The organism is Acinetobacter sp. BIGb0102, from assembly GCF_003815055.1.
Classification (GTDB): Bacteria; Pseudomonadota; Gammaproteobacteria; order Pseudomonadales; family Moraxellaceae; genus Acinetobacter; species Acinetobacter vivianii.
In genome coordinates this window covers 1-57,671 of the sequence record NZ_RKQE01000003.1, presented here as the reverse complement: position 1 = coordinate 57,671, position 57,671 = coordinate 1, and the positions used below count along the sequence as shown (strand labels likewise).

49 protein-coding genes are annotated in these 57,671 nt (G+C 42.5%); 21 read left to right on the top strand and 28 right to left on the bottom strand.

Going from position 1 to position 57,671, the window contains the following annotated elements; genetic code table 11:
• Positions 1-26 precede the first annotated feature (26 nt).
• Positions 27-1,328: a homoserine dehydrogenase gene (locus tag EC846_RS01720; protein WP_004773963.1), complete on the top strand. Its 1,302-nt coding sequence runs from the start codon at positions 27-29 to the stop codon at positions 1,326-1,328.
• A 107-nt stretch (positions 1,329-1,435) separates the two neighbouring features.
• Positions 1,436-2,575, top strand: a complete 1,140-nt coding sequence (gene thrC / locus EC846_RS01715; protein WP_004656353.1) for a threonine synthase — start codon at positions 1,436-1,438, stop codon at positions 2,573-2,575.
• Between the two features lie 126 nt (positions 2,576-2,701).
• Here thrC and pbpG read toward each other — a convergent pair whose 3' ends face one another.
• Positions 2,702-3,763 carry a D-alanyl-D-alanine endopeptidase PBP7/8 gene (gene pbpG, locus EC846_RS01710; RefSeq protein ID WP_123773889.1) on the bottom strand — a complete coding sequence of 354 codons (1,062 nt, stop codon included), beginning with the start codon at positions 3,761-3,763 and terminating at the stop codon, positions 2,702-2,704.
• A 210-nt stretch (positions 3,764-3,973) separates the two neighbouring features.
• On the opposite strand from pbpG, the gene EC846_RS01705 reads away from it, so the two are divergent.
• The 3 genes from EC846_RS01705 to EC846_RS01695 are packed head-to-tail and all read left to right on the top strand — an operon-like array spanning position 3,974 to position 7,659.
• A complete protein-coding gene (locus tag EC846_RS01705; RefSeq protein ID WP_004773961.1) occupies positions 3,974-4,609 on the top strand; it encodes a response regulator in 636 nt (211 codons plus the stop codon).
• 26 nt (positions 4,610-4,635) lie between these two features.
• The gene (locus EC846_RS01700; RefSeq protein ID WP_123773888.1) at positions 4,636-6,204 is read left to right on the top strand and encodes a sensor histidine kinase; all 1,569 of its coding nucleotides are present in this window, start codon (positions 4,636-4,638) and stop codon (positions 6,202-6,204) included.
• 18 nt (positions 6,205-6,222) lie between these two features.
• Entirely contained in the window at positions 6,223-7,659 is a 1,437-nt protein-coding gene (locus tag EC846_RS01695; RefSeq protein WP_123773887.1) for a sigma-54-dependent transcriptional regulator, read from the top strand.
• A 40-nt stretch (positions 7,660-7,699) separates the two neighbouring features.
• On the opposite strand, the gene EC846_RS01690 is transcribed toward EC846_RS01695, so the two are convergent.
• The 4 genes from EC846_RS01690 to lptF all read right to left on the bottom strand — a co-directional run bounded on the left by EC846_RS01690 (position 7,700) and on the right by lptF (position 12,720).
• Positions 7,700-8,872, bottom strand: coding sequence for a S41 family peptidase (locus EC846_RS01690; RefSeq protein ID WP_047431852.1), 1,173 nt, complete (start codon positions 8,870-8,872; stop codon positions 7,700-7,702).
• A 9-nt stretch (positions 8,873-8,881) separates the two neighbouring features.
• Positions 8,882-10,426 (bottom strand): 2,3-bisphosphoglycerate-independent phosphoglycerate mutase, encoded by a 1,545-nt coding sequence (gpmI, locus tag EC846_RS01685; RefSeq protein WP_123773886.1) that lies wholly within the window; start codon positions 10,424-10,426, stop codon positions 8,882-8,884.
• Between the two features lie 123 nt (positions 10,427-10,549).
• Positions 10,550-11,620, bottom strand: coding sequence for an LPS export ABC transporter permease LptG (lptG, locus tag EC846_RS01680; protein WP_123773885.1), 1,071 nt, complete (start codon positions 11,618-11,620; stop codon positions 10,550-10,552).
• A complete protein-coding gene (gene lptF, locus EC846_RS01675; protein WP_123773884.1) occupies positions 11,620-12,720 on the bottom strand; it encodes an LPS export ABC transporter permease LptF in 1,101 nt (366 codons plus the stop codon). Before lptF ends, lptG begins: the two co-directional genes overlap by 1 nt.
• Positions 12,721-12,873: 153 nt before the next feature.
• Here lptF and EC846_RS01670 point away from each other — a divergent pair, with 153 nt between their 5' ends.
• Genes EC846_RS01670 through EC846_RS01660 form a run of 3 tightly spaced genes read left to right on the top strand, consistent with a single transcriptional unit; the run spans position 12,874 to position 15,384 of the window.
• Complete coding sequence (locus EC846_RS01670) at positions 12,874-14,322, top strand: leucyl aminopeptidase (RefSeq protein WP_123773883.1); 1,449 nt, start codon at positions 12,874-12,876, stop codon at positions 14,320-14,322.
• Positions 14,315-14,722 (top strand): DNA polymerase III subunit chi, encoded by a 408-nt coding sequence (locus EC846_RS01665; RefSeq protein WP_123773882.1) that lies wholly within the window; start codon positions 14,315-14,317, stop codon positions 14,720-14,722. Before EC846_RS01670 ends, EC846_RS01665 begins: the two co-directional genes overlap by 8 nt.
• A gap of 35 nt (positions 14,723-14,757) precedes the next feature.
• Positions 14,758-15,384, top strand: a complete 627-nt coding sequence (locus EC846_RS01660; RefSeq protein WP_123773881.1) for a hypothetical protein — start codon at positions 14,758-14,760, stop codon at positions 15,382-15,384.
• A 42-nt stretch (positions 15,385-15,426) separates the two neighbouring features.
• On the opposite strand, the gene EC846_RS01655 is transcribed toward EC846_RS01660, so the two are convergent.
• The 7 genes from EC846_RS01655 to glnK form a co-directional block, all read right to left on the bottom strand.
• Positions 15,427-16,086 (bottom strand): riboflavin synthase, encoded by a 660-nt coding sequence (locus tag EC846_RS01655; protein ID WP_004773951.1) that lies wholly within the window; start codon positions 16,084-16,086, stop codon positions 15,427-15,429.
• 149 nt (positions 16,087-16,235) lie between these two features.
• On the bottom strand, positions 16,236-17,075 hold the full coding sequence (locus EC846_RS01650; RefSeq protein WP_123773880.1) for an MIP/aquaporin family protein: 840 nt from the start codon (positions 17,073-17,075) through the stop codon (positions 16,236-16,238).
• A 390-nt stretch (positions 17,076-17,465) separates the two neighbouring features.
• Positions 17,466-18,758, bottom strand: a complete 1,293-nt coding sequence (locus tag EC846_RS01645) for a DNA adenine methylase (protein ID WP_004773949.1) — start codon at positions 18,756-18,758, stop codon at positions 17,466-17,468.
• Positions 18,755-19,855 (bottom strand): bifunctional diaminohydroxyphosphoribosylaminopyrimidine deaminase/5-amino-6-(5-phosphoribosylamino)uracil reductase RibD, encoded by a 1,101-nt coding sequence (ribD, locus tag EC846_RS01640; protein ID WP_123773879.1) that lies wholly within the window; start codon positions 19,853-19,855, stop codon positions 18,755-18,757. The genes EC846_RS01645 and ribD overlap by 4 nt, the downstream gene beginning before the upstream one ends.
• Before the next feature lie 12 nt (positions 19,856-19,867).
• The gene (gene nrdR / locus EC846_RS01635; protein ID WP_004773947.1) at positions 19,868-20,332 is read right to left on the bottom strand and encodes a transcriptional regulator NrdR; all 465 of its coding nucleotides are present in this window, start codon (positions 20,330-20,332) and stop codon (positions 19,868-19,870) included.
• Positions 20,333-20,456: 124 nt separating this feature from the next.
• Positions 20,457-21,866 carry an ammonium transporter gene (locus tag EC846_RS01630; RefSeq protein ID WP_123773878.1) on the bottom strand — a complete coding sequence of 470 codons (1,410 nt, stop codon included), beginning with the start codon at positions 21,864-21,866 and terminating at the stop codon, positions 20,457-20,459.
• A 67-nt stretch (positions 21,867-21,933) separates the two neighbouring features.
• Positions 21,934-22,272 (bottom strand): P-II family nitrogen regulator, encoded by a 339-nt coding sequence (gene glnK, locus EC846_RS01625; RefSeq protein WP_004656379.1) that lies wholly within the window; start codon positions 22,270-22,272, stop codon positions 21,934-21,936.
• 275 nt (positions 22,273-22,547) lie between these two features.
• Here glnK and EC846_RS01620 point away from each other — a divergent pair, with 275 nt between their 5' ends.
• From EC846_RS01620 to EC846_RS01610, 3 genes are all read left to right on the top strand, one after another.
• Entirely contained in the window at positions 22,548-22,775 is a 228-nt protein-coding gene (locus tag EC846_RS01620) for an accessory factor UbiK family protein (RefSeq protein WP_004773944.1), read from the top strand.
• Between the two features lie 69 nt (positions 22,776-22,844).
• Entirely contained in the window at positions 22,845-24,332 is a 1,488-nt protein-coding gene (locus EC846_RS01615) for a YifB family Mg chelatase-like AAA ATPase (RefSeq protein WP_123773909.1), read from the top strand.
• A 351-nt stretch (positions 24,333-24,683) separates the two neighbouring features.
• Positions 24,684-25,448, top strand: coding sequence for a sulfite exporter TauE/SafE family protein (locus tag EC846_RS01610; RefSeq protein ID WP_123773877.1), 765 nt, complete (start codon positions 24,684-24,686; stop codon positions 25,446-25,448).
• A gap of 105 nt (positions 25,449-25,553) precedes the next feature.
• On the opposite strand, the gene EC846_RS01605 is transcribed toward EC846_RS01610, so the two are convergent.
• Entirely contained in the window at positions 25,554-26,330 is a 777-nt protein-coding gene (locus tag EC846_RS01605) for a TorF family putative porin (protein WP_123773876.1), read from the bottom strand.
• Between the two features lie 739 nt (positions 26,331-27,069).
• Here EC846_RS01605 and EC846_RS01600 point away from each other — a divergent pair.
• Entirely contained in the window at positions 27,070-28,362 is a 1,293-nt protein-coding gene (locus EC846_RS01600; protein ID WP_123773875.1) for an OprD family outer membrane porin, read from the top strand.
• Between the two features lie 100 nt (positions 28,363-28,462).
• Here the strand turns inward: EC846_RS01600 and ppa are convergent, their stop codons facing one another.
• Together ppa and EC846_RS01590 are read right to left on the bottom strand one after the other, a co-directional pair.
• Positions 28,463-28,990, bottom strand: a complete 528-nt coding sequence (gene ppa, locus EC846_RS01595) for an inorganic diphosphatase (RefSeq protein WP_004656389.1) — start codon at positions 28,988-28,990, stop codon at positions 28,463-28,465.
• Between the two features lie 114 nt (positions 28,991-29,104).
• A complete protein-coding gene (locus EC846_RS01590; RefSeq protein WP_004773934.1) occupies positions 29,105-29,503 on the bottom strand; it encodes an MAPEG family protein in 399 nt (132 codons plus the stop codon).
• A gap of 150 nt (positions 29,504-29,653) precedes the next feature.
• Between EC846_RS01590 and EC846_RS01585 the strand changes: the two genes are divergently transcribed.
• A complete protein-coding gene (locus tag EC846_RS01585) occupies positions 29,654-30,046 on the top strand; it encodes a hypothetical protein (RefSeq protein WP_123773874.1) in 393 nt (130 codons plus the stop codon).
• 66 nt (positions 30,047-30,112) lie between these two features.
• On the opposite strand, the gene EC846_RS01580 is transcribed toward EC846_RS01585, so the two are convergent.
• From EC846_RS01580 to EC846_RS01560, 5 genes are all read right to left on the bottom strand, one after another.
• Complete coding sequence (locus EC846_RS01580; protein ID WP_123773873.1) at positions 30,113-31,792, bottom strand: AMP-binding protein; 1,680 nt, start codon at positions 31,790-31,792, stop codon at positions 30,113-30,115.
• 157 nt (positions 31,793-31,949) lie between these two features.
• Positions 31,950-34,169 carry a DNA topoisomerase IV subunit A gene (parC, locus tag EC846_RS01575; RefSeq protein ID WP_123773872.1) on the bottom strand — a complete coding sequence of 740 codons (2,220 nt, stop codon included), beginning with the start codon at positions 34,167-34,169 and terminating at the stop codon, positions 31,950-31,952.
• Positions 34,170-34,420: 251 nt separating this feature from the next.
• Positions 34,421-35,065 (bottom strand): trimeric intracellular cation channel family protein, encoded by a 645-nt coding sequence (locus EC846_RS01570; RefSeq protein WP_004773926.1) that lies wholly within the window; start codon positions 35,063-35,065, stop codon positions 34,421-34,423.
• Between the two features lie 52 nt (positions 35,066-35,117).
• Positions 35,118-35,588, bottom strand: coding sequence for a YchJ family protein (locus tag EC846_RS01565; RefSeq protein WP_123773871.1), 471 nt, complete (start codon positions 35,586-35,588; stop codon positions 35,118-35,120).
• A gap of 86 nt (positions 35,589-35,674) precedes the next feature.
• Positions 35,675-37,258, bottom strand: coding sequence for a TerC family protein (locus EC846_RS01560; RefSeq protein ID WP_005255616.1), 1,584 nt, complete (start codon positions 37,256-37,258; stop codon positions 35,675-35,677).
• Between the two features lie 325 nt (positions 37,259-37,583).
• Between EC846_RS01560 and EC846_RS01550 the strand changes: the two genes are divergently transcribed.
• On the top strand, positions 37,584-38,210 hold the full coding sequence (locus EC846_RS01550) for a TIGR00730 family Rossman fold protein (RefSeq protein ID WP_032863777.1): 627 nt from the start codon (positions 37,584-37,586) through the stop codon (positions 38,208-38,210).
• Positions 38,211-38,263: 53 nt separating this feature from the next.
• Here the strand turns inward: EC846_RS01550 and EC846_RS01545 are convergent, their stop codons facing one another.
• Positions 38,264-40,045 carry a choice-of-anchor I family protein gene (locus tag EC846_RS01545; protein WP_123773870.1) on the bottom strand — a complete coding sequence of 594 codons (1,782 nt, stop codon included), beginning with the start codon at positions 40,043-40,045 and terminating at the stop codon, positions 38,264-38,266.
• Between the two features lie 164 nt (positions 40,046-40,209).
• Here EC846_RS01545 and mdtD point away from each other — a divergent pair, with 164 nt between their 5' ends.
• From mdtD to EC846_RS01520, 5 genes are all read left to right on the top strand, one after another.
• Entirely contained in the window at positions 40,210-41,598 is a 1,389-nt protein-coding gene (mdtD, locus tag EC846_RS01540; protein WP_123773869.1) for a multidrug transporter subunit MdtD, read from the top strand.
• 46 nt (positions 41,599-41,644) lie between these two features.
• Complete coding sequence (locus EC846_RS01535; protein ID WP_123773868.1) at positions 41,645-42,613, top strand: hypothetical protein; 969 nt, start codon at positions 41,645-41,647, stop codon at positions 42,611-42,613.
• An 11-nt stretch (positions 42,614-42,624) separates the two neighbouring features.
• Positions 42,625-43,386 (top strand): GH25 family lysozyme, encoded by a 762-nt coding sequence (locus EC846_RS01530; RefSeq protein ID WP_005255621.1) that lies wholly within the window; start codon positions 42,625-42,627, stop codon positions 43,384-43,386.
• Positions 43,376-44,443 (top strand): DNA polymerase IV, encoded by a 1,068-nt coding sequence (gene dinB, locus EC846_RS01525; RefSeq protein ID WP_123773867.1) that lies wholly within the window; start codon positions 43,376-43,378, stop codon positions 44,441-44,443. The genes EC846_RS01530 and dinB overlap by 11 nt, the downstream gene beginning before the upstream one ends.
• Positions 44,444-44,813: 370 nt before the next feature.
• Positions 44,814-45,170, top strand: a complete 357-nt coding sequence (locus EC846_RS01520) for a RidA family protein (protein WP_004773913.1) — start codon at positions 44,814-44,816, stop codon at positions 45,168-45,170.
• Here the strand turns inward: EC846_RS01520 and EC846_RS01515 are convergent.
• The 5 genes from EC846_RS01515 to EC846_RS01495 form a co-directional block, all read right to left on the bottom strand.
• A complete protein-coding gene (locus EC846_RS01515) occupies positions 45,167-45,703 on the bottom strand; it encodes a DUF2726 domain-containing protein (RefSeq protein WP_004773912.1) in 537 nt (178 codons plus the stop codon). The two genes, EC846_RS01520 and EC846_RS01515, sit on opposite strands and share 4 nt — an antisense overlap.
• 303 nt (positions 45,704-46,006) lie before the next feature.
• The gene (locus tag EC846_RS01510; protein ID WP_005255630.1) at positions 46,007-48,388 is read right to left on the bottom strand and encodes a YgiQ family radical SAM protein; all 2,382 of its coding nucleotides are present in this window, start codon (positions 48,386-48,388) and stop codon (positions 46,007-46,009) included.
• A 232-nt stretch (positions 48,389-48,620) separates the two neighbouring features.
• A complete protein-coding gene (locus EC846_RS01505) occupies positions 48,621-50,891 on the bottom strand; it encodes a TonB-dependent siderophore receptor (protein ID WP_123773866.1) in 2,271 nt (756 codons plus the stop codon).
• 192 nt (positions 50,892-51,083) lie between these two features.
• A complete protein-coding gene (locus EC846_RS01500; RefSeq protein WP_123773865.1) occupies positions 51,084-52,292 on the bottom strand; it encodes an MFS transporter in 1,209 nt (402 codons plus the stop codon).
• Between the two features lie 78 nt (positions 52,293-52,370).
• A complete protein-coding gene (locus EC846_RS01495; protein ID WP_171409965.1) occupies positions 52,371-53,624 on the bottom strand; it encodes an esterase-like activity of phytase family protein in 1,254 nt (417 codons plus the stop codon).
• A gap of 447 nt (positions 53,625-54,071) precedes the next feature.
• Here EC846_RS01495 and EC846_RS01490 point away from each other — a divergent pair, with 447 nt between their 5' ends.
• Complete coding sequence (locus tag EC846_RS01490) at positions 54,072-54,635, top strand: lytic transglycosylase domain-containing protein (RefSeq protein ID WP_062847132.1); 564 nt, start codon at positions 54,072-54,074, stop codon at positions 54,633-54,635.
• 355 nt (positions 54,636-54,990) lie between these two features.
• On the top strand, positions 54,991-55,509 hold the full coding sequence (locus EC846_RS01485; protein WP_188393556.1) for a lytic transglycosylase domain-containing protein: 519 nt from the start codon (positions 54,991-54,993) through the stop codon (positions 55,507-55,509).
• 63 nt (positions 55,510-55,572) lie between these two features.
• Here EC846_RS01485 and cysK read toward each other — a convergent pair whose 3' ends face one another.
• Both cysK and EC846_RS01475 read right to left on the bottom strand, forming a co-directional pair.
• The gene (gene cysK, locus EC846_RS01480; RefSeq protein ID WP_123773863.1) at positions 55,573-56,574 is read right to left on the bottom strand and encodes a cysteine synthase A; all 1,002 of its coding nucleotides are present in this window, start codon (positions 56,572-56,574) and stop codon (positions 55,573-55,575) included.
• Between the two features lie 127 nt (positions 56,575-56,701).
• Positions 56,702-57,424, bottom strand: a complete 723-nt coding sequence (locus EC846_RS01475; protein ID WP_123773862.1) for an AAA family ATPase — start codon at positions 57,422-57,424, stop codon at positions 56,702-56,704.
• Between the last annotated feature and the right edge of the window lie 247 nt (positions 57,425-57,671).

Genomic DNA, 57,671 nt, shown 5'->3' with positions numbered 1-57,671 from the left:
AATGATTGAATATAATGGAGTGTGACGTGAAACCAGTTCGTCTGGCGATACTCGGTCTTGGTACTGTAGGTGGTGGAGCCCTTAAATTACTACAAGAAAATGCTGCGGAAATTAAACGCCGTACCGGTCGAGAAATTCAAATTACACACGTAGGCACACGCCGTCCACGTCCAGATTTACAACTCGAAGGGATCAAACAAAGTGATGACTTGATGGAGATCGTACGTCAACCTGATGTTGATGTAGTGGTCGAAGTCATGGGTGGTATTCATCCTGCTTATGAAGTCATCATGGAAGCCATTAAACATGGCAAACAGGTTGTGACTGCTAACAAAGCGTTACTTGCTGAACATGGTAATGAGCTATTTAAGGCAGCAGAAGACAACGCTGTGCAGATTGCTTATGAAGCAGCAGTTGCTGGTGGTATCCCGATCATTAAAGTCATCCGTGAAGGTCTTGCAGCCAACCATATCGAATGGCTTGCTGGCATCATTAACGGTACAGGCAACTTCATTCTGACTGAAATGCGTGAAAAAGGTCGTGCCTTTGAAGATGTGTTAAAAGAAGCGCAAGAACTTGGTTATGCTGAAGCTGATCCTACCTTTGATGTTGAAGGCATTGATGCTGCACACAAACTCACCATTTTGGCTTCATGTGCATTTGGTATTCCTTTACAGTTCAATAAGGTCTATACCGAAGGCATCAGCAAAATCACAGCTCAAGATGTAAAATATGCAGAAGAACTTGGTTTCCGTATCAAGCACTTAGGTATTGCACGTCGCGCTGACAAAGGCATTGAGCTACGTGTACACCCAACCCTGATTCCTGCGGAAGAATTGATTGCCAATGTCAATGGCGTGAAAAATGCTGTCTTGGTTCAAGCCAATGCCGTTGGTCCAACACTTTATTATGGTGCTGGCGCAGGTGCTGGCCCGACCGCCTCTGCTGTCGTTGCTGACGTGATTGATATCGTACGTGATATTTCGTATACCGAAGATGGCGCAGGAACTATTCCTCAACTTGCCTTTGAAGCACTCACCAATGTGCCAATCCTCAGCCGCGAAGAAATGACCACGGGTTATTACATTCGCCTGAATGCTGAAGACCAAACGGGTGTATTGGCAGATGTGACCACTATTCTTAGCCGTGCAGGCATCAGTATTGATGCCATCATGCAGCAATCACGCTTAAAAGACCTGATTCCAATCGTGATTTTAACAGATCCGATCGTTGAATCTAAAATGGACGAAGCGCTTGCACAAATTCAAGCATTACCTGCAATTCGTGGCGAAATCGTGAGAATTCGTTTAGAATCGCTCGATAGTTAATCAGTTTAAATCCCCTCACCCTTCTTCACTCAAGAATGGAACTGCTCTCTTTTGAAAGGGAGCTTGTTGAGCGGGATTTTTTCTCTACCTTATATTGGAACACCATCATGTCGAATGCCAATCGTTATACTGGTCTTGTAGATCGTTATCGTGACCGTTTACCTGTGTCTGCAACTACACGCGCAATTTCTTTAGGTGAAGGTAATACTCCACTGATTAAACTAGAGAACATTCCACGTATTATTGGCAAAAACGTCGAAATCTATGTGAAATACGAAGGTCTGAACCCAACTGGTTCTTTTAAAGACCGTGGTATGACCATGGCGGTGACCAAAGCAGTTGAAGAAGGCTCTAAAGCGATTATCTGTGCATCTACAGGTAATACTTCAGCAGCAGCGGCAGCCTATGCAGCTCGTGCAGGTATCAAAGCATTCGTCTTGATCCCGGAAGGCAAAATTGCGATGGGTAAAATGGCGCAGGCAATGATGTACGGCGCGATCACCATGCAAATTCGTGGTAACTTCGACGATGGTATGCGTTTGGTCAAAGAAGTTGCTGATCAGGCACCTGTAACGATTGTAAACTCGATCAACCCGTATCGTTTGCAAGGTCAAAAAACCATTGCTTATGAAATCGTAGAAGCATTGGGTCGTGCACCTGATTATCACTGCTTGCCTGTCGGTAACGCGGGTAACATCACCGCACACTGGATGGGTTATACCGAAGCTGTAGCAAACCAACCTGCGGATCAGTTCGAACAAGTCATTTATGATGCGGCTACAGATCAGTTCACAGGTCCTAAACCAGAAGGCCTACCAACCATGGTTGGTTACCAAGCTTCTGGCGCTGCACCATTCTTACGTGGTGCACCTGTTGAAAATCCTGAAACAGTTGCAACTGCAATCCGTATCGGTAATCCACAGAGCTGGAACCATGCTAAAGCAGTAGTACGTGACTCTAAAGGCTGGTTCGATGAGCTTCAAGACAGCGAAATCTTGGAAGCACAGCGTTTACTTTCAATGTACGAAGGCGTATTTGTAGAACCTGCTTCTGCCGCTTCAATTGGCGGTGCAATCCGTGACATCAAGGCAGGTAAAATTGCTGAAGGTTCTGTGATTGTATGTACAGTGACAGGTAACGGCTTAAAAGATCCAGATACCGCAATCAAGCAATGTGCTGATGCAGTGATGTTGTCAATTGATGCAACAATGGATCAGGTTAAAGACTCGATTCTTTCAAATATGTAAGAATAAATTCTGAAATAAAAAAACCAGTTGCCTGTAACTGGTTTTTTTATGCGTTCATTCAAGATCACTAATTTTTAACGATAAAAAAACGCTTCATCATGAAGCGTTTTTTTACATCAAGCGGGATTAAACACGTTTTGGCAAAGTGCTTAACCAGCTTAATAAATTGGTTGCATCACTATTACGTGCTTGCGAACTTGGCGCACCCAATAACACCACAACCGCTGGACGTGAATTCACAGTCGTATGCATTACGACACAACGACCAGCTTCATTGATATAACCTGTTTTTGACAGGTTAATGTTCCAGCCGCCGTTACGGACTAAAGCATTGGTATTGTTTGACTTGAGTACACGGTAGCCTAGATTAAAGTCATAGGTTGGTGTGGTTGAGAATTGACGGATAAGACCGTATTGTGAAGCAGTACTAACTAAAATTCCTAAGTCACGTGCAGAAGAGACATTATGTGGATCAAGTCCTGTTGACTCAGCATAACGTGTCGAAGTCATGCCCAATTGCCTCGCTTTGGCATTCATCGCTGCAATAAATGCAGGACGACCACCTGGATAAGTACGTGCTAATGCAGCTGCCGCTGGATTTTCAGACTTCATCAAGGCAAACAACAATGCTTCTGCGCGATTCATCTTATCGCCAGCACGTAAAGTTGAGCTTGAGTTTTTACCACCCGCACCCGCAAAGTCAATTGACTCAAGGGTAATTTCTTCTGACATGTTTAAGCGCGCATCAGCAGTCACTACGGCCGTCATCAATTTGGTAATTGAAGCAATCGGAACCGACATGTTACTGTTTTTGCTGTACAACACCTCACCTGTTTGTGCATCCATGACCAGAGCAGCACGTGCATTCACTGACGGCTGGCTGCTATAGCCAAACGTATCGCGAATCTGTGTCGACTGCTGAGGTGCACTTGATGTAATTGATGCTGAACCACTGTTACGCACTGTTGTGGTCACAGAGGTTGAACCTTGAGGGCCAATCTCTAAGGGTTCATCATCTTCCATTAACTGGCTCGCATCACTTGCAGACCAGTTTAATGTTGCTGAACCACTCGCACGCGAAGAAGCTGGATTGTTATTCACAACCAGTTCAGCAAAACTTGTTGAACTCCACGCCAACAAGATAGACATGCTTAGAACATGCATGATAGATTTTTTAGAATTTTTCACGACACAATACTCAACTCAGGACGCTGCACATTTGCGCTTACCACCATTATGCCTTACATTTGAACAAATCGGGTAAAGCTTTTGTAGACACAATTGTGTACAACTATTCGCTAGAAACGAAGAATAGGATTGCTAATTTTGTCGTTTCATTGCAAGCTAATTTTGCTTTATGTAACAAAAAACCAGTGTTTTTGAAAAAAGGAGGTCTTCTTGATCACTGTTCTCGTTGTTGATGATCATGAACTCGTGCGCACAGGGATTTGCCGTATGCTGGAAGACCACCCCGATGTTGAGGTGATCGGACAAGCTGAGTCTGGAGAAGAAGCGATTGCGCTGGTTCGCCAGAAACATCCCCAAGTGGTATTGCTAGACGTGAATATGCCTGGCATTGGTGGAGTTGAGACAACGCGACGTTTATTGCAGAGTGCACCTGAAACCAAGGTCATTGCTGTCAGCGGTCTGGCGGAAGAGCCCTACCCATCCCTTTTACTCAAAGCAGGTGCAAAAGGCTATATCACCAAAGGTGCGCCAATTTCCGAAATGGTTCGTGCGATTAATAAAGTCATGCAAGGCGGCAAGTATTTCAGTGCAGATATTGCCGAGCAACTGGCTAGCTCCTATCTTTCTGATACCCAGCAATCCCCTTTTGATGCATTGTCAGAACGTGAAATGCAGGTGGCAATGATGGTGGTCAACTGTATCAGCGCACAGGAAATTGCAGATAAATTATTTGTCAGCGTGAAGACCGTAAATACTTATCGCTATCGTATTTTTGAAAAACTGGCGATTGATAGTGATGTCAAACTGACGCATCTTGCGATACGCTATGGACTGATTAAACCTTAAAATTCTTAAAATAATAGTCAACGCCTATGTTAGGGAAAATTGCATCATCGGTCTCTCAGACCGTCTATCGACTGGGCGTTTGGTATAGCGGCTATCGGCTGATTATTGCCGTTAGCCTGCTGCTGATTTATTTATTGACCGCTGAGCAATTAAGCGCCAATTATATTTATCCAGCTTTATATTTTTATACCCTGATCGCGTATATCACACTAAATATCATTCAGCTTTTTATCTTACACTTAGTCCCTGTACAAGTGTCCAGACAGCTGATCGTTATCTTCCTGATTGATGTCATCTGCTTGAGTTTAATCACATTTTCAGCAGGCGGGCCAAATCTGCAACTCAGCTTGCTGTATGTCATCATTATTTTCTCCTCAGCCATTTTATTAAATTCACAGCTATCACTGATCATTACCCTGTTCGCCGTCATCATGGTGGTATACCAGCGCTTTTTAGGCGATTTTTTTGATGTAATCAACTTAACTCATCTCGGCAATAGTGTTTTTCTGGCCTTTTTATTTTTTGTTGTGCATGCCATTGGCCGAATTGCAGTCCAACGTTTTAAAATTTTAGAAACGCTCACTTTCCATCAATCGATTGAAATTCATCAGCTGCAAAATATTAATCGTTATATTCTCGAGCAAATTGAAGACGGTTATTTGGTACTGGATGAAAGTAATCATATTGTCTTGACCAATCCAGCGGCCAATACATTATTGGGTATTTATCTACCTGTTTCTCTTGAAAAAACACCATTGATCAAGTTGCAGCCTGATCTATTTGAACTGATTAAGTTTAGTGATTTAAAGGACGGCGAAGAGTTTAGTTTTGAATCGCAACAAAGCCCGTATACAGTTCATGTTCGAGTCAAACATTTGATTGTGCCCGAGCAGGCACTGGTCTTGCTGATCTTAAAAGACGCACAAAAATTAACCCAGCAGGTACAGCAACTCAAGCTGGCAGCATTAGGACAACTTTCTGCCAGTATTGCCCATGAAATTCGCAATCCATTGGCCGCAATTGTACAGGCCAATGAACTCCTAAAAGATAGTGATGCACATCAGCAAGAAATGCTGTCACGGATGATTAGCAAGCAAGCCAAACGCATTGACAGCATTGTTCAAGATACTTTGGCGATGGCTCGTAACAGACCAACAGAAGCACAACCCATCCAGCTCACCCCATTCTTTGAAAGTTTATTGAATGAAGATCTGGCTGATGCAAAACAGATGATCCAGTTAAAACTAGCAGAACAGACTGTGATCGTATTTGATGAAAAACAATTACGTCAGGTGTTGATTAATCTGATCCGTAATGCGTTACGCCATAACGCAACAGACGCCCCTTTTATCGAAGTGGATGTGCATGAAAAAGAAGGTCGAATCTGCATTGATGTCATCGATTTTGGGATGGGTGTCTCAAAACGGGATATTTCTCAGTTATTCAAACCATTTTTTAGTACCGAAATTAAAGGAACTGGTTTAGGATTGTACTTGTCTCACACATTTTGTGAGGCGAATCATGCAAAGCTCACCTATATAGAGCGACAACAAGGAGCATGTTTCAGGATGGAATGCTCAAAATTCATAGATTAGATTAGGTTTTTCGGGGAAATGGCAACAAAACAACCACTCGTCTTGCTCGTAGACGATGAAGAGGACTTATGTCTTTTAATGCAGATGACGCTTGCGCGCATGGGCATCAAGACACATATCGCTTATCGTGTCGAACAGGCCAAAAAATTCTTTACTGAGTTCCAGTATGATGCATGCTTAACAGATTTAAACCTGCCAGATGGTAACGGTTTAGATCTGGTCAAACATGTGACCCAAAACTATCCAAACACGCCGATTGCCGTTCTAACGGCCTATGGCAACATGGACATTGCAATCGCAGCACTCAAAGCAGGTGCGTTTGATTTTGTCAGCAAACCCGTGAATCAAATGCACTTGGATCAGCTAATCCAAAAAGCTTTGAATCGACCACAGCCTGAACAGGAAGCCGCTGAAACCGCTTTAGAAAATAAGCTTCTGATTGGACGTTCAGCACCGATCCAGCAACTTCGCATTGCTTTAAAGAAGATTGCGCGCTCTCAGGCACCTGTCTTCATTACAGGTGAATCAGGCACAGGTAAAGAAGTGGTTGCCAATTTGGTGCATCGTTTAAGTAACCGTAGCGAAGGGCCTTTTATTGCCATTAACTGCGGTGCGATTCCAACTGAATTGATGGAAAGCGAGTTATTTGGACACAAGAAAGGCAGCTTCACTGGTGCAACACAGGATAAGCAAGGCTTAATTCTTTCTGCACACGGCGGTAGTTTATTTCTAGATGAAATTGCTGAATTGCCTTTAAATATGCAGGTCAAATTACTACGTGCTGTACAGGAAAAGAAAATTCGTCCTGTCGGTTCAGATCAGGAAATTGATGTCGATTTCCGTGTGATCAGTGCCAGCCATCAAGATCTTGAAATGCTCGTCCAACAAGGCCGATTCCGACAAGATCTGTTCTTCCGTATTCATGTCATGGATCTGGTGTTGCCACCATTACGTGAGCGCGGCCAGGATATTCTGCTACTGGCCAATCATTTTATTCAAAAGATTAGTCAGGAATGGGAAGTCTCGGTTAAAACGCTGTCCTCTCGTGCAGAGCAGTTCTTATTGCAGCAATATTTCCCGGGAAATGTGCGTGAACTGCGCAATATCATCGAACGTGCAATGACACTAAGCGATGATGAATCGATTGATCTGGCCCATTTGCAAACAGCTCCATTACGCAGCTCGATTGCACATCCAACACCTTCATTTACCAATACGACCGCAGAAGAAGTGGAAACTCCACAACATTCTGCTAGCCCAACAATGAGTTCGAAGAAACTTCCACCTGAAGGTTTAGAACGCTATTTAGAAAATATCGAAAAAGAAATTCTTCTAAATGCGCTGAATCTGACCCATTGGAATCGCACTTTAGCGGCGAAAAAGTTGGGAATGACCTTCCGTTCTTTACGCTATCGCCTGAAAAAGTTTGGTTTAGATACCGAAGATGATGAATAATCTTTAAAAATAAAGCTCCTTAAAAAAGGAGCTTTATTTTTTAGTATCGGCTTTTTAACACCAAATCAGTGACATGTTCAAGATAAGTATCTTCTTTCATTTCAGGCGCTAAAGGCGAAATCTGATTCGGTTGAATCCCTTGTCCCTCAATCATGTTGCCATTAGGGGTGTAGTAATGCGATACCGTCATTTGCAAGGCAGCGCCGCTCGGTAAAGGAAACAGTTTCTGCACCACGCCTTTACCATAACTATTTTCACCCACAACCCAAGCTCGCTTATGTTCTTTCAAGGCTGCGGTAAAAACCTCGGCTGCCGAGGCTGAGCGTTTATTAATTAAAATACCCAGTTTCAGGTTTTGAAATTCAAAGGAAGGTAAAGCCTGAAATTGTTGATCGCCTTCCGAACGGCTTTTCGTGGTCACAATCAGTCCCTGATTCAGGAACAGATCCGCTGACTCAACTGCAGCAGATAATAGACCACCGGGATTATTACGTAAATCCAGAACAACAGCCTTAAGCTTGGCTGAACTATATTCTTCGATCAAACGCTTAATTTCATTGGCGGTGTCTTGCTGGAAAACTCTAATTTTAAGTACAAGTACCTGATTATGCATTAAAACAGGTTCAATATCGGTTTCTACTTTCTTGTTTCTGACCAGAATGGTGGTGCTGTTATTATTCTCTGGCTGGATCTGTACGGTACTGCCAATTGAACCATACAGCAGGCCTTGCACCTGATCTTTGTTGAGATTTTTTAATTCCTGATTGTCCACTTTAACAATGGCTTGTCCATTACGTAAACCCAGCTTACTCGAGTCAGAACCTGCTTTTAAGTCCTGAATCTGCCAAGATTTAGAATGCGCATCATAATTTAAATTAAAATCGACAGAGGCCAAATCCCCTTCGGTATATTGAATCAGTTGACGATATTCTTCTGCCGAGAGATAACGGGAATAACGGTCTAAACCACTGACCAACCCTTTGATGGACTGCTGAAATAATGCATCGTCCGACTTCTTATCGACATAGTTATCTTTAACAATACCGTAGATCTGGACAAATTGTTGAATCGATTCAATCGGGACTTCAGCCGTGGGAGGCGCATCTTCCGTCCATCCCGATGAATGCGTAATCGGTGCCGCATAAATACTATGCCCCCAACACATCAACAAACTTGCACATAAGGCTCGGTAAATGTTGTTGTGCTGGGTCATTGCTTCACCTTATTTTAAAGTAATTAAGTTCTTACCCTGCATTTCTGGCGGTACAGGAATGTGCATTAAATGCAGTAATGTTGGTGCCACATCAGCCAATACACCACCTTCCGCAATCGTTGCCTGAGTTGGGCCAACATAAATAAATGGCACCAGCTCAGTGGTGTGTTGGGTATGAACCTGTCCACTGTCATAGTCTTGCATTTGCTCTACATTACCATGATCCGCAGTAATTAACATGTGTCCTTTGTTTGCCATCACGGCATCATAAACACGACCCAAACAGGTATCCACCGTTTCAACCGCTTTTACCGCCGCATCAAAGACACCCGTATGCCCGACCATATCACCGTTGGCATAGTTCACCACCAACAGGTCAAACTCACCTGAATTAATGGCATTGACCAACTCATCGGTCACTTCATAAGCGCTCATTTCAGGCTTTAAGTCATAAGTTGCAACATTCGGTGATGGAATCAAGATACGCTTTTCACCAGGATATTCATCTTCACGACCGCCGCTGAAGAAGAAAGTCACATGCGCATATTTCTCAGTTTCAGCAATACGCAATTGGGTTTTGCCCAAATCAGACAGATATTCACCAATCGAGTTCTTAAGCCCTTCTGGCATATACGCAACGGGTGCATCAATACTGGCCTGATAACGCGTCAACATGACAAATTTAGATAAATTCGGCACCACTTTACGTTCAAAACCAGCAAAATCTTTTTCCACAAAAGCGCGGGTGATTTCGCGAGCACGATCGGCACGGAAGTTCATGAAAACAATGCTATCGCCATCTTGAACTTTGACAATATCACCAATACGTGTTGCTTTCACAAACTCGTCATTTTCATTGGCTGCATAGGCTTGCTCTAAACCTTCAACTGCTGAATTGGCGACACGTGCGGCCTCGCCTTCCGTCATTAAACGATATGCTTGTTCAACGCGATCCCAACGATTGTCACGATCCATCGCGAAATAACGGCCAATCATCGACACAATACGACCTTGATTTGGATATTGTGCAAATAAGGCATCCAGTTTTTCTAATGAAGGTTGAGCACTACGTGGCGGTGTATCACGTCCATCAAGGAAAGCATGTAAATACACTTTTGCACCGCGTTTTAACGCCAATTCGCACATTGCGACAATGTGATCTTCATGCGAGTGAACACCGCCTTCTGATAACAAGCCCATCACGTGCACGGCGCCATTCGCTGCTTTAGCCTTTTCAACCGCATCCACCAGAACTTCATGCTCAAAAAAAGCACCCGTACGAATGTCTTTGGTAATACGAGTGAAGTCCTGATACAACACACGACCCGCACCCAGATTCATATGCCCGACTTCAGAGTTGCCCATTTGACCATCAGGCAGGCCCACATCTTCACCTGAGCCAGAAATTAAACTATTCGGATGCTTTGCTTTCATTGCCGTGAGGTTGGGTGTTTTTGCTGCCAGAAAGGCATTGTCATCAACTGCTTCACGATGTCCTACGCCATCCATGATTACGAGAACGTGAGGAATTTTGCCAGCATTTGCATCCGTCATAATGGACTCTCTATTTGTCGATCATTTGATCGGTATATTTTACCGAAGTTTAAGGTATTTCTCTATGACCTCACTCATGGCTTTCATCAATACCGATGATAGAGCCCATGAATGAAAGATCCATTATCTTGCACGATAGAGTAGATAACTTCCCACCATAAAGATGAGAACTACAGGCATCAGCACAAACCATGCTGGAGATGGTGCATAGACCAAACTTGCATAGCCGAGGAAATCTTGTAAGTAGAAGAAGCCAAGTCCCGTAAATAAGGCAATCACCAGACGGAAGCCCATCGACTGTTGACGTAGTGGTCCAAAAATGAACGAGCAGGCAATTAAGACCAGCGTAATCAAGGCAAACGGCGAGGTCACTTTTTGCCAGAACGCCAGTTCATAGGTTTTCGGTACCTGACTATATTCATCCATATAGCGCATAAAACTAATCAACTGGCTGGGTGATAAATCTTCAGGATCTAAAGTCACCATATGCACGTATTTCGGCTGTAATGCCAAACCTAATGCCTGTTGATCATGATCGGTTTTAATGGCATTACCTTGTGCCAATAAATCAACCTGATGTGATTGCTCTAAAGTCCATTGACCATCTTTAACAAACTGGCCCTTTTCAGCATTCACAAAAGACTGTAAACGGTAATCCTTGTCAAAATCAATCGACTGGATATTACGTAACTGACCTTTTGAGTTGGCGTAATCAATATAAATAAAACGCTGCCCTTCACGGGTCCAGTAACCTTTGACTTCACCCAACGCCGCCACACTACGTTGCTTCTTAATACTTTGTGCCTGTTCGTTGGTATAAGGAATCACCCATTCACTCAGAACAAAAGACAATACAATCAATAACAGTGCCGAACGCATTACCCAGCCGACGATTCGCCATAAGCTAATCCCGACAGAACGCATCACGATCAATTCACTGTTTGATGCCAATGCCCCAAGCCCCAGTACGGAACCAATCAAGGCTGCAACAGGAAGGATTTCATATAGATAATGCGGTGCACCCCACATCACATACAGGAAAGCTTGCCACGCATTATAGTCGGGCTTGAGCGCGCCTAATTCACCTAAGTAGGTAAACAGGACCTGCAAGAAAGATAACACCAGCGTAGTTCCCAGCATGGCTAGGATCGTGGTTTTTGTCACATGTTTGGCGACTATTCGACGTGCTAACATCACAACCCCACTCGCTGAATACTTCTCTTAAATTTTGGTGCCAGTTTTTGTTTACGCGCAAAAACTGCTGCGGCAATGGCATAAATAAGAAGAACCACTGGATAAGCCCAGATATCAAGCTCTTCCTTACTGATTCGGGTCTTAATCGCAATCAATAATACGATCAAGCTGGCAAAGATAAAGATCGCTGGAATCAAACGATAGTAACGACCTTGACGCGGACTCACCTCAGACAATGCGACCGCCAGCATTAAAGCCACGATAATCACAAATGGGCCAAACACACGCCAGCCCAGTTCACTACGCACGACAGGATCATCACGTTTTTCCCATAGCTTGGACATGGATAATGCTTCAACATCACCACTTTCAAATTTTACGTCTTTGTCATTTTCTAAACGTAAACGATAAGACTGGAATTCTGCCTGCGTGTAACGTGGTTGATTCGGATAAATCTCGTAACGACGACCTTGGACGAGATCCACTACATTGGCGGTATCATTGGCAACTTCAACTCGTGTTGCTTCTTTTGCCAGAATCATGACATCAGGTTTATCGGGCTGATTGCCTTTCTGATAGAAGAAAATATCTTTTAAGTTCTTACGGTCTTCTGAAAGCGAGCCCGCATAAATGGTGTAAGGTCCCGAAGAAATAAACTCTTTCGGACGCACCAGATCAAATCCAGTCCGCACCGCTTGGGTACTGGTTAGTTTTTCAAACTCACGTAAGCCCCACGGCCCCATCCAGACCATTAAACAAGTCTGTACCACCAGATACACCACAGTCATTGGCAACAATAAACGGGCCAACTGATTCCGACTGACGCCACTGCCATTTAAAACTGCCATTTCATGGTCGACATACAGACGCCCGAATACCAGCATTAATGCAATAAAGAAACCTAAAGGGAGAATCAACGTTAAAAATTCAGGTAAGCGATAGCCGATAATGCTAAATAAGATACCTGCATCTAAACGACCTTGAGCTGCTACGCCAAAATACTTGATCAAACGACCACCCATCATGATCATGGTTAATAAACCAATGACGACGAGAGATGTCGAAACCACCTGTTTGACGAGATAACGCCGAATAATCAAAGTAATACTTCCAAAAGACCAATCGAAGGTAACGCTAGTTTACCCGAATGTTAAAAATATAAAACCTATCGCTTGTTGCGGATTGCAACCTCATATCTGAAAGTGTTTAATGGACTTATCTTTCTTTTTTGCTCATTAGGTTCTATACAAACAATGAAATTTACACTTCAAAACGCATTCCCAGCTCAGGCGTCTAGCGAATCTTTGTGGATTTTGGTTGATTCAGAACAATTACAACAGAACTTAAATACTTATCAAATCAACCATCTAGATGACGTCCTTAACGCAACCCAATACAAAGCAGGTTTTAACGATAACTTGGCCTTGCTTGCCAATGTCTCTGTTCAAGCCAACACACAATTATTAGGGCTTGGAAAAAGTGACGAGCTAAAAGCGACAAAATTAGCAAAACTCGCACAAAGCATTATCAAATCATCACAAAATAAATTTAAACAAATTAGTCTCGATCTTTCAGCTCTACCTGCCGATTTACACGCACTATTTGTATTGAGCCTCACGCAAGCGGCTTATGGCTATGACGAGTTTAAGTCGAAAAAGAATGAGTTCGTGCTAGAAACCATTCACCTGATTGCCAGCCAGACCACGTTAGATGAAGCACAGTTAAAGCTGATTCATGCGGTTCAGTCGGGTCAAAACTTTGCGCGTGATCTGGGTAACCGTCCTGGAAATATTTGTTTCCCTGAATATCTTGCAGATCAGGCGCTTGCGCTTGCTAAACAATATCCTGACTTACTGAAAGTCACTGTACTGGATGAGCAGCAAATGGCTGATTTGGGCATGTATGCCTTCCTTGCCGTGAGCAAAGGTTCGGATCGTCCGGGTCGTATTGTTACTCTCGAATACAATGCCCAAATTGATCAAGCGCCTGTGGTGCTGGTGGGTAAAGGTGTGACTTTTGATACTGGCGGTATTTCATTAAAACCAGGCTTAGGCATGGATGAAATGAAATTTGATATGTGCGGCGCAGCTTCAGTTCTTGGAACCATTCAAGCACTCTGTGAAGCACAATTGCCGATTCATGTGGTGGGTGCAATTGCCGCAGCAGAAAATATGCCATCTGCTCATGCGACGCGTCCCGGTGACATCGTAACAACTATGAGCGGGCAAACTGTAGAAATTCTAAATACTGATGCAGAAGGTCGTCTAGTCCTGTGTGATACCTTGACCTATATTAAACGCTTTAACCCAGTCCTTGTGATTGATATTGCAACACTTACAGGTGCATGTGTAGTTGCGCTGGGTAAAGTGGTCAGTGGTTTATTCACACCAGATGACGAACTTGCACAAGACTTGCAACAGGCAGGTGAACAGTCGCTTGACCGTGTATGGCGCATGCCCGTGATGGAAGAGTATCAAGAATTACTCGACTCACCTTTTGCCGATATTGCCAATATTGGTGGCCCATACGGCGGCGCAATCACAGCGGCTTGCTTCCTCGAACGTTTCACTCGCGACTACCGTTGGGCGCATCTTGATGTGGCAGGTACAGCGTGGTTATCTGGTGCCACTAAAGGTGCAACGGGTCGTCCAGTGCCATTATTGATGCAATTCTTGGCAAATCGTGTTCAAACGAATGGCTAAAATTAGTTTTTATCTCTTTGAAAACAGTCAGGAACGGCAAGTCGAAAGCGCTTGCCGTTTGTGTCGCAAGATTCTGAATCAGCATCCCCACATCTGGTGGTACTGTGCTGATCCAGACTTGCAAAATGAACTGGATGAGCTGCTCTGGAGCTTCGATCCAAAAAGTTTCATTGCGCATGGGATTGACCAGCCGCATAGTCCAGTGTGTATTTCAAAAGATTTACCACCATCCAATGATTGGATCGTGTTTAATTTTAACAATCATGCACTTGAACAAACTCAAGATTTTCGCCACATTATCGAAATTATTGAAAATAATGAAACTGCGAAACAGATTGGGCGGGAAAAATTTAAAATGTATCGACGTTTGAGTATAGAACCTCGTACATTTAAATTATAAATTGGCAATAAAAAACATCATTTTAGGAGTGTCTTGTGGCATTAAATGTAGGTCAGGATTTTAAAAAACGTTGGTTAAATGCACCTGAGGCTGTTCGTCAGACCTATCAGGAAGATTTAGCACGTATCTGTGATCTGTTATTACCACAAACCTCGATTCAAACGTGGACACAGAATGAGGAGAGTGCTCAACAGCGTTCTCAACAGCGCATTGATCAAGCCTATGCAGATTTAAAAGCTGAATTGCTAGAACAGGCACGTATTCGCAAACAACTGGCGCTCGAAAAAGCACTGGAAGAAAAACGTGCAGCTGAAGCCGCTTATGCCGCACAACTGCAAGCAGATGAAGCGCGTCAGTTTGAACAACAAACCGAGAATTTACTTGCGCTACGTGGTCATATCGATCAGGAAATTGCGCAACAGACCGAGCGTTACCAGACCAATCCAGAACAGCCAAGTATTGATTATGCACGCGGTCAGCGCATCGCGATTGATGATCAGCAAATTCTGTCTGAGCTGGAAAGTGTCCGTGTCCGACTTGAACTTGAAGCCGAAGGCCTGATTGAGCAAGCAGTCACGGTATTCCGTGCCAAGCTGCATGCACTGGCACAAGATGAAATTGAATATATCTTAAAGAACAGTGAGTTCTCGGACGAGAAATAATAAAAAGCCCAGTTTAAACTGGGCTTTTTTATACTTTATCTTTTATTTTAAAAAACCGTTTTCAGCTAAAAAAGCCATGCTGATATTCGATTCAGTTTTCTGCTCAGCCGCCTTATCACCCAGCAATAAACGCTCGATATAACGTGCCAATACATCAACTTCTAAATTCACTTTGCTTCCCACCTGCCAAGTGCCAATATTGGTACGTTCAGCGGTATGCGGAATCAAATTCAGGCTCAGAATATTGCCACGTAAATGGTTAATGGTGAGGCTAATACCATCGACCGTCACAGACCCTTTTTCGGCCAGATATTTTGCCAGCTCAACCGGAGCAGTCACTTCAAAATATAAAGAGCGTGCGTCTTCGCGAACCAGAGTAATCTCACCCAGCCCATCAACGTGACCACTGACAATGTGTCCACCAAAACGTGTGGTCGGCAACATTGCTTTTTCAACATTCACCGCCTGTCCGACTTTCCATTGCCCGAGCGTAGTACGGTTCAAGCTTTCACGGGAAACATCTGCTGCATACCAGTTCTCGCCCCACTCAATCACAGTCAGGCAAATCCCATTGGTGGCAATCGAATCACCCAAATGTACATCAGACATGTCCAAATCAGTCTGGATACGTAGACGAACATCACCGCCTACACTTTGTAGGCTCTCAACCTTACCTAAACTTTCAATAATGCCTGTAAACATGGGAGTTTCAACCTATCTTTATTGCAGTGTCTGCCACAGTGAATCAGATACCTTAAAGCAAAGAACCCGAGATAACAAGGCATCCCCAAAGCAAATAAAAAGGGCGATCATCTGACCACCCTCTTTCTGCACATGATTGAATCATGCATTTATTGCATTTCAGAGACTTGCTGTTCTGCTGTGTCTTTGGTTGCAACCTGATTCTTGATTAGAAAATGGCTAAAGAATAATTTATAGCCCAGCACACCTAAGCATGCACCTATGATCGGTGCAATGATGGGTACAATGAAATAAGGAATATCACGGCCACCGGTAAACGCAACTGGTCCCCAACCTGAGAAATAAGCCACAATTTTCGGGCCAAAATCACGTGCAGGATTCATGGCAAAGCCAGTCAGTGGGCCAAAAGAAGCACCAATCACGGCAACCAGCAAACCCACCAGAATCGGTGCCAAAGCACCACGTGGCAAACCGTTGCTGTCATCACCAATTGCCATAATCAGCCACAGCAATAACATCGTAATAAACATCTCGACCATGAAAGCCTGACCCAGCGACAATAGATGATGCGGATAAGTTGAGAAGATTCCCGCCAATTCCAGACTTTCTACACTGCCACGTACCATGTGATGCGTCTGTTCATAATCTACAAATAAATTGCTATATAGCCCATATACCAGCAGTGCACCTGTCGCTGCACCTGCGACTTGGGCAATGATATAGAACGGGACTTTACGCTTATCAAAACCAGCAAATAAAGCCAAAGCGATAGTCACAGCAGGATTGAGATGTGCCCCGGAAATACCAGCAGACAAATAGACAGCCAATGCAACTGCCAAGCCCCATACAATGCTGATTTCCCACAGACCTAAACTTGCTCCTGCAAGCTTAAGTGCAGCCACCACACCAATACCAAATGATAAAAAAATTGCGGTAGCAAAAAATTCGGCTACACATTGCCCCAATAAGGTGGGTTCCGAGCGACTCATAACAACCTCTCTTGGTCATCGCTGCAAATAGGCAAGACCCTAAATTAAGCTCGGCAAACTATATTTATTTTTGAAACTGGTCAATATTGTTTGGTAAATTTTTAAACGATTGATCAAAAGATTTTTCTCTAAAATCGGTGCGTAAAAACAACTAAAAGGGATACAAAAATAGAATTCAATTAATTGTTTTTATTTATCTTTTTTAATTTTCATTATTTTTAATAGCAGATTTAACCAAACTGACCAACACCATAGAAATGACTAAAAAATGCAAGATATTTACTATAAAAACAGACACTTATTACATAAACCGATTTTATTTATCTAATTATCCGATTTAACAAAGAAACTGAATACAAAAACACCACTTTTTAAAAGTGGTGTTCTGTTTTACCAAAGTGCCAGTTGGGTACTATTCCCTGTAGTATCGACCCCGCCCAATTCAGCGAAGTGATACAACTGCCCTAACAACTGCCGTAACGGCGGCCCAGACTTGGCATGCGTATCGGTAATCACGATAAATTCCAGTACTCGTGCCCGCTCGGACTGACGCTGTTTACTCACCCGATAACGCGGTACATCTTGGGTCAATAAAGTGACTTTACCGCGCTTTAAATTGGCGGTCAGTAAGTCTTTGGGCTCGATATTTCCATCGGTCGAGTAGCTGGTCAGAATGTAACGTGCATTGATGGTTTCCAATAACTTTTCATAGGCCTCTTTGGCATATTTAGAAGAGTTATAAGGACTTGGACGTTCTTTACGCCAAGCACGATCAATACCGCTTTTAAAACCTTTGGTATCAGGTGAAGGTAAATCGACTTGATCCCATAAAGTCAACGCATTGAGAACGTGATAATTACTGCTATAAGCATGTTGATTATAAGGTGGATCCAGATAAGCCACATCCACTTCAAAACCACTCATCTGATTGGCAAGATGCTGGGCATCGACACACCACATTTCTGCCGCAGGACGTTTAGGATCACCGATCTCACAGAAACGGCTTGGTGTCAGCCATAACAATGACTCGATCCTCTCCAGTGCCGTTTGGGTACGTCCGCCCCAACCCTGATGGAAACTTTTGAAAACGCCACTGGTATTACTGACAAAACTTGCTGAATATAGTAACGGTGCCAATAAAGCACTCATTTCTACATCATTAATTGCACCCTGTGCCTGCCAAGTTGCAATCTGCTGACGAATCGCATCAATACGCATGCCGTTACGGCGTTTGAAAAATAGGCGGTCACGTGCAGGATCATACACATCATCATTGCGCGGACATAGATTATGTGTGACCCAGCCTTTGACTTCAGGCAGACGGTTCAGATAATCAATGGCTTTTTGATAGCCACCCAATTCTTTAAATGCAGGTGCATCAACACAAGCCAAAATCGCATGATTCAGCGCATGACTATACGGTTCCCAGTCATTGGCAATCACACGATAGCCATTTTGACGGGCTAAACGTGAAACCACCCCACTGCCTGCAAAAAAATCCGCAAAAATCGGTGGATTCTTTTTCTTGCTATTCAGCGTTCCAGTAATCTCAAGCGCTTCTAAAATCAAATGTAGAAGTCGACGCTTATTCCCAAGATAAGGAACTAACTGATGAAAAAGATATTCGTCAGTCGTACGGGCCGCATGACGACGTTTGTGATAAACCGATGGTTCTGGATTCATATCAACTCTTGGATAGGGAGCAATCTCAGGCGAATGTCTTGCCCAAGTTGGGTTACATCGACCAACTCAAATCGTCGTTGTTCTGCCATTTTACTAAATTCAGCATTGACCATAGCGCGGGCAGATTGACCAAGTAAAGTTGGTGCAACATAACTAATCATTTCATCAACCAAACCTTGCTGTAAAAAGGCGGTGGATAAAGTTGCACCTGCCTCAACCAATACATCATAAATTTGATACTGTTGAGATAAGGTCTGCAATAATTGATTTAAAGGTTGCGGCGTCAATTGTATCACGCCTAAATCAGCAAGTTCTTGACGAAATGGTGTCATCACCATCACTGTTTCAGGATTTTGTAACATCTTGGCTGACAATGGCAGTTGCCCTTGGCGATCTAACACGATTCGTTTCGGCTGTACCACCGTTGAAACATCAACATCAGTCAAAACACGAACATTTAACTCGCAATCATCTGCCAGCACCGTTTGAATACCTGTGATCACAGCGCCTGATATTGCACGCCAATGCTGGACATCCTTACGCGCCTCAGTCCCGGTAATCCATTTGGACTCACCCGAGGCCATAGCAGTACGCCCATCAAGACTCGAGGCCACTTTTAAACGGACATAAGGCAAACCGGTCGACATAGCTTTTAAAAAGCCAAAGTTAAGCGTTTTTGCCTCATCAACACAAATACCCGTTTCAACTTCAATGCCTGCATTCTGCAAGATCTGAACGCCCTTGCCAGCCACTAACGGATTGGGATCCGAGCATGCAACCACAACTTTTTTGACCTGTGATTTCACCAATGCTTCGGCGCAGGGCGGCGTTCGACCATAATGGGCACACGGTTCCAATGTCACATAAGCGGTTGCGTCTTTGGCATGGTCACCCGCCTGACGCATGGCAAATACCTCTGCATGGGGCTGACCTGCTTTGGGGTGATAGCCTTCCCCGATCAGTTGTCCATCTTTGACAATGACACAACCCACATTGGGATTTGGTTTCGTCGAATATTGTCCAAGTCGCGCCAGTTCAATGGCACGTTGCATCCAGTACTGCTGTTCGGATAAATGATCTTGGGTTAACTCAGACATGATTTCTCTAATTTAGTTGTCATTTTCGCGTTGTTGCATTTGTTCAATTTGATGACGAAAAGCATCGACATCCTGAAAATCCTGATACACCGAAGCAAATCGTACATATGCTACATGATCGAGCGCAAAAAGCGCCTGCATAACGATTTCACCAATCGTTCTGGACTTCACATCTCGTTCACCCAAACGGCGAATATGCGACTGGATATCGCTGAGTACGGTTTCAATCTGTTCTTGGGTTACAGGACGTTTCTGTAAAGCATGCATCAATGAGCGACGTAATTTTGCTTCATCAAATGGCTCATTTTTACCATCCGATTTGATAACACGTGGCATTACCACATCATAACTTTCAAATGTTGTAAAACGCTCACCACAAATGACACACTCACGACGACGACGAATCTGGCACCCTTCGGCAGCCAAACGGGAGTCGATAACTTTACTATCAGCAGCGTTACAAAATGGACAATGCATAGTTGCGCGATTATTTAATCTCTTTGCCTAAGTGTAGCAAAGTTTCTTCAATTGCAGAACCAGCACCCTACAGGCATAAAAAAACAGCCTCATGAGGCTGTTTTTAAATCACATCTTGTCTGTGTTATTCAATACGTTCGCCATGTTGACTCAAGTCAAGACCCATACGCTCATCATCAGCGCTAACACGGATCCCAATCACCAAATCAATCACTTTAAGAATAATGAAGGTCACGATTGCACTGTAAGCCATGGTTGCCAATACACCCTCGATTTGCACCCACAATTGGCCTGCAAAAGTTGGTGCGAGTGCAACGTTCGCTGCTTTGATGATTTCATCGCTATAGAAGATGCCCGTAAGAATCGCACCAACAATACCACCCACCGCATGTAGACCGAATGCATCCAAGGCATCATCCGCTTTAAGCAGGCGTTTCAATGCTGTAATTCCCCAGAAACACACTACACCACCGATAAGACCCATAATCAATGCGCCACCTACACCAACGAAACCAGCAGCAGGTGTAATCACAACCAAACCAGCAACTGCACCTGATGCACCACCTAGTACGGAAGCTTTACCACGAATCACACGTTCAACAATCAGCCAAGAGAATGCAGCAGCCGCGGCAGCAACTTGTGTTACCAAAATCGCCATACCTGCACGTGCACCAGCGCCTAAAGCACTACCACCGTTAAAGCCAAACCAGCCTACCCAAATCAAGCTTGCACCAATGACGGTTAAGGTCAGGTTATGTGGCGCCATAGACTCACGGCCTAGACCAGTACGTTTGCCTAACATATAGGCTGCAACCAGACCCGCAACACCCGCATTGATATGGACAACAGTACCACCCGCGAAATCTAACGCACCTGCTTTAAATAACCAGCCATCTGCTGCCCAAACCCAGTGTGTAATCGGCGCATAAACTAGGATCACCCAAACTGCGATAAAGGCCATAAATGCAGAATACTTCATACGGTCAGCGATTGAACCACTGATAATTGCAACCGTAATGATAGCAAAGGTCATTTGGAAAATAACGAATAGACTTTCAGGAATGGTGCCTGTCAAGGCATCGAAGGCAACGCCATTCAGCATGGCTTTAGCAAGGTCACCAACATAAGCACCTGAACCAGAGAACGCCAGAGAGTAACCCACTGTCACCCAGATCAAACTTACAAGAATTGCCGCTGAAAGGCTGAACATCATGGTACTCAGTACGTTTTTCTTACGAACCATACCACCATAGAATAAAGCTAAGCCCGGAATCGTCATCAACAGCACCAACGCAGTTGAAACAAGAACCCATGCTGTATCACCTGTATCGATCGTTGCTTCCGCAGCAGGTGCTGGTGTTGCTTCCACAGGAGCTGGCGCTTCTGCTGCAACAATTTCTGTTGAGGCAGTTGTAGTGTCAACTGCTACAGCGTGTTCAGTAACAGGCGTTGAAGCAGCATCTTCTGCCCAAACCACCGCTGAACCACCTAAGAGTGCGCCAGATAGACTGAGCGCCATAAGCATTTTTTTCATTCGTGTCCCCCAACCTGATTTCGCGAGCTATTGCTATATTTAATAGCTCAGCAAAGTTTGTGCCAACTTAGACAGCATCTGGCCCAGTCTCGCCCGTACGGATACGGATCACTTGCTCTAAATTGGTCACAAAAATTTTGCCATCACCAATTTTGCCTGTGCTTGCGACACGAGTAATCGACTCAATGACGGCATCAACCATTTCATCGCTAATTGCAATTTCAATCTTTACTTTTGGTAAGAAATCAACCACATACTCAGCACCACGGTACAATTCTGTGTGACCTTTTTGACGTCCGAAACCTTTGACTTCAGTTACGGTAATCCCTTGAACACCAATCTCAGAAAGTGCTTCACGCACATCATCCAATTTGAATGGTTTTACAATTGCAGTTACAAGCTTCATGTTTGTTTTCCTTCGGCTTATTTTCACCAGTAAGGTTTTATGTTCAATTTTCATGCCAATATTTAAAGGTTGGGGGTTTTTAAATATCGGACATAAGCTTTCTTTATAACCTATTTAGCCTTGAAGATGTAGATAGTCCATCGAAAATAAGTATCATTTGCTCCTGTTTCACTGGATTTATAAGTCACTCCTCGTTCTGGCCTTAACTGTGCTAGAGGATTGACACAAGCAGTGATACACTGAACAGCAAATATACATAACTTATTGAGTACTTTATGATTGAAACTCTTTTACAAGCAATTTTGCAGCAAGTTGACCAGCCGAAAAAAGATTTAGAAAAAAATCTGCGTGCTTTATTAAACGAGAGTATCGAAAAACTGGATTTAGTTTCAAAACAAGAACTTGACCGCCAAAGAACAGCACTCGAGTTAGCCAACCAACGTTTGACTGAACTTCAGCAACAAATGAAAACACTTGAGGAAGTGATTCAGAACAAAAAATAAGCACCAACTTGGTGCATTTCGCACCTCAGAATGATTAAAAATAAAGCACCACAATGGAACAATAACAAGATGTCTTTTGCCAAGATATATACGAGAGGGCTATTGGGGTTACATGCTCCTCAGATTGAAGTTGAAGTCCACATTAGTTCAGGCCTTCCTTCTTTAACAATTGTTGGCTTAGCTGAAGCCGCTGTCCGTGAAAGTAAAGATCGTGTGCGTTCTGCCATCATCAATAGCGGTTTTCAGTTTCCAACCAAACGCTTAACCATCAATTTAGCACCAGCCGATTTACCCAAAGATGGTTCTCGACTGGACTTACCGATTGCCTTGGGGATTCTGATTGCTTCTGGACAATTACCAGAACACAGTACAGAAGGCTTTGAATTTATAGGAGAACTGGCGCTTGATGGACACTTACGTCCTGTTTCAGGGGCATTAACCATCGCAATGGCCTGCCAACAAGCCAAACATCGCCTTCTATTGCCCACTGAAAATCTGGATGAAGCCAGCCAGCTTCCCGATTTTGCAGTCTATGCAGCGCAGCATTTACAAGAAGTTTGTGCACATTTTTCGGGCAATGCCCAGCTAGCAGTTGCACCACAACGACCAAACGCAGCCGCATCTGCCTATCAATTTGATCTTGCCGATGTCAAAGGTCAATTACGTCCACGCCGAGCGCTAGAAATTGCCGCTGCGGGCGGACATTCTTTATTATTTAAAGGCCCACCCGGCACAGGTAAAACCTTATTGGCTTCTCGCCTGCCTTCGATTTTACCGCCGCTCAATGCGCAGGAAAATCTAGAAGTCGCCAGTATTTATTCGGTGGCCAACGCACCGCACAGTTTTGGCCAGCGTCCCTTTAGAGCACCACACCATACAGCTTCAGCAATTGCGTTAGTTGGTGGCGGCTCTCAACCCAAGCCTGGTGAAATCACTTTGGCTCATTTAGGCGTTCTCTTTCTGGATGAATTGCCAGAATTTGATCGCAAGGTACTGGAAGTATTACGTCAACCTTTGGAATCCAAACAGATAGTGATTTCTCGTGCTGCACGGCAAATGACCTTTCCTGCAAATTTCCAGTTTATTGCCGCAATGAACCCTTGCCCATGTGGTTATGCCTTTAATCAGGACAGCCGTTGCCAATGTTCCCCTGAAAGTATTCAACGCTACCAAAATCGTATCTCAGGCCCATTGCTGGATCGTATTGATTTACATATTGATGTCCCGCCGTTACAGGCTCAGGAACTACAAGATCGTACGCCAACCGAGAATTCTGCCAGCGTGCGGCAACGTGTGATCACTGCCTACGAAAAACAGATCCAAAGACAGCAGTGCTTAAATCAGGCTTTATCACCGAAATTACTGGAACAACATGCTCTGCTAGATGACAGTTCGACAAAAATTATTGAGATGGCCCAGCAACGTCTCAACTTGTCTGCACGTGCCTACCATCGTGTATTGCGTGTTGCACGCACGATTGCCGATTTAGCAGAAAGTGATCTGATCTCAACTAGTCATTTAACCGAAGCACTATCCTATCGCGGCAACCAAACCTAAAATTTTTATCGAGATTTTTCAACAAAAGAATCCGTCGTAGTACGGATTCTTTTATTAACCAAGATTTGAAAAAAGTATATAAAAATAATGTCTTAACTGTATTTATCGAACATGCAATTTAAAGGTGGGCACAATTCAATTGAGTTTCATAAGGCAACAAGTTATGTTGAAAACAGACCCCGTTCATTTGTGTTTATACAGTTTTTGATTTCAAAAATAGAAGAATGCTCATTTTTATGGGCAAAAAAATAAACGATATAAGCTGAATTCATCATGAATAAGCTGGATAAATATTCCGAACAAATGACCTAACACTTTCAGCCGAATCAACTTTCCCAAAGGTTGGCGATTATGACCTATGACACCGCACTACTCATGTTAGGATTTTTTGCGTTCTGTGGTGGCCTGATTGATGCCGCAGTAGGTGGTGGCGGTTTAGTTCAAATACCTGCGCTATTACATGCTTTGCCACAGCACAGTATTACCACTGTTTTAGGTACCAATAAATTAGCCGTGTGGGCAGGTACCGTTTCCTCTATTTTTAGATATGTGAATAAAATTAAATTTGTCTGGAAGTTACTCATCCCGACCATGCTTTCAGCATTCATGTTTGCCTTTATTGGTGCCATGACAGTTGCGCATATTCCCAAGCAATTCATGTCCTATCTTGTTTTCTTTTTACTCATCTTGATGGCGATTTATACCTTTCTCAAGAAGGACTTAGGCGCACATAGCACCTATGTCAAATGTGGGTATAAAGAAATTGTTCTGGGGATCTTTTTTGGCGGTTTAATTGGATTCTATGATGGTGTGTTTGGGCCGGGTAGCGGAAGCTTTCTACTATTCTTATTTGTAAAAGTATTTGGCTTTGATTTTCTCAACGCATCTGCATCAGCCAAAATTGTGAATATTGGTACTTTTAGCTCTGCACTTTTATTCTTTATCCCTACAGGTCATGTGCTGTGGGAAATTGGCTTAATGATCGCCGTCTGTAATGTTATGGGTGCTTTAGTCGGCGTATTTCTGGCACTACGATATGGTAGTCAGTTTATCCGGATATTTTTTCTGTTCCTTTTAGTCTTTCTGATTATCAGAATGGGATTATCTATATTCTAAATTCATCGCAAGTCATGATTAGATTTGAACGACTTCCCTCAAGCGAATATCTTTCAATATAAAAAAGCCAGCAATAGAGCTGGCTTTTTGTTTATCCAACCAAGCTTAGAATGCTTTGGTCAAGGTAAATACTGCACCTGTTTCAGTGCCACGCTTTAACGGCTGTACATTGGCGTCAATATTGGTTCCTACTGCTGCGAGTTCAGCAGTTAAACCAGATACTGATTTCACGCTATACGTCACACCAACTTTCCAGTCGACATAATTATCATCAAGACCATCTGTTGCATCACTGTTAAAGTCATAGTTATCCACTTTGGTATAACCGACACTTGCTACACCACCAAAGCCAGTATCAGCAAATGGAATATTATAAGTTGCGTTCACATACCAACCATTTTCATCAGCACCACCAAAATCATTGGTGTAGTTCAAACTACCTAATAGGCTATCACCAGATGCCAATACATTTTTAAAACCGAGTTTTGCGTAAAGTTCTAACCAGTTTAGGTCAGATGCACTTGGATAACCGTAGTACCATAAACCGACATCTAAAGTTGGCTTACCTGCAAATGGTAACTCAGTCGCATAGCCCACATAAGGATCTAGCTCAAGATGAGGATCAGCCCCACCAAAGTTAACGTTTGAACCCCATACCCCAGCATAAAGACCTGATGAATGTGTTAATGCAAAACCACCTTGTACCGCAGGATCAGATTGAGTTTGTGTGATACCACGATAACGATAATCAGTCGTTAACGCAGCCGTTCCTGAAAAACTCAGGCCGTATTGAGATAATGTATTTGTTTCTTCTGCCATCGCAAAAGTTGAAGTCGCTGCACAAATACTCAACGCGATTGCTTTACATGCAAATTTCATCATCTTGATCTCCCCCATGATGGATATTCGACTGATTTAAATTTTAAATTGCATCGCAAAGTAAATAGCAATTGCTGTGCCAACTTCAGCTAAACCATATTTCATCGTGGTCTTAATGAGTAAATTCGTCTTACTCAAATTTTTAATGATTCTGAACTAAGGCCGATCGAGCATCCTTATATTTTTTTGAGCGATTTAGACGCACCAACCTATTCAAGATTATTTTTCGCACAAAAAAGAGGCATTTTGTCAGGATTGAGAAAGTGCAAAATGCTTTCAAATTAAGCTTAAATCAGCAGAAAACAGAAATGTTCCATAAAAGTGCACGGCAAAAAAACTTAAAATGCGCTTAAAAAATATTCTTTTTAGGACAATCCCTTTCGTCATTCGTCGGGATGTTCTTTTGGCAGTAAACAATTGAACACTTTTCACACAAAGAAAAAATAAATATTTAAAATAAAAGAAAAAATACCTCAATAAATCACATAGTTTTATTCGAATAAAACAAAAAACAACCTGTTTACTTTACATCCAAAATAAACAACATTATGACTAATAATCAAACACTTGAACTTAAAATGTATACTTTTTAAACGAGAAACAAATCATAAAATTTTATAAGTATTTTATTTAAAAATAATTAAAAAATTTTAATAAAAATCTATCTTTTTTATGCATAACTTATACAATTGATCAAAATTTCGGTTTTATCCCAAATTTATTATTTCTAATGAGGCGAGCTATGCCAAAGGCAAAGAAACTTACTTTAGCGGTTTTGATTAATGCCGCGTTAATTACCTCAACATATGCAAGCGAACAAAGCGAAGCAAAAGGACTTGTTGAAGATGCCAAAGGGGATATTTTATTCCGTACTGGTTATTTAAATCGTGACAAAAAGAATGGTGTCGAAGACACTAGCTCATATGCTCAGACGGCAATGGTGAAACTGGAAACTGGTTTCACTCAAGGTTTAGTTGGCTTTGGCGCTGGTGTAATCGGCGATGGCTCTTTTAAATTAGGCTCAAACAATAATGCTGGTAACGGCATGATCCCACGCGAACGCCTAAATGGTGTAGATGGTAAAGGTGACACATATGATCACTGGGCACGTGGCGGCGGTTTTGTAAAAGCACGTATTTCGAATACGACTGTAACCTATGGTACACAAGTTCTCGATATTCCTGTTTTAGCAAGTAACACAGCGCGTTTAGTACCTGAATATTTTGAAGGTGTATTGGCAACTAGCCGTGAAATTGATGGCTTAGAGTTAACTGCCGGTAAATTCACTAAAGATCAGTACTCTGACCAAATCAATACTGATGGGCGCAAACTTGATCGTGCTGTTGTTTGGGGCGCAAAATACAAATTTGATGACAACTTAAATGCGGCGTACTTTGGCTTGGATAGCAAAGATAAGCTAGATCGTCATTATATCAATGTGAACTATAAGCAGCCGTTAGATAAAGACAGTGGTTTGACATATGACTTAAGTGCTTACCACACTAAATGGGATGAAAAGGCAAGTACGTATTCAAGTACAACTGACGACCTGTCTAATCGTAAAAATACCATTTGGGCGCTTTCTACGACTTATAACACTGGTCCACATAGCGTGATGTTGGCTTACCAACAAAATAATGGTAATACAGGTTATGATTACGGCGAGAACGCTGATGGTGCTCAAAGTATCTATTTGCCAAACTCTTACCTATCTGACTTTATTGGTAACAGCGAAAAATCTGCACAGTTGCAATATAACGTCGACTTTAGTGGCTATGGCGTACCAGGCTTAAGTTGGACCACCGCCTATGTCTATGGTTGGGATATCAAAGTCAAGAATTTGACTGATAATGCACATGAACGTGAATTCTTTAACCAAGTGAAATACACGGTTCAATCTGGTTTTGCCAAAGATGCGAGCTTACGTTTACGTCACTCGTATTACCGTGCAAGTGATGAATATCAAACAAATGCCTACATTGGCGATACCAACGAATGGCGTATCTGGCTTGATATTCCTGTGAAATTATTCTAATTCACAGCTAATCAAGCAATAAAAAAACTCCATTCAAATGAATGGAGTTTTTTTATGACCAGATTTTAAATTTTTTAAAATCTGGTCGAGCATCTCAAAGTTACTTTTTAGCAGCTTCGATTGCTTTAAGTACTTCAGCTTTCGCAACGTCAGCACCTTCCCAACCACTGATTTTTACCCATTTACCAGGCTCTAAATCTTTATAGTGTGCAAAGAAGTGCTCAACTTGGCTGATCAATAATGGCGGAAGATCCGTATATTCTTGAACATCTTTATAAAGTGGAGATAATTTTTCGTGTGGAACAGCGATTAGTTTCGCATCAATACCACCATCATCTTCCATTTTTAATTTGCCCACTGGACGGCAACGAATCACAGAACCAGCAGCAACAGGATGTGGAGTTACAACAAGTACGTCTAATGGATCACCATCTTCAGATAATGTATTTGGAACATAGCCGTAGTTTGCTGGGTAGAACATTGCTGTACCCATGAAACGGTCTACAAATAACGCATCTGAATCTTTGTCGATTTCGTATTTGATTGGGGCTGCATTTGCAGGAATTTCGATAATGACATAGATGTCATTTGGTGCGTCTTTACCCGCAGGAATATTGCTATAACTCATATCAACACTCGTTTATATTGTGAAGTAGATGTAAATCGGACAGATTATAACGTGAATACAGCGAAAATGATGCTAGATATGTAGCGAGCTGGCGAATTTTATAGCCAGCTGTCATCAGGTCATTTTAACCGTAATCACGAACAGTAAAATTGGACAAAGTAGAGAGAAAAACCAGATGATAGAACGTAACGTGGCGAGATTAGCCAGATAGCAGATGCCGTAAATGACGCGAAATACGATATAAGCCCAGCCCAAAGTCAAAATGAAATACTCTGGCACCACCATATACTCTGCCATCAACATTGCAGCAATAAACAAAGGTAAGCTCTCAAAACTGTTTTGTTGCACAGCATTTGCCCGTGCAGATAGTCCTGTTGTTTTGGCTAAAAAGTCACGAGGATTCTGATTATCTTTTGCTTGAAAACCACCTTTTGATTTTGCAATCAAGGTAAATACATAAGGCAACAAACATGCGACTATAATAATCAATATAATGCCGCTAATACCTTGCATGCTGACATCCATCATTTGAAGTTCTTCTGATCATGCTATCATAACTTATAATTTATTGAACTTTCATGTGTGCTTGTTCAACAAGCGTTTCTTTTACACACATTGTTTGTGTAAAAGTTGTGTTTTTTCATACTGTTTTAAGGTCAACCTATGCCGCAACCAGATCAAAAAGAAATGTTTGAGGTGCTTGCTCAACAACGCCAGCATCAACTTTTAGTTGATCGAGTACTTAAAGTTGTACTCCCGATCATGGCATTTCTACTCAGTGTGATTTGTGCAAATCTAAACTGGCAATCGACACTTGGTACTTTTGTGATTCTGACAGTGGCCTTTTATGCAGTCGGTATTTATCGCCTGACACTCTGGCACTGGCTGACCGTCATTGTGCTTTATGCAGTTGCCGATAATTATTTTAGTTTTAATGGAATTGATCCGATCCGATTACGTTTCCAGCTCGCGACCATGGTCGTTTTTGTGGGCATCGTTGGTATTGGCCGACCTTATATTGATCGCTGGTTGATGAAATCAAAAGGTTCAAAATGAACCCAATAAAAAACGCCGCTATTGCGGCGTTTTTTTATGCTTCCTTATTTGAGAAGCCTAAAAACTTTAAGCTGGTTTACGTAAATCTTTACGTAAGATCTTACCCACGTTTGATTTCGGTAATTCTTCCATAAACTCAACATAACGTGGGCACTTGTAGCCAGTTAAGTTTTGTTTTGCGTAAGCAATAACTTCTTCTGTGGTTAAAGAAGGGTCTTTTTTCACGATGAATAACTTCGGTACTTCACCTGATTTTTCATCTGGAACACCAATCGCAGCCACTTCCAATACTTTTGGATGTTTCGCAATGACTTCTTCAATTTCACTTGGGTAAACGTTAAAGCCTGACACCAAGATCATGTCTTTCTTACGGTCAACGATCTTCACATAACCACGTGAATCCATCACACCGATATCACCAGTACGGAAGAAATTGTCAGCCGTCATTACTTTTGCAGTTTCGTCTGGACGGTTCCAATACCCTTTCATGACTTGTGGACCACGGATCGAAATCTCACCTTGTTCACCCAGCGCAACTTCTTTACCGTCATCATCCAGAATCGCAACTTCAGTTAATGGCAATGGAATACCAATCGTGCCGCTGAATTCAGTTGTAGCAGGAGGATTCGCAGTTGCAACAGGTGAAGTTTCAGATAAACCATAACCTTCGATAATGGTGGTACCTGTAATTTTCTTCCATGCTGCTGCTGTTGATGGCAACACCGCCATACCACCGCCCATTGCCATCTTAAGATTGCTATGGTCAAGCTGTTTGAATTCTTCGTTATTCACCAACGCATTAAATAAAGTATTTACTGCTGGGAAGAATGAAGGTTGATATTTACGTAATTCACCCACTACCGCAGGCAAGTCACGTGGATTTGGAATCAGGATATTGGCCTGACCTTTATACATGCCGTAAAGTGCACATACCATGAATGCAAAGATGTGATATAGCGGTAATGCACATACGATACGATCACCTTTAGCACTATCAGAACCACCAAACTTACTTGAGAAAATCGCTTCACACTGGAGTAAGTTTGCAACAAGATTACGATGCGTTAATTCAGCACCTTTAGAAACACCTGTTGTACCACCCGTATATTGCAATACAGCGGTATCGCTTAAGGTCAAGCTTGGACGTTTATAATTGCTTGGATTGGCTTTGTTTAATGCCACATTGAATTTAGTATGGCCTGGAATATTCCACGCTGGAATTTGCTTACGTACTTTACGTAAAACGAAATTCACAATAGTACCTTTCAACGTACCTAACATATCACCCACAGAAGCCACCACAACATGCTTCACAGGTGTTTTACCAATAATGTTCTGATAAACATTGGCAAAGTTTTCAATAATCACTAAGACTTCAGCACCAGAGTCATTCAACTGATGCTCAAGTTCACGTGCTGTATATAATGGATTGACGTTTACAAGTACCAGACCTGCACGAAAAGTCCCTAACGCAACAACTGGATATTGGAAAACGTTCGGCATCATCACCGCAACGCGCGAGCCTTTTGCTAAACCTAAAGTTTGTAAATAAGCTGCAAATTTACGGCTAGCGACTTCTAATTCATTAAACGTTAAAACTTTATCCATAAAGATAAAGGCATCACGTGAACCAAATTTTTGGAAATTGCGTTCAAAAATATCAACAAGTGAGGTGTTTTCAGCAGGCAGTTCAACTGTTTCTGGAATTCCTGTTTTTTGGTATTCAGCAAACCAAATCTTTTCCATAATGCCCTAATCTCCGAGTGGTAATCCTTAAAAATGTAACAACGTTACTTTCCATGGCAAAACATTTTTTTTAACTTTTTGAATTGCCCTGTCAATCTATCCAAATAATCTGAATACATTGTCATATATAACGTATTTGTATTACAGAATACTAGCCTTATCTCTGAATGAGGAGTCTATTTGCTTTTTGATATCCACGTGGTAAAAGTTGCCCCTTTGTTGCTCTTTTTCCTAGATATTTTTGAAGATCATCCCCTTTCAACTTCAGATGCTGTTGTCCTGCATCGATTTGGATTATTTCATCTAACGTCAGGGTTGTCATGGATAAAATTTGCTCTTTTTCATCAAGTTGTATCAACTTGTTACCCTTACCTTTATTGAGAACTGGCAGGTCAGCTAAATCAATAATCAGTAAACGTCCTGACGAACTCAGAATGGCAACGTGAGTGGCTTGCTGAATTGGCAATAGCGGTAAAGCTGTTGCTTTGTCTGCAACAGTCAGGAAGGCTTTCCCAGCTTTTGCATTGGTATCCAGTTGTGCTGCCTGACTCTTAAAGCCGTAACCATTTGAACTGGTTGCAATCAGCTCGCTGCTCTCCTCATCAATAAAGACCTGAATAAATGACACACCACTGGCTGGTGAAAGTTTTGAACTGAGCGGTTCACCCAAGCCACGTGCCGAAGGCAAACTGCTGATCGGCAAGGCATAACTACGCCCTGTCTCATCAAGGAAATAGACACGCTGGTTGGTTTTACCCACAGCATGACTGAGATACTGGTCACCCGCACGATAATTCAGATTTGCTGCATCGACTTCTGCCCCTTTGGCAGCGCGTACCCAACCTGCCTCAGACAATACGACGGTCACAGGCTCAGCAGGCATTAAATCCTGTTCTTTAATCTGGACGGCATCCGCACGCGCAACGATTGGTGAACGGCGGTCATCACCAAACTTTTTCGCGTCTTCTTTTAACTCATTAATGATCAGGTTTTTTAATGATTCTGGATTTGCCAATTGCTCACGAATAATCGCAGCTTTCGCTTCCAGTTCTTCTTGCTCACGGCGAATTTCCATTTCTTCAAGCTTAGCCAAATGACGAAGTTTGAGTTCGAGGATCGCTTCAGCCTGAATGTCATCAATACCAAAATGCTGCATCAATACAGGTTTTGGCTGATCTTCTTCACGGATAATCCGAATCACGGTATCAATATCCAAGTAAGCAATTAAAAGACCTGCCAGGATATGCAAACGTTTTTCGATTTTATTCAAATGGTATTGCAAACGACGGGTCACGGTTTGCTTACGAATCTCGATCCATTCCAATAAAATACGACGAATCGATTTCACCTGTGGACGACCATCCGCGCCAATCATGTTCAGATTGACACGATAGCTCGACTCTAGATCCGTAGTTGCAAATAAGTGACTCATTACCGTTTCTGCATCGACGCGATTTGAACGCAATACAATCACCAAACGGGTTGGATTGGCGTGATCCGATTCATCACGTACATCGCTCACCAATGGCAATTTTTTGGCAATCATCTGATCTGCGATCTGGGTAATGACTTTCGAACCCGAAACCTGATAAGGCAGTTCAGTAATCACAATCTCATTTTTATCGACCGCATATACCGCACGCATACGATAACTACCACGACCTGTGGTTTGAATTTTGAGTAATTCTTCAGGTGGGGTAATGATTTCAGCTTTGGTAGGTAAATCTGGTGCAGGAATATATTCTGCCAGTTTCGCATCTGAAGTTTCAGGATTACGAATTAAGGCGATTGTTCCTTTCACCACTTCACGCAAGTTATGGGGCGGGATGTCGGTTGCCATCCCCACCGCGATACCCGTGGTGCCATTTAACAAAATATTCGGAACGCGTGCAGGCAAAGTGATTGGCTCTTTCATTGAACCATCAAAGTTGTCTTGCCATTCACTGGTGCCTTGGCCCAATTCGCTCAGTAATAATTCACTATAAGCAGAAAGTTTGGCTTCGGTATAACGCATTGCCGCAAATGATTTCGGGTCATCTGGTGAACCCCAGTTACCTTGACCTTCAACCAATGGATAACGATAGCTAAATGGCTGTGCCATCAACACCATCGCTTCATAGCAGGCTGAGTCACCATGCGGATGATATTTACCCAGTACATCACCGACGGTACGTGCCGATTTTTTCGGCTTCCCCGTCGATTTCAGGCCAAGCTCGCTCATCGCATAGACAATACGGCGCTGTACAGGTTTTAAACCATCACTGATATGGGGCAATGCACGATCCATAATCACGTACATGGCATAGTTCAGGTAAGCCTGCTCAGTGAATTCGGCTACGGAACGGTTTTCTGTGGCATGATGTGCAAGGCTGGTCATTTCAGCGAGTCATCCAAAATCATTTATTATCGTCAATGCTTTGTATGCTATGTGGATGAAGGCGTTGTGACAAGCCCTTGTTGTTGTTTAAACGTCAAATGGTGTCTCAGGAAGATTACAAGACCTCAAAAGTTAAACATTCTTCATGATTGACCAGCCGATAAGCGGCATAAAGCCGCAATCCAGACCAGCATCTTTTATTGTATAAAGTCGCTTATTATCGCGTATTTTTCTTTTTTAATTGAACCAGATCAATGCTCATCTGTTGAAGAAGCAGACTCGGCATCATCTTCTTGATAAATAAATTTCGGCATTTCCAGACCAAAATAGATCGCGATCAAACGTAAGGTAAAACCAAATACCAAAGTAAAAATTACAGTCAGATCGTGCGGTAAGCCAACTTCCAGACACACCCAATAACAAATCACGGCAACAAAGGAAATACTGGCATACAACTCACGGCGGAACACTAAAGGTACGTCATTACACAGAATATCGCGCAGAATACCACCCGACACTCCTGTTAATACGCCTGCCACCGCCGACACCACAAAACCATGCCCCATCGATAAGGCAATCTGACAACCAATAATGGTAAATCCAATTAGACCTAGAGCATCCAGTACCAGGAAGATATTGCGTAGATGACGCATCCATTTGGCAATAATGATGGTGACAAAAGCCGCAGCGCAGGTCAGCACCAAATATTCAGGATGTTTGACCCAAGTTAAAGGATAATGCCCGAGTAGCACATCACGCACTGAGCCACCCCCCAATGCCGTTACGCAGGCAATCAGTACCACACCAAACCAGTCCATACTACGTCGACCCGCTGACAACGCACCCGTCATCGCTTCCGCAGTAATGGCAATAATATAAATTACGGTGAGTAACATCTGCCTACATCCCTAAATCAGGCGTAAAAGTGTGCGCTATTCTAAGACAAAGTTAGATGAATTGTGCACAACATTGTTTAAATTTTTTCCCCGACCCACAAATGCAGGGTTGTTTCATAGTGATTTGCATGTCCAGCGTGGGATCAAGGAAATACCATTGTTGTTGATGCAAGACAAAATGTGAAATTTCATGATGAACATGCGCTTGTTTGCCATCATGATAATTTGCCTTGAACTCAACCAGTGCATGGGTTTTATCCAGTTTGGGCTGATGTTGTACCACTTCCAGTTTCAGCCATTGATTGGATTGACTCCAGTCGGCAATCGCGGCACGATCCAAAGCGGACTGTTGTCCTAAAGCCGTTGTTTCCAGAATATAATCAATCTGTTGCAAAGCAAAAGCGCTATAACGCGAGCGCATTAGTTGCTCTGCACTTTGAGCTGTCTGTTGTTTCAAATGCAAGGGCTGACAACATTCAGCATAAGGTCCATGTCCACAAGGACAATTCTTTGACAAAATCATTTTGAATTCTCAAATAAAAATAGCCCGAGTAAAACCATTGCATCACAACGGTCAAACTCAAGGCTATTCAGAATAATACAGTTTGATTATTTCTCGACAGGCTTCTCTTTGGCAATAATGCGCACTTTTTCAATTTTGTGCCCATCCATTGTTACCACTTCAAAGCGATAGCCATCAACTTCAACCGTGTCACCATTTTCAGGTAAACGACCGAGGTGGAACAAGATATAGCCTGACAAAGTTGAATATTCCTCACTTTCATCCACTAAATCTTTGCCCAATAACAAAGACACATGGCGAATGTCAGTTGAACCTTCCAGCAACATCGAACCATCATCAAGACTTTCTGCCGCTGCTTCTAGCTCGTCTTCATCAGGGAATTCACCAGCAATCGCCTCTAATACATCAATCGGCGTTGCAATCCCTTCGATTGAACCATATTCGTTCAGCACAATTGCCATTTGCAACGGTGCCTGACGTAACTGTTCCATGACCATCAATACTTGCGCATTTTCATGCACAATCACAGGTTCACGTAGATGTTTACTGAAATCAATCGCGCCCGTTTCAATGTATTCATTCAACACTTTATGGGTGAGTACAATACCTTCAATATTGTCCAGCTCACCACGTGCAACAATCAAACGTGAATGGGTCATTGCCATCAAACGTTCTTTTAGCTCAGCCGGATCATCATCCAGATCTAACCATTCCAACTCTGGACGTGGTGTCATAACGGACTTGACTGGACGCTCAGATAAACCAAGCACACCCTGTACCAAGACACTGTGATACACGCCATTGTCTTCATCAAAGACTTCTTTTGCGTAGGCTTGCGTCGCTAATACATCTTCAGCTTCATTGCTCTGGCTTTCATTGCCATTGCCTTTATTGCCTAACATACGCAATACGGCAGAAGCGGTGCGGTAACGTAAATCTGTCGTTGTGACCAGTTTTTCCTGATTACGGCGCATGGTCTGATTGACCATTTCAACCAACACAGAGAAACCAATCGCTGCGTATAAGTAACCTTTTGGAATATGGAAACCAAAACCTTCCACCACCAATGAGAAACCGATCATCATCAGGAAGCCGAGACACAGGATCACCACCGTTGGATGCTTGTTTACAAAGTCCATCAATGGGCGTGAAGCCAGCAACATGATACCAATCGCAATCGTCACTGCGATCATCATGATCGAAAGCTCTTTCACCATGCCAACAGCCGTGATCACACTATCCAGCGAGAACACTGCATCGAGTACCACGATCTGAACCACGACCATCCAGAAGGCCGCATGCACTGGATTTTCTTCTTTCAGCGCTTGCTTACCTTCAATCCGTTCATGCAGTTCCATCGTTCCTTTAAACAATAAGAACACACCACCAAACAGCAGAATCAGGTCACGACCAGAGAAAGGATGATCAAAAATATGGAATAGAGGTTCGGTTAGGGTTACCACCCATGCGATCGAGGCCAATAGCACCAGACGCATTAACAGGGCGAGAATCAAACCAATTCTACGAGCAGCGTTACGTTGTTCAGGCGGTAATTTTTCTGCCAAAATTGCAATAAAAACAAGGTTATCGATACCTAGTACAATTTCGAGCACCACCAATGTTGCTAAACCAACCCATGCAGCGGGGTCAGACATCCATTCCAGAATCATTGACGTGACTCCTCTGCAAAATCAGCAATATTGTTATGAAGTTGAATTTTTAAAAGGTCGGCACGATGAGCCAAAACATTTTTTGTAGGAAATAAGAACAATGCGGAGCGACAACAACCACTACTCATAGAGGGACATAAATTAATAAAAGGATTTTCAGTATAGGCAAGATTTAACTGAAATTCATCTTTTTTATGTTGATGTTGTTTGCAAATTCTTTCTAAGCGTTACAAAACAGCTTTGTATGTAAAATGTGCATAAAACTGTCATAAACCTCAATTAGCCTAGACAAGCACAACGAAAATGATAAGGTGAAAATAAACGAATGAATAGTGTTCTAATAATGACTGAAAAGAAAAGCATTACCCCTACTCCCATAAAAACCACTCAATCTCTCGTTGCCCTTTATTGCGGCTCACGTACCGGCAACAAACCCATCTATCGTGATAAGGCTATCGAACTGGCCCAACATATTGCCACTCAAGGTTTTGGTATCGTTTATGGCGGCGCCAGCATTGGTCTGATGGGACAAGTCGCCGACACTGTCCTTGAACATAGCGGTGAAGTCGTTGGTGTCATTCCTGAGTTCATGTTGGACTATGAGATTGCCCATCATCGGTTGACTGAACTACACATTGTTCAGACCATGCATGAGCGTAAGGCGCTTATGGCTGAACGTGCCAGCGCATTTATTGCTTTACCTGGTGGTTTAGGCACTTTTGAAGAAATTCTGGAAATTGCGACTTGGGGACAACTCAACCAGCACCAGAAACCTATGATTATTTATAACGTTAACCGTTTTTACGATGCACTGATTGCCCAACTAGATCATGCCGTTGAAGAAGGCTTTTTACCGCCTCAGCATCGTGCCAAAGTGATTGTTTGTGAAACGCTTGAACACATCTCAAGCGTCATTAAAAACTTGAATGCACCAAGCCATATTGAAGTTTAAGACTTGAATATAAAAAAGCGGATCGATTTGATCCGCTTTTTTTGGGTTAGCGTTTAGTGCACATTGACTTGATACACTGCGGTGGAACCACTCACTTCATTCCCCACCACAAGCAATGGCTTACCATTTGGTGAATCTTTTGCCGCAATAAAGATCAGACCTTCTGGCCCTAAATCGCCCTGTTTTGCAGTCTCGGTTTCCGTAAAATTACGCGTGGTAAAATATTCAATAAATTTCGGTTTATTTGGCGTGCTAATGTCATAGACCATAATGCCACTCATTCGCTCTAGCCCAATAAAGGCAAAAGTTTTTTGACCAATGCTACCGACAGTAATCCCTTCTGGCTCAGGCCCTTTATTATCACTACGATCATCAAACGCAACTGCTTCATGGTCGCTATTAAAATAATCAGGGAACAACTCAGCCGTTTTCTTTTCAAACTCGCTACCCGAATCCCAGACCAATTGACCTTGGGTATTCCAGATACTGAATGAACGTGCGCCATATGCATAAAGCTTGTCATAAGTCAGCAGACCATTGGCATCCAGTTTCGGAGAACCATCCGCATTGGTCTGATAACCCATATTCCATGCAATATTCAGGCGACCTAATTGCGCATCATCACGGCACCCACCTGCACCTGTTTCTGTTGCACCACAATAGGCAAAAGTGACTGGATTGAGCTTGGCGCCTTTCACGCCGACTGCCAGCTTTTGCAGATGCGCAGGATAGTCCCCTCCTGTATTAAAGCCCTTACTGTTAAATAAATGCTTCATCCGAATATTTTCAACAAAACCTTGACGGGTATCACCCGCATAATAGGCTTTGGAATCTTTTAACCATTCACGGCTATCGCCTTCATTGGCAGTCACCAAATAGGTTTGACCATTGGCTTGATAATTGGCAATCGAGTCAGGTTGATACATCCCCACTAAGCCAGCCCATGTTTTGATATCAATTTTCTTGTCCTTATCACTGACATCCAGCTCATTCCCAACAACACCGTGGTCTTTATAGCCCAATGGATAAATATCAGTGACCTTCTGCTGAGCAATATCAATCCGTGCAATGGCATTATTTTCTTGTAAGGTGACCCATGCCGTTTTGCTGTCCGCCGAAATCGCAATATATTCAGGCTCCAAGTCTTGAGCGACACTCGCATTTGGCCCAAAAATACGTACCCCTTTTGCCAGTAGATCAGCTTTTTGTGTGTTCCATGCTTTGAAGTCTGCCACATTAGCTTTGGGTTGCTTGATATTACTAATATCGATAATGCTGACAGAGCCCTCTGGATCAACTGAATAATCATCATTCGGCTCACCTTCGTTAGCCACCAAAACGGTTTTACCATCAGGGCTAAAAGTCAGCATATCGGGTAAAGCACCCACACTGACTTTGCTGATAAAGCTTAAATCTTTGGCATTAAAAAATACCACGATTCCCGTATCCGTTTTCTGCTCAGCCTGAACCGCAAGTGCAACAATGCCATTTTTCACCGCAACACTATTCACTTCCGAATTGGCCAGATAAGTACGTGCAGATAGCTCGGCAATATGTATTGGCTTTTCAGGTTTAGATGCATCTAGTACATCAACTAGACCCTTTTGTGCGTTGACAACAAATAGACGTTTGGTTTCAGCATCATAGGCTGGAATTTCAGCCGCACTTTGGGCAAAAATATTGGTTTCGTAGCGCCCCAACAAGCTCAGCTTAATTGTTTCTGGTGTCGGTTCAACGATTTCTGGTGTTGGCGTTGAGTTGTCGTTATCATCATTACACGCCACTAACCCCACCGACAGTAATGCTGTCAATAAAACTGAAATTTTAAATTTCATGATCAAATTCCATACAATTTATTTTGTATGGCTAATCTAGTATCAGGTGATGCAAATTCGATGACATTTTAATGTCAGTTTCATGACCGCTATTTGACAATTTTTGTCTTTATTTCACGCCTATTTGCATTAAACTAAAGCTGAATTTTTACTCATCAAGGCTCATGACAACCACAACACATCAAGCAGTCCAGCCCGAATTCCGATTATTGGTCCTTCTGGTTTCCATTGGCTTTTTTATGCAGGCACTGGACACTACGATCGTCAATACCGCGATTCCAGCAATGGCTGTTCAGCTCAATGAAAATCCCTTGCAAATGCACGGCGTTATTGTGGCCTATGTGTTGTCCGTTGCAGCCTGTATTCCCCTAAGTGGCTGGCTGGCAGACCACTTTGGCATCCGTAATATTTATCTCAGTTCCATGATCATTTTCAGCTTGGCATCGCTCGGCTGTGGCTTATCCCAGAACTTAGAACAACTGTTATTTTTCCGCGTGATTCAAGGTATCGGCGGCGCACTGCTCATGCCTGTAGGACGCTTGGCCCTGTTAAAGCTGATTCCACGTTCACAATTCCTTTCTGCCATGAGCCTGATGAGTCTTGCCGGATTGGTGGGTCCTTTAATGGGCCCGACTTTAGGGGGCTGGCTGGTCGAAGTCACCACGTGGCACTGGATTTTCCTCATAAATATTCCAATGGGTATTTTGGGTATGATCATGACCCTTAAAGTCATGCCTAACCAGAAAGAACCGACGGTAAAATCGTTTGATTTGAGCGGTTTCATCTTATTGATGGTGGCAATGGTCGGATTCGCTTTGGGAATCGAAAATATCGCAGCACCGCAATATCCACGTTTGGTGAGTCTCGGTTTATTGACGACAGGAATGATTGCTGCGGTGGGATATGCCTATCATGCGCATAACCATCAGAACGCGCTATTTCATGGGCGATTATTTCGCTACAAGATTTTCTCAATCGGGGTTCTGGGTAATTTCTTTGCCCGTTTGGGTAGTAATGCGATTCCGTTTATTTTACCGCTCATGCTACAGGTCGCATTTGGTTTTGAACCCTTCATCACGGGCTTGATGATGATTCCCATGGTACTGGGTTCGTTATTTTCCAAGCCCATTGTACGTCCCTTGATTCAACGGGTCGGATATCGCCGTTTCCTGCTGACCAATACCGTTTTAGTCGGTCTATGTATCGCCAGTTTTTCCCTGATGACGGCGGCAACACCCCTGTGGCTAAAAATCCTGCATCTCTTTATTTTTGGTACACTGAATTCACTCCAGTTTGTTGGTATGAATACCTTAACTCTAAAAGACTTGCCTCAACAGGATGCCAGCAGCGGTAACAGCTTCTTATCAATGATTATGATGCTTTCCATGAGTATTGGTGTGGCGCTGGCGGGTACCTTGATCAATGTCTTTGGTCAATATTTCTCGACTGCATCTATTAGCACTGCCTTCCATGCCACCTTGATTGCTTTGGGTTGTATCAATATTCTGACCGCATGGGTGTTTTGGCAGATCCCCAAAGAAACCACCGAATAAAGGCTTTGTGATTAAAACCAATTAAAAATAATAAGGAAAATATTCAATGATTATTCCCCAGTACTGGGCTGAAGCCAAAATAAAAACCAGCATTGTAGGACGTCCTTACACGCTTAAGCGTTTTGGCTGGTCTGATCAAAGCGCAGAGGCAGCACATGTCCATGCGGAACAACGTGTTGCCGAGGCAATTGAGAAAATCAAATCTGGCGAACATATCCGTCGAATTGAGCATAAAGTCCCCTATAACGGTGCCGAAGGTCTTCCCATTCGTGAAGAAATTATTGCTCAGCATGATGATGTAATTATTACGCGTAATGGCTATGGTGCCTTATGTTTAAATACCCCTGATGTGCTTTTTGCTGATATCGACTTTGCAGAGTCCTCTCAATTGACTGTTCATTTTGCTGCTTTTTTCTTGCTGCTGTTACTTTCAATCGCTGTCGCAGCTTATTTCATGTCATGGATGGTCTTGGTTATTGGACTGACTATTTCATTGCTATTCACCCGTGTTTTTGCCAAAAGCTTATCCAGACTGCAACAACGTTTTACAACGACACCTGAACAGCGCTCACTCGCCTTGATCCGAAATTTTTCTCAACAGCATCCTCACTGGCATTTGCGTGTTTACCGCACGCCTAAGGGTTACCGTATTCTGGCAATGCATCAAACTTTTGAAGCCAATGGAAAGGATGCTCAATTACTGTTTAATGCCATTCAGGCTGATCCTAACTATGTACGGATGTGTAAAAACCAGAACTGTTTTCGAGCCCGAATTAGTCCAAAACCATGGCGCATTGGAATGAACAGATTGCGTCTCGGTGTATGGCCTGTGGATCCTCAAGGTTTGGCAATCAGAGAAGCTTGGGTACATGATTATCAGCAACGTGCAGAACCTTATGCTTCCTGTAGATTTGTGGAACAATTTGGTAGTCAGATGGTCAATGCCAAGGCGAAACGGGTACAATCACTACATGATCAATACTGCAAATCCAGCACTCATCTCGACCTCGCATAATCATTGATAATATGGCAAAGAAACCCGTAGCATCTTCCTTCTCTCAACACTATCCGACCTATGCCAGTATCGGTTTAGCTGTCATGCTGGGTGTGGTGAGTTATTTCGGACTGTTCTACCAACAGAAAGCTGCTGCGCAAGACTATGCCATTCGTGGTTTTGACGTTTCACATCATCAAGGTGAGATCAACTGGAAAAAAATCTCTCCGATGCAGTATCAATTCGTCTATCTCAAAGCCACCGAAGGTGGTGATTTTCGTGATAGTAATTTTCAGCAAAACTGGCTCAAGGCTCGTGAACAAGGCTTACATGTCGGCGCCTATCATTTCTATCGTCTGTGTCGTGATGGCAAGGTACAAGCTGAAAACTTTATCGCGACCGTACCTAAAAAAGCGGATGCCCTACCGCCTGCCATTGATCTTGAGTATGACAGTAACTGCATTAATACCTATACCAAAGAGCAATTACTGAAAGAAATTCAGGTCATGCACGACCAACTGCACAAGCATTATGGCAAGCAGCCAATCTTTTATATCTCGAAAAGCTTTTATCACATTGTATTGATGGGGAATTTCACTGAAACGCCACTTTGGGTCAGAGATTATGACGGCAAACCTGAGCTCAAAGATGGTCGCCAATGGACGTTTTGGCAACATAGCAGTCAGGGAAAAATTGCAGGTATTCCCAAAGCTGTGGATTTAAACGTTTATGCCGAATCGCCTAAACAATGGCGGATTTTTCTGAAACAGCAAGGCATTCAAGATGCCAAATGAATTACGAAAAATTATCCATATCGACATGGATGCCTTTTATGCATCAGTCGAGCTGAGAGAACGCCCTGATCTCAAAGATTTACCTGTCGTAGTATCTTCACACCATCCGCGTGCCGTCATTGCTGCCGCCTCATATCCTGCCCGTGTCTTTGGGCTTCGCTCTGCCATGTCAATGGGACAAGCCAGAAAACTCTGCCCACAAGTGGTGGTAATTGAACCAAACTTTGAAAAATATCGTGAAGTTTCAGCCCAAATCCATCATATTTTTCAGCAATATACGCCTTTGATTGAACCTTTATCTTTAGATGAAGCCTATCTGGATGTGACTGAAAATCTAAAGAATATTCCGAGTGCGACCGAAGTGGCAGCGCAAATCCGTGCCGATATTCTTGCAACTACAGGACTGACGGCTTCTGCGGGTGTAGCACCCAATAAGTTTCTGGCAAAAATCGCATCGGACTGGAATAAACCCAATGGCTTATTTGTGATTAAACCACATCAAGTATTGAAATTTATTCAGGATTTAGCCTTAAACAAAATTCCTGGTGTCGGTAAAGTTACTCAGGAAAGATTAAGTCAGCTCAATTTACATACACTGGGTGATCTGCAAAAAATCGAAGAGAATGTCCTGATCCATCATTTCGGGAAATACGGCAAACAGCTCTATTTATATGCGCAGGGAATTGACCATCGACCTGTGAAAGCGGAACGCGAACGCCAGCAAATTTCCAAAGAAATTACCTTTGATGATGACTATACGCTCGAACAATGTCGCCATGCATGGCAGCCTCTTGCTGAGCAAGTTTGGCGGAGCCTGAATAAAAAACAACTGACCGCACGCGGGGTCAATGTAAAACTTAAACTCAAGAATTTTCAGGTTTTGCAGCACAGTAAAAGCTTTAAACAGGCCTTACAATCACAACAGGATTTAGGGCAAGTGGTTTTACAGTTACTTAATGAAATGCATATCGATCCAGCGTTTCAATTCCGTCTGGTCGGGGTAGGTGTTTACCAGCTTCAAACGGCACAAGAAGAATCACAGCTTTCTTTATGGTAATGCCGATTTTTTATACAAAAGCGTGATTATTGCTCAAATTTATGTTTGCTTTTTATGCAATTTTCAGTACTCTAAACAACGCAGTAACATTATCCATGTTATGTGCCTTGCTAAAGAAAACCTCGCTTTTAGCATCTGCTCCTGTGGTTGGCGTGACGATCAAATCCGAAGATTACAGGGCACTTCCGATGTTCTTTAGTTGCTTATTTTTCCAATCAAAATCCCTCATCTTCAGCTCTCCATTTCTTCTTCACCTACTGATAATTTAATGGAAATAGAAACTTTTTTAGCCTGATTTATACAAAATTACACTGCTGTTCAATCGCATCAAGTACAATCCTGTCAGTATATAATTGATTAAGGAATAGCTATGTCTGTGCAACGACTTCATGTCACTTCACGTTTTTGCGAAGTCGCAATTTCAGGAAATCTTGTTCATCTCGCAGGCCAATTGGCAGATGACACCAGTGTCGACGTAAGTGCACAAACACAGCAAACTTTAGATAATATTGATCGTTTTCTCGCAGATGCGGGTACAGACAAGACTCATATTTTATCGATTACGATCTTTTTAAAAGATATCGAACGAGATTATGCAGCCATGAATGCCGTATGGGATGCGTGGATTGCTGAGGGACATCCCCCAGCACGTACCTGTGTAGAATCTAAACTCTATGCACCTGATGTTTTGGTTGAAATGACAGTAACCGCTGTTCGCCCCGATTAATACGATTTCACGGCGAATTCATTGTATTTCATCATCCGCTCCATCTTAGGCATTGAGGTTGATGTCACTGTGGTGGGAATTGTCATCGGTTCAAACAAATCTGGCACCAGATCTTCTCTCAATTCCTGCTCGGTCGGAATGCTGCTATAGCGTAGTACGCGATAGCCTGCTAACTCAAGCAAACTGTCCTGATAATGTTTCTGATGCAGACGATTCACATAAGACTCGTCTGCAATCTCAATAATCGCGAGTACTTGATGTTGTTGGTCTAGCACCACAAAATCAGCCACTAAACCTTGATATTTACGGCGCGTATGCGCAAATTTAGTTGTTAATAAAGCGTCAAAAGACACATGTGCCAATACGGTATGACGCGGTAAAACGGCTTGTAAACGCATTAACGTAATCTGCTCGGCAATATTTAGAATACCGCGGCGTTTTAATGGACTATCTTGGCGCCTGTTTTGTTGTAGGCGGCGAAGTGCGAGTGCTGTGATCAACAGCAACCCAACTATTGTTATGAAATAATACATTACTAACCAATCCCTTTAGATTTTTTATAATCATTTTTGGCTTTAAGCCAATTTTTTTAATCAATAACAGCGATAGCAAATTCATTTTGCAGTGCAAACTTAAGTTTTTTAATCGTGTTTTCCCAGACGACCAAAGTCGTAACTGCCCTCTGCTCTTTATTTATAATCATTACGCTTTGATTATTCAAGTCGTTATTGTCAGTTTATGTTTCGAATACAGCGCGTTTTGTGGTCAAATTATAAACATTTACCTAATATGTAAATAAAAAAGGCATGAAATATCATGCCTTTTTTGTCATCAAATTAACGATGGGCTTTTGCTTTAGACTTTGGCTTGCCCGAAAAAGGTCTCTTCTCACCTGTTTCACGCGGTGGTAAACCATTGTGCTGGGTTAATACCTGACCTTTTTGCGGATGTTTCTGACCCGACTGTGAACGAGATTGTCCTTGGCCGCGTTTTGCAGAATCTCCTGCAACACTCGAGTTCTTTTTACGGGCAGACTTATATTCACCTTCAGCCGTACCTTGTGGCTGATAAGTCGGAATCAAGTGCTGTTTTGAATTTCCGATTAAATCTACACGCCCCATATCTTTCAAGGCTTCACGTAATAAAGGCCAGTTATTTGGATCATGGTAACGCAAGAACGCTTTGTGTAAGCGACGACGCTTTTCACCTTTAACAATATCCACATTTTCCGTATAACGCGCCACTTTAGACAATGGATTTTTGCCCGAGTAATACATCGTGGTCGCGGTTGCCATTGGTGATGGATAGAAGGTCTGCACCTGATCGGCACGGAAACCATTCTTCTTCAACCAGATCGCCAGATTCATCATGTCGTAATCGGTGGTACCCGGATGTGCAGCAATAAAGTACGGAATTAAATATTGTTCCTTACCTGCTTCCTTACTGAAACGCTCAAACATCTGTTTAAAGCGGTCATAGGTGCCGATACCAGGCTTCATCATCTTCGATAATGGGCCATTTTCAGTATGCTCAGGCGCAATTTTCAGATAACCACCGACATGGTGCTGAACCAGCTCTTTGACATATTCAGGGTTTAATACTGCAAGGTCATAACGCAGACCTGAACCAATCAGAATCTTCTTCACACCCTTGATGTCACGCGCCTTACGATAAAGCTGAACCAACGGTGCATGATCGGTATGCAGGTTTTGACATACCCCAGGGTAAACACAAGAGGGTTTACGGCAATTCTTTTCAATTTCAGGATCATTACAGTGCAAACGATACATGTTTGCAGTTGGGCCACCCAAGTCTGAAATAATGCCGGTGAAATTTGGTGCAGTATCACGGATTTTTTCAATTTCTCGCAGAATTGAATCTTCTGAACGGTTTTGAATAATACGACCTTCATGTTCTGTAATCGAACAGAAAGTACAACCGCCGAAGCAGCCACGCATAATATTCACAGAAAATTTGATCATATCAAATGCAGGGAAACGCGCATTGCCATAAGCAGGATGCGGTAAACGTGCATAAGGTAAATCAAAAACGTAGTCCATTTCCTCAGTAGTTAAAGGAATTGGCGGTGGATTGATCCAGACATCACGTTCGCCATGACGTTGTACCAAGGCACGGGCATTACCTGGATTGGTTTCAAGATGCAAAATACGGTTGGCGTGTGCATACAGAACCTGATCATTGGCGACTTCTTCATAAGAAGGCAAACGGATCACAGCAAGTTCACGTGGCGGTAATTTATGTTTTATCGCTTTTGAAGGTGCTGGTTTAAGCTGTACGATCTGGGTATCTGGATCTAAATTGTCGCCTTCACGGACAATTGGGTTGGCAACGAATTCTTTCTGGAAGTTCTGGTATTGAGCCAGTGAGTTGCCTTTTTCTTTTTCAACTTCACAGCCGTCAATATCTTCAGTCATCACATAAGGATTGATGATCTGATCAACACGGCCAATCGTATCGACATCGTTACTTGCGATCTCAACGAATTTAGCTTTCGATTGTTTGTTATGTTTATTAATAATAAATGCGGTACCGCGAACATCGGTAATCTCGTGAACTTTTTCACCTTTGGCTAAACGATGCATCACATCGATAATGGCACGTTCACCATTACCATACATCAATAAATCAGCCTTCGAATCCATCAAGATAGAACGACGGACTTTATCTGACCAGTAATCGTAATGTGCGATACGACGTAAGCTACCTTCAATCCCGCCAAGCAAGACAGGCACATCAGGGAAAGCTTCACGACAACGCTGGCAATACACTGTTGCTGCACGGTCTGGACGCTTGTTCGGTTCATTATTGGGTGAATACGCATCATCAGAACGGATTTTACGATCTGCCGTATAACGGTTAATCATCGAATCCATATTTCCAGCGGTCACACCCCACGCAATGGTCGGTTTGCCTAAAACACGGAAACTCTCGACATTGGTCCAGTCTGGCTGGGCAATGATGCCAACACGGAAGCCTTGTGCTTCAAGCACACGCCCAATCACACCCGATACAAATGAAGGATGGTCAATATAGGCATCCCCACACACCAAGATAAAGTCACATGCATCCCAGCCGAGCAGATCCATTTCTTCTCGTGACATCGGCAAAAATGGTGCGGGTTCAAAACACGACGCCCAATATTTGTCGTAATCAAACAGCGCTTTTGGCGCAGTCTGCGTGGTATAGGCAGTAGACATAGCTTGCGAATCTCGGCTAGCAGATGGAGGAGAGACATCTAAAGATGAAAGCCGATCATTTTAACATGAATTTCATTCATTTTCCCTGTTTATAAAATATTCAAGAACAAGGAGATAACAAATTATTTGTATAAAGTTTAATCAAAATATAAATATTCCCAAGAAATTTTATAATATCTACACAAAATTCATAGAGGGCTGAAAATACCACCCCTCTATGATTCAAACGATTTTAAAACTTAGCGCGGAGGGTTAACTTCATGTTCCGTGGCTCGCCATAACGATTCGAGTCTGTTGTTAAATATGAATAATATTTTTTATCCAAGACATTATTGGCATTAACAGCAATCGTAATATTTTCACTCAATGGATAGCTTGCCATCAAGTTAACCAGTGCATAGCCTTCCTGTTTTGCAGGTTTAGAGCCATAACGTCCGACTAACCACTCACTTTGATAATTTACTCCACCACCCACAGTTAAGTTGTTGGGTAACTTATACGTCGCAAATAAACGAGCAATATGTTCAGGTGTAGTTTCATTGAAAGTTTGGCCCTGCTTGGCGATATCTTTTTTATATTCTGTTGTATTGTAGGTATAACCTGCTGAAAGATTTAAATTTGGTAATACTTCTCCACGTAATTCGGTTTCAATCCCTTCACTGATCACCTCGCCAGCAGAGGTATTACAATATCCTTCTCCACCATTAAAGGCACACTGCCCTTTACTACTCTGATCCTGAATAGCTCGATTAATTTGATTTGTTCTAAAAGCTGCAATTGATGCGATCAGTTTATCGTCATTAAAGCTTCCTTTCAGCCCGATTTCGTAGACATTACCCTGAACTGGATCAAGCAATTTTTCATTACGATCTTTGACATTCTGCACAACGAAGGTATCTGTGAAACTCGCATAACCCGTATAGGTATCATTAAAATCATAAGTTAAGCCCACATAAGGCGTCCAAATATTAGCTTTTTTATAATGAACAGCACGACTGTCGACAAATTTACCCGTCACATTACTTTGATATTCTGAATCATATTTAAAATTACTTTCTCGTACACCCGTAATCAACTTGAGTGAATCAGCCAAGTTCCAACGTGTCGTCAGATAAAGGCCAGTTTGCTCAGTTTGTACATACGAACGGCCGCCATCTTGATCATAACGTGGCGCGGCATAAGGTAGACCATAAGGATCAAAGTCAAACACATTTACTTGCATTTGCTCAACACCAACAGGTTTGGTATTGGCTTGACGATCCCACAATGAACCATCCGCCATCATGGTATCCCAGCTGGTCCATTGTCCAGGTATATCACTTTTCTGATGATTGATCCCCGCAACTAACTCATGTTCACGGCCTAACAAGTTAAATGAACCTTTAGTAAAGAAATCAAACACATCAAGTTGCTGATTATAACGATAGCCATATTTGTTGATCGTCGCCTTTGGATTACTCTTATCAATCGCACCTGTGCTAGCAAAGGCAAGGCTGGTAAAGGCCATGTCCATATCAATATCAGCTCTTAAATAACTTCCCTTCACCATCCATCCATTTTCGAACTGGTGGGTCAAATCAATAAAGGCCTGGCTATTTTTCTTATCCCAAAAGTCTCGGTAATCACAACCACAGTTATCTCGATCCAGTCCAATATCAGATCCATCTGAATAACGAGGCAAACTGTTCACTGGCACCGCATGTTCTTTCTGTTGGGAATAGCCAAAATTAAGTAAAGTATTTTTTGTTAGGTCCGCGCTGATAATTCCGTAAAGTAAATTACTGTCGCGCGTAACGGCTTTCATCCATGAATCACCATCTTGATAAGCTAAAACCAGTCGCCCTCTTACTGTTCCTGATTCATTTAAACGGTTGGAAACATCGACTTCCCCACGGACTGTATTCCATGATCCATAACTCACTGCACCGCTAGCATGAAAATCAGCCGTTGGCTTTTTACGAATCAGATTCACCGTGCCTGCTGGTTCTCCTGAACCTTGCAACAAACCCGCTGCCCCACGTAAGACTTCAACGCTTTCCAACATAGCCATATCGGGTTTTGACGAAGCGACATTGGTTGCATTGACGGCAACTCCGTCGTACTGCATCAAATTAGAGTTCCAGCCATCCCCCATGTTGAACCCACGTATCGAGAAGTTGGTTCGTTCAGTATTGTCCCCCGTTAGAATAATCCCTGTGGTATTTAATAAAGCCTCCCCTAGATTCGTTGCTCCCATATCTTCCATTTGTTTTTGTGTAATCACCGAAACCGACTGAGGGGTTTCCTTAACGCTTAAATTGAGCTTGGTCGAAGTACTGGCATTTTTCTTGGTGTAATTATTTTCCAATGAATCATCTGCTGTAACTACAATTGTAGGCAAAATATTGGTCTGTGTTGTTGCCGCCTCCGTGGCAGCATAGGCTGTTCCAACCCAACATGTATAAAGTGCTAGATAAATTGCACTTTTTGGAAAAATTCGATATTGAGAGATAGGACGGTGCATAAGATTCTCCATCTAAAATGAGAATCATTATCTTTATATTTTACACTTACACAACGATTATGTTCATATTTTATGCATTATTTTCTGCTTTACCTTATCAATACTTTCAATAAAGGAAGTATCAACTTTTGTTCCGACATCACGATCAGAGTTAAAAAACTTGAATCAATAATAAAATCGGCACTTCCCTTGTTATTCTGAAAAAGCCCTAGACTTCAATCTCAACGCCAACAAAAGACCAAAGATTAAAACCACCGCAACCATGCAAGTAATGCCAGTCCAGCCAAAGTTTTCCCAGACCAACCCACCGCTACTGCCCAATAAACTTGAACCGATGTAATAGCAGAGTAAATACAGCGAGGACGCTACTGCACGGTATTGCACAGCCTGCACCGAGACCCAGCTACTCGCGGTGGAATGCGCGGCAAAAAATGAAAAAGTAAAAATAATCAGCCCAAGCAGAATCGTCCAGAGAGAAGGAATTAAAGTAATCAGTAACCCTAGCATCATCGTCAATAACAAGATTGGCAATACCTTATCGCGACCATATTTAAAACCCCATTGCGCGGCTTTAGGTGAACTGTAAATTCCTGCCAGATAAGCAATCGAAATCAGGCCAATCCATGTTTGTGAAAGATTGAAAGGTGCTTCCAGCAAGTGATAACTAATATAGTTAAATACAGTCACTAGACAGCCCATCAAGATAAATCCTTGGGCAAATAAAATACGTAATTTTGGATCTTTTAAATTCTGCTCAAAAGCTGCCTTAAAACGGGAAAAGCGGAATGGATAGGGTTTGAAATGCTGTGATTTTGGTAATAACAGATAAAATAGACAGGCGATAATGAAATTGATAAAACCAATCGCATAGGTCGCTGCTTGCCAAGAGATAAAATCAACCAGCACCCCTGCAATCAAACGCCCGCCCATGCCGCCAATCGCAGTGCCTGAAATATATAGTCCCATCGCAAAACCAATATCTTTTTGCGCAATTTCTTCACCGATATAAGTCATCGCTACCGCAGCAACGCCGCTAACAGCCAAACCAATAAAAACACGGGTGGTCAGGAAAATTTCCCAAACAGGAAAAGAAGCACTTACCAACAATAAAATTGAGACCAAGAACAAGGCAAAGACCATGATCGGCTTACGACCAAAACGATCAGAAATAAAACCTGTAAATAGCAGACCAATCGCAAGTGCAACGGTTGAAAAAGATAATGGGAAACTACTGTGCGTGGGTGTCACATGAAAGAATTCTGCAAAGATCGGCATCATTGGCTGGACACAGTACAACGATGAAAATGACGCAAAACCGGCAAAGAACAAGGACCATAAAATCGCAGTAAACGATTTTGAACCATACTCGATATGGGTTGGGCGCAACACTGATTCAGACATGAGGACTCCTTATGCCCAATCAGTATACGCCTTCAGCCGAAATGCGGAATGATCGTTTCGGCGATTTTTACCTATTGTTTAAAATAATGCTTTGGGTAAACGAATCTGGATAATTTCATTATCATCAGCTTCTTTGGCATTACGTCCCGATGAACCAGGGAAATTATTGTCATTCAATACCGTCAGGGTCGTGCCATTTTCAATAATCACATCTTCAATGGTCTCAAACGGGAAAGCAAAAACTTTACCTGTACCAATATCCCCTACTCGCGCTGTGCCGTATAGCGCATCTGGATTGGCAATTTTCATCAAGTCGACCAGATCTTCACGCGCTACCGTTTGTTTCGGTTCATTGAACTTAATCCGAATCAGCTTTTTATGTCCGCCGAGATTATTCTGGCTGGCATCACGCTCAATGATAATGCCTTCTCTGTCATTAAAGAGTTGAAAATCACCAATGTTGGTGGCTTTACTGTCCAGTTCAAACCAATAATAAAGACCTGTATAAGCTTTTTTCTGAATATCAAATTGAGAAATTAACAAGCGTCCAGTTGAGTCATTGAGCAATGGCTTTTCCAGTAATGGATATAAATACTTGCCATCTGGTGAAATTGCCATCCCCTCGAAACCACTACTCCGTCCAACCAATGGCTCAACATAATTGATATTGGCTTTGTTGAGCTGGTTTTGTGGTGAACGTAATTCTTGTGTCGGATTCAATGGATTCGGCAATCCAATCGGCGCATCTAGCAACACACCGTCTGCCGAGAAATGCAGCAGATAAGGGCCAAACTCATCGCCAATCCAGTACGTTCCATCTGCGGCACGTTGCATAGATTCTGGATCAAAATCCGCCCCCGTCAATAAACGGTCAGTGGTATTGCCATTGATGATTTCAAAAGGAATCAACTTATTCGGATCACGTAACTGAATAAAACCTTGCACAGCCACTTGCCCTGTGCCTTTACTCTTGGTTTTAAAGTCTGCTTTGATTTTATAAATACGCAATAAGAAATCGGCTGAATTGTCTTGTGTGCCGAAACCATTATCTGCCATCGCCATATAACTACCATCATCATTTTTTAAAGCAGCAGAAAAACCTTGTACGGGTTGCCCTTTAAATGGCGGATAAATCCCATTGGCACCGCTCACAGCTTTACCCGAGTCTGGGCCAGCCGCATAAGTGGCTACAGGAAGTTTGGCAAAAGAAACTAAAGTAGGCTCGGTCACTTTTTCTGTGGGTGTGGTCTGATCTTGCTTATTATCATCATTACAGGCAACCAGCCCAAAAGCTGTGCAGCACATCACAGCCAATAAGGTTTTCTTGTTCATCATTTTATTCATTTGGTAAAAAAATCATGCAAATTTAAGCAAGCTTTGATGACGTTTTTACTGCAATAGCATGAATTCTTTATGGCGGAAAAATGACAACTCATCCAGAACAAACGCCACCCGAAAACTAATGTAAGTTAAAACGTACAATACTTGGGGTGATTGGCGAATATACACATTGTGCGCTATCCACTAATATTTGAAGCATAGAGAGACAGGATGTCTCATTCAGAAGAATAAGAACACAGGATGTGGTCGTTGACAGGAGTTGGCGGCAAGAAACCAAATATGAAAAGCCTCGACAGGATGTCGGGGCTTTTTTATTGTCCTAGCATTTTTCTTAAGACATAAAACTAAACGATTTAACTTACTATTCTGCATTGACTCTCAACGACTTGCTACCTACTATCCGCATGTTTTATATATGATGGTCAGTCTTTTTTTACGATGATAATTTACAACAAATTTTGCTTTTCTCGGTTTCAAATTACTTTTGTCAAATTGAGTATCATCCTTTTCAGTACTTATTTAACCGTTGCATGTACCAGTACTCAAGGCCCTTCGGTACGCCAATCTCAACAGTTTGCAACGGGCATTCAGAACGCTTATTCCGTTCCGCCCACCACTGCGAATCGCGTTGCCCCCATCATTCTAAAAACAGCAGAAAAACATAATATTTCACCCCATTTATTAGCTGCACTGATTCGTCAGGAATCTAGCTATAGAACTTTTGCACGGTCTTCTGCTGATGCGGTTGGTTTAACTCAGGTTCGTCCAAAATTCTGGCAGCAATTTTGCCCAGGCGATTTGTACGATGAACACGTCAATATTAATTGTGGTGCCTATATTTTAGCGAATTACTATCAATCGACTGGAGACTGGGCAAAAGCCTTGGGTTATTACAATGTTGGACCGACAGGCTATCGAAGAAGCCCATATATGCGCCAACAAGCTGAACGTTATGCCAGCTCAGTCAAACGACATGAACAATCATTAAAAGAAGCTTTATAAAATTTGTCAGTAAAAACCTACATCGGTTGGGGTGATTGGCGAATATCCAGTTCGTTTTCCATTCATTAATATATGAATCATACAGAGACAGGATGTCTCATTCAGAATAACAAGAACACAGGATGTGGTCGTCGACAGGAGTTGGCGGCAAGAAACCAAATATGAAAAGCCTCAACAGGACGTTGGGGCTTTTTTATATGACCCTTAAAAGAATAAATACAGTAAAACAACTACTATTGACTCACCTAAACCGAGTGCATACCATCCTAATAATTTTATTTTGTCTCTGGTCTTGGTTTTGCAAATCGTCTCTACATCATCGAATCAAGGTATTGCTTCTAACGCTCTTGGCTCAATATTTTTAAAGCTTAGTCTTATCGTCATCGCGGTGAGCCTTTCTGCGTGTAGCAGCTTAAGTGGATCATTTGCAAATCGCTCGAATCAGCTCTCGTCTGGTTTACAAAATGCCTATTCTGTTTCCCCAAACACGGCAAATCGTTTATCACCCATGATTATCCAGAGTGCTGAACGTTACGATGTTTCGCCAACTTTACTGGCTGCCCTGATTCGTCAGGAATCCAATTACAATAGCGCTGCCCGCTCACCAACGGGTGCAATTGGGTTAACACAAATCATTTCCAGTCATTGGCGCCAGTCTTGCCCAGGCGATCTTTATGATGAAAATGTCAATATTAACTGTGGCGCGCATGTCCTCTCAACCTACTATCGATCAGCGGGTAGCTGGTCTAAAGCTGTAGCTTATTACAATGTCGGCCCTACAGGATATCAACGTAGTTTCTGGACGCGCCATAAAGGGAAAAAGTACGCTCGCTCGGTTAAACATCACGAAAAAACGTTAAAGAAAGCACTTTAAAGGCAATCAAAAATAAAAAACCATGCGTAAATAGCATGGTTTTTTATTGGCTAAATAATGGAATTAAGCTTCCTCAAATAAACCTTCAAATAAGACTGAAGATAAATAACGCTCTCCACTATCAGGCAAGATCACCACAATGGTTTTGCCTGCATTTTCAGGACGCTCTGCAATCTGCGCTGCTGCAGCCAATGCTGCACCACTCGAAATACCCACCAATATTCCTTCTTGAGTTGCACACTTTCTTGCCCACTCAATTGCATCGGTACTATTCACAGGTAGCACTTCATCAACTAAATCCAAGTCCAAATTTTTAGGGATAAAGTTTGCGCCAATGCCCTGAATTTTGTGCGGTGCAGGTGTAATGCTCTCGCCATGTTTGGTTTGGGTAATAATTGGTGATTCAGCAGGTTCAACTGCAACTGAATAAAGTGGTTTATTCTGAACCTGTTCAAAATAACGTGAAATCCCAGTAATGGTCCCGCCCGTACCAACACCTGCTACTAGAATATCCACTTGACCATTGGTTGCCTGCCAGATTTCAGGGCCAGTAGTGTCTGTATGAATTTGTGGATTCGCTGGATTCTCAAATTGTTGTGGCAAGAAATATTGTTCTGGATTTTCAGTGGCTAAACGAACAGCCTCATCCACTGCACCTTTCATTCCTTTGGCAGGATCAGTAAGGACCAGATTTGCACCTAATGCTTTTAATACTTTTCGACGTTCCAAACTCATACTAGCAGGCATGGTCAAGGTAATTGGATAACCTTTTGCCGCTGCCACAAATGCTAAGGCAATCCCTGTATTACCACTTGTCGGTTCAACAATATGCATGCCAGCTTTCAGTACACCGCGTTTTTCCGCATCCGCAATCAAAGCAGCACCAATACGACATTTCACTGAAAATGCAGGATTACGGCTTTCAACCTTTGCTAAGACAGTTGCACCCGTTTTAATAAGACGGTTGATACGCACTAAAGGTGTATTACCAATCGCTTCCGCATTATTTGAGTAAACCGCGATACCTAAGTTAGCAGGTGTTGGAAATTGCTGATCAGTTGACATGTTATTTCCTTATTAGATTTAAAATGATTCTCAATCATTATAGGCTTGTGAATCTATGAAGAAAGTAGAAAAATAAAAATTATAAAAAAGAAATACTTTTCTAATGGTTAAATAGGACAAGTCTTAACTACTGTTCCAAAATTTGCGTTACTCTCTTTTGATAATTATTGAGAAAGTCCTTTGTTACCCGAAAATGTTCCGTTTCTTCATAGCTCACTTGTCTAATTCCCGATTCCGAAAACTGGTAAATCTTTGCATTTGGATAAGCCAGAAGAATGGGAGAATGTGTTGCAATAATAAATTGAGAATGTGCCTGACATAAACGGTCGATTACCGATAACGTTGTCATCAACATTGTAGGAGAAAGCGCTGCCTCAGGCTCATCTAAAAGATATAATCCATTCCCTTTCAGTTTCATCGTTAAGAGTTTTAAGAAAGCCTCTCCATGAGAGCGACGATGAATATCTCCTCCATATTCAACTAAATAATCAACTTCTTTCATATAAGTTGCTACGTTATAAAAGCTTTCAGCACGCAAAAAATAATAATCCTGAGGCTTTTTATAACTTTTTATTGTGCGTAGAGATTGATGTAAAACCGAGCTGGTCATTGCCGTATTAAGTTGAACATTACGTGTCCCCCCTTCTTCTGAAAAGCCCAATGCTAGTGCCAGTGCTTCAAGAATGGTGGACTTTCCTGAACCATTCTCTCCAACAAAAAATGTAACTTCTGGATGAAATTCAATAGTTTCCAGATCATTCACTGCTGGAATAACATAGGGATAACTGGCCCAGTCCAAGGTCTCTGGAGCTTTCAACTTTACAGATCTGATATAGGGTCTTTCTTGCATAATGCCATTAAAAATCTCTTTTCTATAGCATGCTAGATTTTGAGTAGCAATAACAGATTCATTCGATTCTTAACGTCTTGGTTTGACGCTTTTCTTATTTATAAAAATTCCGCGCGCAAAAAAACACCCCAACCTCTCTCGAGACTGGGGTATTTAGATTTAAAAGCTGGCGATGACTTACTCTCACATGGCAAGTGCCACACTACCATCAGCGCTAAGAGGTTTCACTTCTGAGTTCGGGAAGGGA

Excerpts from the sequence above, each read along its gene's own strand:
- EC846_RS01550 (WP_032863777.1), top strand. The coding sequence starts at position 37,584 with ATGAATAGTGTTCTAATAATGACTGAAAAGAAAAGCATTACCCCTACT.
- EC846_RS01570 (WP_004773926.1), bottom strand. The coding sequence starts at position 35,065 with ATGTTACTCACCGTAATTTATATTATTGCCATTACTGCGGAAGCGATG.
- lptG (WP_123773885.1), bottom strand. The coding sequence starts at position 11,620 with ATGTTAGCACGTCGAATAGTCGCCAAACATGTGACAAAAACCACGATC.
- nrdR (WP_004773947.1), bottom strand. The coding sequence starts at position 20,332 with ATGCATTGTCCATTTTGTAACGCTGCTGATAGTAAAGTTATCGACTCC.
- thrC (WP_004656353.1), top strand. The coding sequence starts at position 1,436 with ATGTCGAATGCCAATCGTTATACTGGTCTTGTAGATCGTTATCGTGAC.
- EC846_RS01610 (WP_123773877.1), top strand. The coding sequence starts at position 24,684 with ATGACCTATGACACCGCACTACTCATGTTAGGATTTTTTGCGTTCTGT.
- EC846_RS01605 (WP_123773876.1), bottom strand. The coding sequence starts at position 26,330 with ATGATGAAATTTGCATGTAAAGCAATCGCGTTGAGTATTTGTGCAGCG.
- EC846_RS01535 (WP_123773868.1), top strand. The coding sequence starts at position 41,645 with ATGATTATTCCCCAGTACTGGGCTGAAGCCAAAATAAAAACCAGCATT.
- EC846_RS01500 (WP_123773865.1), bottom strand. The coding sequence starts at position 52,292 with ATGTCTGAATCAGTGTTGCGCCCAACCCATATCGAGTATGGTTCAAAA.
- EC846_RS01695 (WP_123773887.1), top strand. The coding sequence starts at position 6,223 with ATGGCAACAAAACAACCACTCGTCTTGCTCGTAGACGATGAAGAGGAC.
- parC (WP_123773872.1), bottom strand. The coding sequence starts at position 34,169 with ATGACCAGCCTTGCACATCATGCCACAGAAAACCGTTCCGTAGCCGAA.
- EC846_RS01520 (WP_004773913.1), top strand. The coding sequence starts at position 44,814 with ATGTCTGTGCAACGACTTCATGTCACTTCACGTTTTTGCGAAGTCGCA.
- EC846_RS01665 (WP_123773882.1), top strand. The coding sequence starts at position 14,315 with ATGGCTAAAATTAGTTTTTATCTCTTTGAAAACAGTCAGGAACGGCAA.
- gpmI (WP_123773886.1), bottom strand. The coding sequence starts at position 10,426 with ATGACGGATGCAAATGCTGGCAAAATTCCTCACGTTCTCGTAATCATG.
- EC846_RS01700 (WP_123773888.1), top strand. The coding sequence starts at position 4,636 with ATGTTAGGGAAAATTGCATCATCGGTCTCTCAGACCGTCTATCGACTG.
- EC846_RS01490 (WP_062847132.1), top strand. The coding sequence starts at position 54,072 with ATGATAATTTACAACAAATTTTGCTTTTCTCGGTTTCAAATTACTTTT.
- dinB (WP_123773867.1), top strand. The coding sequence starts at position 43,376 with ATGCCAAATGAATTACGAAAAATTATCCATATCGACATGGATGCCTTT.
- EC846_RS01630 (WP_123773878.1), bottom strand. The coding sequence starts at position 21,866 with ATGAAAAAAATGCTTATGGCGCTCAGTCTATCTGGCGCACTCTTAGGT.
- EC846_RS01495 (WP_171409965.1), bottom strand. The coding sequence starts at position 53,624 with ATGAACAAGAAAACCTTATTGGCTGTGATGTGCTGCACAGCTTTTGGG.
- EC846_RS01560 (WP_005255616.1), bottom strand. The coding sequence starts at position 37,258 with ATGATTCTGGAATGGATGTCTGACCCCGCTGCATGGGTTGGTTTAGCA.
- EC846_RS01530 (WP_005255621.1), top strand. The coding sequence starts at position 42,625 with ATGGCAAAGAAACCCGTAGCATCTTCCTTCTCTCAACACTATCCGACC.
- EC846_RS01645 (WP_004773949.1), bottom strand. The coding sequence starts at position 18,758 with ATGAATCCAGAACCATCGGTTTATCACAAACGTCGTCATGCGGCCCGT.
- EC846_RS01585 (WP_123773874.1), top strand. The coding sequence starts at position 29,654 with ATGCCGCAACCAGATCAAAAAGAAATGTTTGAGGTGCTTGCTCAACAA.
- cysK (WP_123773863.1), bottom strand. The coding sequence starts at position 56,574 with ATGTCAACTGATCAGCAATTTCCAACACCTGCTAACTTAGGTATCGCG.
- mdtD (WP_123773869.1), top strand. The coding sequence starts at position 40,210 with ATGACAACCACAACACATCAAGCAGTCCAGCCCGAATTCCGATTATTG.
- EC846_RS01620 (WP_004773944.1), top strand. The coding sequence starts at position 22,548 with ATGATTGAAACTCTTTTACAAGCAATTTTGCAGCAAGTTGACCAGCCG.
- EC846_RS01590 (WP_004773934.1), bottom strand. The coding sequence starts at position 29,503 with ATGCAAGGTATTAGCGGCATTATATTGATTATTATAGTCGCATGTTTG.
- EC846_RS01510 (WP_005255630.1), bottom strand. The coding sequence starts at position 48,388 with ATGTCTACTGCCTATACCACGCAGACTGCGCCAAAAGCGCTGTTTGAT.
- EC846_RS01670 (WP_123773883.1), top strand. The coding sequence starts at position 12,874 with ATGAAATTTACACTTCAAAACGCATTCCCAGCTCAGGCGTCTAGCGAA.
- EC846_RS01650 (WP_123773880.1), bottom strand. The coding sequence starts at position 17,075 with ATGAGTCGCTCGGAACCCACCTTATTGGGGCAATGTGTAGCCGAATTT.
- EC846_RS01655 (WP_004773951.1), bottom strand. The coding sequence starts at position 16,086 with ATGTTTACAGGCATTATTGAAAGTTTAGGTAAGGTTGAGAGCCTACAA.
- EC846_RS01515 (WP_004773912.1), bottom strand. The coding sequence starts at position 45,703 with ATGTATTATTTCATAACAATAGTTGGGTTGCTGTTGATCACAGCACTC.
- EC846_RS01600 (WP_123773875.1), top strand. The coding sequence starts at position 27,070 with ATGCCAAAGGCAAAGAAACTTACTTTAGCGGTTTTGATTAATGCCGCG.
- ppa (WP_004656389.1), bottom strand. The coding sequence starts at position 28,990 with ATGAGTTATAGCAATATTCCTGCGGGTAAAGACGCACCAAATGACATC.
- EC846_RS01580 (WP_123773873.1), bottom strand. The coding sequence starts at position 31,792 with ATGGAAAAGATTTGGTTTGCTGAATACCAAAAAACAGGAATTCCAGAA.
- EC846_RS01505 (WP_123773866.1), bottom strand. The coding sequence starts at position 50,891 with ATGCACCGTCCTATCTCTCAATATCGAATTTTTCCAAAAAGTGCAATT.
- ribD (WP_123773879.1), bottom strand. The coding sequence starts at position 19,855 with ATGTCTGAGTTAACCCAAGATCATTTATCCGAACAGCAGTACTGGATG.
- glnK (WP_004656379.1), bottom strand. The coding sequence starts at position 22,272 with ATGAAGCTTGTAACTGCAATTGTAAAACCATTCAAATTGGATGATGTG.
- EC846_RS01565 (WP_123773871.1), bottom strand. The coding sequence starts at position 35,588 with ATGATTTTGTCAAAGAATTGTCCTTGTGGACATGGACCTTATGCTGAA.
- EC846_RS01545 (WP_123773870.1), bottom strand. The coding sequence starts at position 40,045 with ATGAAATTTAAAATTTCAGTTTTATTGACAGCATTACTGTCGGTGGGG.
- EC846_RS01690 (WP_047431852.1), bottom strand. The coding sequence starts at position 8,872 with ATGACCCAGCACAACAACATTTACCGAGCCTTATGTGCAAGTTTGTTG.
- EC846_RS01615 (WP_123773909.1), top strand. The coding sequence starts at position 22,845 with ATGTCTTTTGCCAAGATATATACGAGAGGGCTATTGGGGTTACATGCT.
- EC846_RS01475 (WP_123773862.1), bottom strand. The coding sequence starts at position 57,424 with ATGCAAGAAAGACCCTATATCAGATCTGTAAAGTTGAAAGCTCCAGAG.